General features: G+C 66.7%; 40 protein-coding genes (1 of these 40 running past the window's edge). 15 read left to right on the top strand and 25 right to left on the bottom strand.

Annotated features, from left to right (window positions below; all coding sequences use genetic code 11):
• The 15 genes from tssM to tssA form a co-directional block, all read right to left on the bottom strand.
• A protein-coding gene (tssM, locus tag NH14_RS04370) for a type VI secretion system membrane subunit TssM (RefSeq protein ID WP_035521243.1) crosses the window boundary here: on the bottom strand, nt 1-1566 show its start. The gene continues 2016 nt to the left of window position 1, outside the view; only the first 1566 of its 3582 coding nucleotides appear in the window; the start codon lies at nt 1564-1566; its stop codon lies beyond the left edge, outside the window.
• Complete coding sequence (tssL, locus tag NH14_RS04365) at nt 1563-2828, bottom strand: type VI secretion system protein TssL, long form (protein WP_035521246.1); 1266 nt, start codon at nt 2826-2828, stop codon at nt 1563-1565. The genes tssM and tssL overlap by 4 nt, the downstream gene beginning before the upstream one ends.
• 70 nt (nt 2829-2898) lie before the next feature.
• Complete coding sequence (gene tssK, locus NH14_RS04360) at nt 2899-4233, bottom strand: type VI secretion system baseplate subunit TssK (protein ID WP_035521248.1); 1335 nt, start codon at nt 4231-4233, stop codon at nt 2899-2901.
• Between the two features lie 49 nt (nt 4234-4282).
• A complete protein-coding gene (gene tagH / locus NH14_RS04355; RefSeq protein ID WP_237179508.1) occupies nt 4283-6130 on the bottom strand; it encodes a type VI secretion system-associated FHA domain protein TagH in 1848 nt (615 codons plus the stop codon).
• Between the two features lie 78 nt (nt 6131-6208).
• Nucleotides 6209-8206 (bottom strand): type VI secretion system Vgr family protein, encoded by a 1998-nt coding sequence (locus NH14_RS04350; RefSeq protein WP_035521250.1) that lies wholly within the window; start codon nt 8204-8206, stop codon nt 6209-6211.
• A 13-nt stretch (nt 8207-8219) separates the two neighbouring features.
• Nucleotides 8220-8609 carry a DUF4280 domain-containing protein gene (locus NH14_RS04345; RefSeq protein ID WP_035521252.1) on the bottom strand — a complete coding sequence of 130 codons (390 nt, stop codon included), beginning with the start codon at nt 8607-8609 and terminating at the stop codon, nt 8220-8222.
• A 21-nt stretch (nt 8610-8630) separates the two neighbouring features.
• Nucleotides 8631-11366 (bottom strand): type VI secretion system ATPase TssH, encoded by a 2736-nt coding sequence (gene tssH / locus NH14_RS04340; RefSeq protein ID WP_035521254.1) that lies wholly within the window; start codon nt 11364-11366, stop codon nt 8631-8633.
• Nucleotides 11367-11370: 4 nt separating this feature from the next.
• Nucleotides 11371-12456, bottom strand: coding sequence for a type VI secretion system baseplate subunit TssG (tssG, locus tag NH14_RS04335; protein WP_084224991.1), 1086 nt, complete (start codon nt 12454-12456; stop codon nt 11371-11373).
• Nucleotides 12441-14318, bottom strand: coding sequence for a type VI secretion system baseplate subunit TssF (gene tssF / locus NH14_RS04330; protein WP_035521256.1), 1878 nt, complete (start codon nt 14316-14318; stop codon nt 12441-12443). Before tssF ends, tssG begins: the two co-directional genes overlap by 16 nt.
• A 45-nt stretch (nt 14319-14363) precedes the next feature.
• Complete coding sequence (gene tssE, locus NH14_RS04325; protein ID WP_035521258.1) at nt 14364-14876, bottom strand: type VI secretion system baseplate subunit TssE; 513 nt, start codon at nt 14874-14876, stop codon at nt 14364-14366.
• On the bottom strand, nt 14869-15723 hold the full coding sequence (locus NH14_RS04320) for a type VI secretion system accessory protein TagJ (protein ID WP_035521260.1): 855 nt from the start codon (nt 15721-15723) through the stop codon (nt 14869-14871). The genes tssE and NH14_RS04320 overlap by 8 nt, the downstream gene beginning before the upstream one ends.
• Nucleotides 15724-15822: 99 nt before the next feature.
• Nucleotides 15823-16311, bottom strand: coding sequence for an Hcp family type VI secretion system effector (locus NH14_RS04315; protein WP_035521262.1), 489 nt, complete (start codon nt 16309-16311; stop codon nt 15823-15825).
• Nucleotides 16312-16385: 74 nt separating this feature from the next.
• Entirely contained in the window at nt 16386-17885 is a 1500-nt protein-coding gene (tssC, locus tag NH14_RS04310) for a type VI secretion system contractile sheath large subunit (RefSeq protein WP_035521264.1), read from the bottom strand.
• Nucleotides 17886-18014: 129 nt separating this feature from the next.
• Nucleotides 18015-18515: a type VI secretion system contractile sheath small subunit gene (gene tssB / locus NH14_RS04305; RefSeq protein WP_035521266.1), complete on the bottom strand. Its 501-nt coding sequence runs from the start codon at nt 18513-18515 to the stop codon at nt 18015-18017.
• A gap of 99 nt (nt 18516-18614) precedes the next feature.
• The gene (tssA, locus tag NH14_RS04300; protein WP_035521268.1) at nt 18615-19661 is read right to left on the bottom strand and encodes a type VI secretion system protein TssA; all 1047 of its coding nucleotides are present in this window, start codon (nt 19659-19661) and stop codon (nt 18615-18617) included.
• An 803-nt stretch (nt 19662-20464) separates the two neighbouring features.
• Between tssA and NH14_RS04295 the strand changes: the two genes are divergently transcribed.
• The 3 genes from NH14_RS04295 to NH14_RS04285 all read left to right on the top strand — a co-directional run bounded on the left by NH14_RS04295 (nt 20465) and on the right by NH14_RS04285 (nt 23313).
• The gene (locus tag NH14_RS04295; RefSeq protein ID WP_407947117.1) at nt 20465-21367 is read left to right on the top strand and encodes a hypothetical protein; all 903 of its coding nucleotides are present in this window, start codon (nt 20465-20467) and stop codon (nt 21365-21367) included.
• A 34-nt stretch (nt 21368-21401) separates the two neighbouring features.
• Entirely contained in the window at nt 21402-22217 is an 816-nt protein-coding gene (locus NH14_RS04290; protein WP_035521270.1) for a PP2C family protein-serine/threonine phosphatase, read from the top strand.
• An 85-nt stretch (nt 22218-22302) separates the two neighbouring features.
• Nucleotides 22303-23313, top strand: coding sequence for a LirA/MavJ family T4SS effector (locus tag NH14_RS04285; RefSeq protein ID WP_035521272.1), 1011 nt, complete (start codon nt 22303-22305; stop codon nt 23311-23313).
• On the opposite strand, the gene NH14_RS04280 is transcribed toward NH14_RS04285, so the two are convergent.
• The 3 genes from NH14_RS04280 to NH14_RS04270 are packed head-to-tail and all read right to left on the bottom strand — an operon-like array spanning nt 23310 to nt 34445.
• Nucleotides 23310-30413 carry a two-partner secretion domain-containing protein gene (locus NH14_RS04280; protein ID WP_161790823.1) on the bottom strand — a complete coding sequence of 2368 codons (7104 nt, stop codon included), beginning with the start codon at nt 30411-30413 and terminating at the stop codon, nt 23310-23312. The genes NH14_RS04285 and NH14_RS04280 overlap by 4 nt on opposite strands.
• A gap of 35 nt (nt 30414-30448) precedes the next feature.
• Nucleotides 30449-32134 (bottom strand): ShlB/FhaC/HecB family hemolysin secretion/activation protein, encoded by a 1686-nt coding sequence (locus NH14_RS04275; RefSeq protein ID WP_035521276.1) that lies wholly within the window; start codon nt 32132-32134, stop codon nt 30449-30451.
• Nucleotide 32135: 1 nt separating this feature from the next.
• The gene (locus tag NH14_RS04270) at nt 32136-34445 is read right to left on the bottom strand and encodes a CHAT domain-containing protein (RefSeq protein ID WP_244143454.1); all 2310 of its coding nucleotides are present in this window, start codon (nt 34443-34445) and stop codon (nt 32136-32138) included.
• A 374-nt stretch (nt 34446-34819) separates the two neighbouring features.
• Here NH14_RS04270 and NH14_RS04265 point away from each other — a divergent pair, with 374 nt between their 5' ends.
• Together NH14_RS04265 and mltA are read left to right on the top strand one after the other, a co-directional pair.
• Nucleotides 34820-37051: a serine/threonine-protein kinase gene (locus NH14_RS04265; RefSeq protein WP_237179507.1), complete on the top strand. Its 2232-nt coding sequence runs from the start codon at nt 34820-34822 to the stop codon at nt 37049-37051.
• A 24-nt stretch (nt 37052-37075) separates the two neighbouring features.
• Nucleotides 37076-38992 carry a murein transglycosylase A gene (gene mltA / locus NH14_RS04260; RefSeq protein ID WP_052147736.1) on the top strand — a complete coding sequence of 639 codons (1917 nt, stop codon included), beginning with the start codon at nt 37076-37078 and terminating at the stop codon, nt 38990-38992.
• A 42-nt stretch (nt 38993-39034) separates the two neighbouring features.
• Here mltA and NH14_RS04255 read toward each other — a convergent pair whose 3' ends face one another.
• Complete coding sequence (locus NH14_RS04255) at nt 39035-40192, bottom strand: porin (RefSeq protein ID WP_035521278.1); 1158 nt, start codon at nt 40190-40192, stop codon at nt 39035-39037.
• Between the two features lie 305 nt (nt 40193-40497).
• Between NH14_RS04255 and NH14_RS04250 the strand changes: the two genes are divergently transcribed.
• The 6 genes from NH14_RS04250 to NH14_RS04225 all read left to right on the top strand — a co-directional run bounded on the left by NH14_RS04250 (nt 40498) and on the right by NH14_RS04225 (nt 46828).
• The gene (locus NH14_RS04250; RefSeq protein WP_035521280.1) at nt 40498-41184 is read left to right on the top strand and encodes an HAD family hydrolase; all 687 of its coding nucleotides are present in this window, start codon (nt 40498-40500) and stop codon (nt 41182-41184) included.
• 202 nt (nt 41185-41386) lie between these two features.
• A complete protein-coding gene (locus NH14_RS04245; protein ID WP_035521282.1) occupies nt 41387-41845 on the top strand; it encodes a MarR family winged helix-turn-helix transcriptional regulator in 459 nt (152 codons plus the stop codon).
• Nucleotides 41846-41858: 13 nt separating this feature from the next.
• Nucleotides 41859-44033, top strand: a complete 2175-nt coding sequence (locus NH14_RS04240) for an FUSC family protein (RefSeq protein WP_035521284.1) — start codon at nt 41859-41861, stop codon at nt 44031-44033.
• 37 nt (nt 44034-44070) lie between these two features.
• Nucleotides 44071-44280, top strand: coding sequence for a DUF1656 domain-containing protein (locus tag NH14_RS04235; RefSeq protein ID WP_035521817.1), 210 nt, complete (start codon nt 44071-44073; stop codon nt 44278-44280).
• Nucleotides 44277-45299: an efflux RND transporter periplasmic adaptor subunit gene (locus NH14_RS04230; protein WP_035521286.1), complete on the top strand. Its 1023-nt coding sequence runs from the start codon at nt 44277-44279 to the stop codon at nt 45297-45299. The genes NH14_RS04235 and NH14_RS04230 overlap by 4 nt, the downstream gene beginning before the upstream one ends.
• The gene (locus NH14_RS04225) at nt 45296-46828 is read left to right on the top strand and encodes an efflux transporter outer membrane subunit (protein ID WP_035521288.1); all 1533 of its coding nucleotides are present in this window, start codon (nt 45296-45298) and stop codon (nt 46826-46828) included. The genes NH14_RS04230 and NH14_RS04225 overlap by 4 nt, the downstream gene beginning before the upstream one ends.
• Before the next feature lie 29 nt (nt 46829-46857).
• Here the strand turns inward: NH14_RS04225 and NH14_RS04220 are convergent, their stop codons facing one another.
• The gene (locus NH14_RS04220) at nt 46858-47160 is read right to left on the bottom strand and encodes a DUF4148 domain-containing protein (RefSeq protein ID WP_035521290.1); all 303 of its coding nucleotides are present in this window, start codon (nt 47158-47160) and stop codon (nt 46858-46860) included.
• 275 nt (nt 47161-47435) lie between these two features.
• Here NH14_RS04220 and NH14_RS04215 point away from each other — a divergent pair, with 275 nt between their 5' ends.
• From NH14_RS04215 to NH14_RS04205, 3 genes are all read left to right on the top strand, one after another.
• Nucleotides 47436-48830, top strand: coding sequence for a selenium-binding family protein (locus NH14_RS04215; protein WP_035521291.1), 1395 nt, complete (start codon nt 47436-47438; stop codon nt 48828-48830).
• Nucleotides 48831-48846: 16 nt separating this feature from the next.
• Nucleotides 48847-49512, top strand: coding sequence for a hypothetical protein (locus NH14_RS04210; RefSeq protein WP_052147737.1), 666 nt, complete (start codon nt 48847-48849; stop codon nt 49510-49512).
• Between the two features lie 104 nt (nt 49513-49616).
• Nucleotides 49617-50528: a ketopantoate reductase family protein gene (locus tag NH14_RS04205; RefSeq protein WP_035521293.1), complete on the top strand. Its 912-nt coding sequence runs from the start codon at nt 49617-49619 to the stop codon at nt 50526-50528.
• Nucleotides 50529-50618: 90 nt separating this feature from the next.
• Here the strand turns inward: NH14_RS04205 and NH14_RS04200 are convergent, their stop codons facing one another.
• The 5 genes from NH14_RS04200 to NH14_RS04180 form a co-directional block, all read right to left on the bottom strand.
• Nucleotides 50619-51083: a PaaI family thioesterase gene (locus tag NH14_RS04200; protein ID WP_035521295.1), complete on the bottom strand. Its 465-nt coding sequence runs from the start codon at nt 51081-51083 to the stop codon at nt 50619-50621.
• 116 nt (nt 51084-51199) lie between these two features.
• On the bottom strand, nt 51200-52480 hold the full coding sequence (boxA, locus tag NH14_RS04195) for a benzoyl-CoA 2,3-epoxidase subunit BoxA (RefSeq protein WP_035521297.1): 1281 nt from the start codon (nt 52478-52480) through the stop codon (nt 51200-51202).
• A 24-nt stretch (nt 52481-52504) separates the two neighbouring features.
• The gene (gene boxB, locus NH14_RS04190) at nt 52505-53932 is read right to left on the bottom strand and encodes a benzoyl-CoA 2,3-epoxidase subunit BoxB (RefSeq protein WP_035521299.1); all 1428 of its coding nucleotides are present in this window, start codon (nt 53930-53932) and stop codon (nt 52505-52507) included.
• 81 nt (nt 53933-54013) lie between these two features.
• The gene (gene boxC / locus NH14_RS04185) at nt 54014-55753 is read right to left on the bottom strand and encodes a 2,3-epoxybenzoyl-CoA dihydrolase (RefSeq protein WP_035521301.1); all 1740 of its coding nucleotides are present in this window, start codon (nt 55751-55753) and stop codon (nt 54014-54016) included.
• 203 nt (nt 55754-55956) lie between these two features.
• Nucleotides 55957-56913, bottom strand: coding sequence for a helix-turn-helix transcriptional regulator (locus NH14_RS04180; protein ID WP_035521303.1), 957 nt, complete (start codon nt 56911-56913; stop codon nt 55957-55959).
• 168 nt (nt 56914-57081) lie between these two features.
• Here NH14_RS04180 and NH14_RS04175 point away from each other — a divergent pair, with 168 nt between their 5' ends.
• Complete coding sequence (locus NH14_RS04175) at nt 57082-57567, top strand: DUF4863 family protein (protein WP_035521305.1); 486 nt, start codon at nt 57082-57084, stop codon at nt 57565-57567.
• The last annotated feature ends 104 nt before the right edge of the window (nt 57568-57671 follow it).

Below are 57671 nucleotides of genomic sequence, written 5' to 3'. Positions count from 1 at the left end.
GGCGTTCAGGAGCGGCAGCAAGGCGAGCGGATTGTCGGTGACCGGCGTGGCCTGCGCGAGCTGCTTGAGCGCGTCGACCTGCTGCGCCGCATGAGCCACGTAGGCCTCATTGCGTTGATAGCTGATGAAGAACGCGCCGAGCGCCAGCACGGTGACGAGCGCGATGGCGCCGAGCGCAATGCGCTGAATCCACGCACGCCGGCGTTCGAGCCCGCGATTGGTGCCCGCGAGCCCGGCCTCGTGAAAGATCACGTCGCGCATGAGCCGCGTGATGAAGTACGCGCGGCCCGCCGAGGCATCGGGCAGCAGGACCTGCTGCTGCAAGCCGAGCGCGGCGGCCACCGCGCTCATCACGCGATCGATCGGCCGACCTTCCTGGGTGCCGCTCGTGAAATAGACGCCGCGCAGCAGCACCGGCTTTTCGTAGCGCGACGCGCTGAACGCATCGTTGAGGAATGCCTGCAAGACGCCTTCGAGCCCCGCGAACTGCTGCGGGAAACCGTAGACGAGCGCGCGCCGCCGCGTATCCGTCTCCTGCTGCATGCGATGCAGCACGCGCGCCTGCAAGCGCTGCGCGAGCGCGGCGAACTCGGCCGGAAATTGAGTTGAAATTTGCCCGGTGACATCGTTCGGATTGCCTGGTTTATCCGCGCTTCCGCCCTCGTCGAAGGCGAACGTCATACCCCAGACCTGCTCGCGTTCGTCGCGGCCCAGATCGTCGAAGAACTCCGCGAAACCGGCCAGCAGGTCGCACTTTGTCACCAGCACATAGACCGGGAAATGCGCGCCGAGCCGCTCATAAAGCTCCTTCAGGCGCTCGTGCACGGCCTGGGCCTGCAATGCGCGCTGCGTGTCCGAAAGCTGCAGCAGATCCTGCGCCGAGACCGCGACGATCACGCCATTGAGCGGGCGGCGCGGCCGGTACTTGCGCAGCAGTTGCAGGAAGCCGCCCCACGCGGCCTGATCGGCGGCCGCGAAGCTGTCCTGGGTCGTGAAGCGGCCCGCGGTGTCCAGCAGCACTGCATCGTCGGTGAACCACCAGTCGCAGTTGCGCGTGCCGCCCACGCCGCCCACCGCATGATCGCCGAGTTGCGTCGAGAGCGGAAATTTCAGGCCCGAATGCGTGAGCGCCGTGGTCTTGCCAGTGCCGGGCGCGCCCACGAACATGTACCAGGGCAGCTGATACACGTACTGGCTGCCAAAGCGCCCTTTTACGCGGGACTTGCGCAGAATGGCCATGGCCTCTTCGAAGCGCTTGCGCAGCGCGTTCACGTCGGCGTCCGATTGCTCCTTGCCGGGGGACGTCTCGTTCGCGCCCTCGGCCACCACACGCGTGAACTTCACGTTGGCGAGGCGCGCGCGCAGCCAGCGCACGAACCAGTAAAGCGCCCACAGCAGGAACAGCACTATGATCACGATCCAGCGGCTCGCACTCGTTTCGAGCGGCGCATTGCCGGCCCACGCGAACAGCGGCCCTTCGATCCAGACGATCAGCGCGAGCGCGAGCACGCCGAGAAACGACAGCACGATCTTGCGCCGCAGCCAGTCCACCAGTTTCTTGATCATGGCGTGGCTCCCGGTGCGAGCACGGCAATATCCACGCGGCGATTGCGCGCGCGGTTGGCCGCGCTGTCGTTCGGCGCAATGGGCTCGGTGTCGCCGCGCCCTTCGGCGGTGAAGCGCGCGGGTGTGCCGGTGCGCGCGACCAGCAGATCCTTCACGGTTTCCGCGCGCGCCTGCGAGAGGTGCCAGTTCGACGGGAAACGTGCGGAAATAAGCCGCTGATTGTCGGTATGCCCGATGACCACGACGTTGCCGCGCACGTCCTTCAACGCGTCGCCGATACGCTGCACGATCGGCAGATACGTCGATGTAAGCTCCGCGCTGCCCGAGGCGAAAAGGCCGTCGCCGTTCACCTCGACGATGGTGCGGTCGGGCTGCTCGGTCACGCGCACGAGGCCCTGGGCGATCTCGGGTGCGAGGAACTTCGACAGCTTCGGCGCGGGCTTGGGTGCGGCTTCCATCTTCGCCGCCAGCGCCGGCGGCGGCGCGACGCGCACCGCGTGCAGCGTCTGGAACACAGCATCCGATGCGTCGTTGAGCCGGAAGCTCAGCACCAGATGCGCGACCACCAGCACGACGCACGCCACCGCCGCCGCCACCCACAGCGGCACCAATTGCAGCAGCGGCTTGCGCTCCGCATTCACGGGCTGCCAGTGTGGCGAGAGCTCGCGCTCTACCGCGCCGCGCTGCGCGCGGATCATCTGTTCGAGCCGCTCGCGCACCGCATCGAGTTGCGTGCGCCCGCCGTCGATCAGGCGGTAGCGCCCTTCAAAGCCAAGGCCGAGTATCACGTACATGAGTTCGAGCACGTCCACGTTCGCACCAGGATTTTGCGCGAGCCGCTGGAGAATCAGGAAGAAGCGCTCGCCGCCCGACGCCTCGTTATGGAAGGTCACGAGCAGGCTGCGGCTCGCCCAGGCGCCCGCGCCCCACGGCGTGCTGGAGATCGCCTCGTCGAGGAAGGTGCACAGGCAGTAGCGCGACGCACCGAGCTTTTCGTCGTCGTAGCCGCTCGCGCGCCCTTGCGTCTCGAACGCACGCATCATCTGAATAAGTTGCGTGCGCAACTGTTCGAGGTCGGGGTGCGTGGGCAACTGGCGCAACGGCAGCGCGAGGTCGATGAGCGGATTGGCCGCGCGCAGCAGCGGATTCAGGCCGCCCGCGCCGGCGGGAATCGGCGCGACCGAGGTGGCCGCCGCCACGAACGGCGCGCGTGCGCCGCCCGGTGTCGGGATCAGGATGGTGGCGCCGGGATCGGCGCTCATGGGTGGGTCGTCGGGTGACACGGTGCACGTCCTCCTCAATCGATGGCGTCTGCGCCAGACACGAATACGGTCAGCGGCGGATCGCCCAGAATTCCATCGCGAGGCCGGGGAATTCGCCTGCGACGTGCAATGCCATGCCCGACGAGGCGGCGAACTGCTTCCACAGTTCGTTGCCGCGGTCGAGCTCGAAATACGTGAATCCCGCATGGAACGGCAACTGGCGCGGCGCCACCGGCAGCGCACGCAAGCCGATGCCCGGCAATTGCAGATTCACGAGGTCGCGGATGCGCTCGATCGGCCCGATCTTCACTTGCGGCGCGAAGCCGGTGAGGATCGCTTCGGCCGGCATCTGCGCGCGCACGGCCAGCACGAAGGTGGCCGAGGCGAACAGGTTCTTGTCGGGCACGAGCGCGACGCGCAGGCCGAACTTGCGCTCTTCGAGCGGGATTGGCACCGCGTGCGGGTCCATCACCATGCTGAGCGCCGCGCGCAAATCGTCGATCACTGGCGCGAAGGTTTCGCGCAAGCGGTCGTGCCGGTAAACCGGATACGCGTTGGGGCGCTTGTTCTTCTGGCTGAACGTGGCCAATTCGCCCGCCAACTGCACCACCATGCAATAGAGCGCCTCGGGATGCAGGCCCGTCATGGTGGAGAAGTGCGCCGCGAGCGGCTCCGCCCGGTTGATGAGTTCAAGCAGCAGGAAGTCCGAGACCTCGGCCACGCCCGTCACGCCCGGTTGCACGAGACGCGCGGCCAGCGCTTCGCCGCGCTGGTGCAACAGGCCCACGAGGTCGTCGGCGAACGCGCGCAGGCGCGGCGCCACGCGATAGTCCATGCACGGCGGGCTATAGTCGGCTTCGAGCACGACGCGGTTGTCGGGCTGCCGCTCGATCACACGCGCCACGCCTATCGTCGCGTAGGCGTTCGCCACGTCGGGCTCCAGCGCGAGGCGCACGCGCAGCTTGCCGATCTCCACCAGCGCCGCGCTCGCGTTCGGGTCGTTGCTGTCGGCCACCTCGGCTTCCGCGCGGCGATGGCGCGCGAAATTTTCTTCGCTATCCTCATTGCCCGTTTCCGGAACGCCGGGCCGGCGCACCGGCAATGCGAGCGTCACGAGCACGCCGCGCGTGCCTTCGGGAATGTCGAGCGGTGCGGGCAGATCGTCGTCGCCGGGCAGATTGAACGGCGTGCCGTCGGGGAAAACGCCCGAGCACGACAGCAACGCGAGCTTGCCGAGCTTGAGCAGCTGCTCGTCGATTTCGAGCGAGGCGAAGCCCCATGCATAAGGGCGCAGGCCGCCCGCGCGCGTTTCCAGCTGCGCCTGCAAATAGCGGTCATGCTGCTGCAGATGATGCGGCTGCAGAAACATGCCTTCCGACCAGATGACTTTGCTGTTCCAGGACACGTTGTTCTCGTCGTCGTGTGTATCGTCCAGGTTTAAAGGGGCCGCCGCTTCAGGCGGACCCTGCCGATTTCTTCTCTGCGTCCTCGCGCGCGCGTTGTAGCGCGTCCACCTGCGCCTCGTACGCGTCGTTGAACGCCTTGCCAAATAGCTTCTGGAAGTCGTCCTCCGCTTCGCGCGCGATGCCCGCGCGCAATTCCACGAAGCGGTCCCAGAGCTTCGCCTTGCGGTTCGAGAGCACGCGGTCGAGCATGCCCTGCTCGCTCAACTGCGCTTCGAGCGTGGCCGGATCGAAGCGCGCGAGCACATGCGCGAGCGCCGCGCGCATGCCCACGAGCACGGCCAGTTCATGCGATTCGATGTCGACGAACGCACGCGCCACCGCTTCGGACGGCGGCAAGTAGCCTTGCGCGCGGCCCGTGAGCATTTGCGCGAGTGCGCTGTCCACGTCGGGGAAGAACTTGAGCGGGTTGTTGTCGCGCGCCACGATGAGCGTGGTGTCGAGCCGCGCCTCGCGCTTGGTCATCGAGCGCGCGCGCAGCACCGACATGGTCCCGCGCAGCGAGTCGCGCAACATCGTGCCGACGAGCCGCGCGAGATCGGCGGCGGGCAGGTTCGGCACGCGGCCGGGTTCGAGCCCCAAGCCTTCGAGCAACGCGGCGAGCACAACTTCCTCTTGCGGTGATGCGGGCGTGGCGGGCGCGGCGGAGTCAGCAGGCGTGGGAGCCGACACAGCGGCGGGCGCGGTTTGTGGCGGCTGCTGTTGTTGCGATTGCTGTTGTTGCGGCGATGGAGGCGAAGACTCTTCGGCCTTCGCCTGCACGGCGAGCGGCGATTCAGGCTGCGTAGTTGCCGCCGACGCAAAGATCTGCGTCACCGATGGCAGCAACTGGTGCGTTTGCGACGGCTGCGACGGCTGCGGCTCTTGTGGCGCGAAGCCAGCCGGAGCAGCCGGCGAAAAGAGATCGTCGAACGGGGTCGCGCCGAGCGGCCCCGCGTCGCCAAGCAGGCTCGCGGGCAGGCCAGTCGGCCCCTGCGCGCCGAGACCGAGCGGATCGGCTGCGCCAGGCATGGCCGCGCACGCCTGCGAAGGCGCGTGCATCGGCGGCGAGACCGGCGTCATCGCAGGCGCGGTATGCTGGGAAAAAGCGCCGGGCGTCGCTACGCCGGGCGTCGCCGCGCCGTGCACATCGGCCAGCGGATCGTAGTCGTCGGGAATGCCGCCTGGCGAGCCGAACGAAGCGGGCGCAAGCGTAGGCGGCGCGAGCGCCTGTAGCTCGGGCGATACGTGGTCGCTCTCCGACCCGGCGTAGCCGGGCCGCGCGGCCATGCGCTCACCCGCGCCCAACGCCTCACCAAGGGCATCGAGACCGCCGGCCCCAACGCCCCCCATCGCGCCCAGGCTGCCCGCGCTGCCGGTAAAACTGCTGGCACCAGGCGCGAACGGATTTTCGGGCAACGCCGCGCCCCCAGCCAGCGGCGCACCCTCGGCCAGCGGCGCGCCGCGCAACACCTGCGCGCCCGCGAGCGGATCGTGCCCGAACGGCCTCGCCTCTTCCTGCGCAGTGGCCTCGGCCAGCGCCACCTCAAGCAAATACGCGCCGATCATCAACTGATCGCCGTGCGCGAGCCGCGCCTCGCGCGTGCCGCCCAGCGCGCGCTGGTTCAGCACGCTCGGATTCGCGCCGAGATCGCACAGCAGATACTCGCCGCCCCGGCACTCCACCCGCGCATGCACGCGCGAGATCGCGCGCTGCTGGTCGGGCAACACGAGCGTGCAGGTAGTGGCGCGGCCGATCGTGCCGCCGTCCGGGCCGAAGCGCACCGCGATCGGCTCGGCAAGCGGCTCGTCGTTGTACTTCGCCACGCGCAGCGTGAGGATCGGATTGGTCAGTTGCATCGCATTACCCTGTATTTCCCCGTCATTTAATCAGGATTGCAGATCGCTCGATAACACTGCAATACGCCACGTTATGGCTCACGATTCGACTTTCCTGGTGCCATCGTCGGCGTCCTTGGGATCGGTGGGCGCGGTCGGCGACGAACCATCGCCCGAGCCCGCCGAGCCGCCCGAATTGAGCTGGATCGGCATGCCCGACACCGCGACCGAACTCGGCCCGATCACCACGAACGCGCCGCCCGCCTTCAAGGTGATGCTCATGCCCGCCTCGATCACCACGTTCATGCCCGCCTTGATATGAATGTTCTTGCCCGCGTCGATGGCGTAGTCGGTGCCCACCTTCTCCTGAAGCTTGCCGCCCACGTCGAGCGAAGCCGTGCCGTCGACCTTGGCGTTCTGCGCTCCGCTCACGTGGTCGTGGCGGTCGCCGCTCACCTGCACGTACTCGTTGCCGGTGACCTTCAGGTGGCGGTCGTTGCCCACGTTCATCAGCGCGTCGTTGATCACCCAGGTTTCGTGGTCCTTCTGCGCATGAAAGAACAATTGCTCGCCGCCTGCCTTGTCGAGAAAGCGCACCTCGTTATTGCCCGAGGCGTTGGGCGTGGAATTGCTCTTGATGGTGGCAAAGGCCGAATTGGCGGGCAGCTTGTACGGCGGCATCAGGCTCGCGTTGTAGACGCTGCCCGTGACGAGCGGATGATCGGGGTCGCCCTCGATAAACTCGACGATCACTTCCTGCCCCACGCGCGGCAGAAAGAACATGCCCCAAGTCTTGCCCGCCCAGCCCTGCGAGACGCGCGCCCAGCAGCGGTCCGTGACCTCGCTGCTCTCGTTTTCGTACAGTTGCTCCCAGTGGAACTGCACCTTGATGCGGCCGTACTCGTCGGTGAAGATCTCCGAGCCGGCGTCGCCCACCACCACTGCCGTTTGCAGGCCGCCCACCACCGCGCGCGGCGTGAGACGCTCGGCGCGGAACTGGTTGTCCTTACGCAACGCGCTGAACGCGCAGTCGAAGAACGGCATCTTTCTCTGCCCTTGCGCCGCACGGCTCGATACATAGACATCCGAATTGATTTCGTAGGTCGCGCGCACGACCAGATATCCGTCGTTGCAGTCGTCGAGCGGATGGTCGCTCAGTTGCAGCAAGCCACCCGGCCAGACGCCGCGCATGGAAGCGCGGCCTTCGATGCTGTCGTTGCGCGCCTGGCGGATCTCCACGCCCACGCGCGCGTAGCGGTCGCCGTCGGCGGGCGCGGTATGGCCCGTGAGGTGCTCCTGCATCGTGTAGCTCGCCGCGTCGTAAGGCTGGGTGCGCGTGGCGCGCGAGCGCAAGCCGCCTTGCAGGCTGGAAGAAGGTTTTTCGAAGTCGTAGTCGTTGGTTTCGTAGTAGCCAGTCTGCAACTCGCCGCCCGTGAACCACTCGTAGACGCACTCCATGTCCTCGCGCGCGGCCGCATCGCGGTCGCGGTACGGCACGCCGCGGTAGTTCGGGATCGGCGCGTGCACGTCGCCCGCGTCGGCGAGCACCAGGGTCTGGCGGCCGTTTGCGTGCTCGAAATAGTAGTAGATGCCCTCGTGCTCCATGAGCCGGCTCACGAAGTCGAAATCGGTCTCGCGGTACTGCGCGCAGTGTTCGCGCGCGGGATACGTTGCGGTGCAGCGGTTGGTCACATCCACGTTGTAGTCGTTGAGCACGCTCATCACGATCTCGGGCACGGTCTTCTGATAGAAGAAGCGGCAATGCGAGCCGCGCGTGAGCAGCCAAAGGCGCGGGCGCACGATGGCCTGGTAGCCGGCCATGCTGCCGTACATCTGGTTGCCCGGCGAAATCATGCGGAACACCGTCACGATGCCGTTGAACTGGCGCTCCCCGCCCGCAGGCAGCGCGAGCGCGATCGACAAGTCCTGGCCGAGCACCTGGGCAGGCGTGACGCTGTTTTGCTCGCACAGCAAGTCCACGCGGTACTCGCTCAGGCGGCCCAGTTCGTCGCTGCCGGTCATGCGCAGGAACAGCAGTTTCGCCTCGGTGCCCTTGCAGTTCACCGTTACGTTGCGGTTCGTATCTTGCGAAGTCATCTCAGGCAATCGGTCAGGGAATCATCGTGTTGACGGTGGCGGGGTTCACGATCGATACCACGCCGCCCCAGTTGCACATGCACTTCGAGACGTTGTCGAGCGAGGGCTGGTTGCCGAGCAGCACGGTCGGCGCGCCGGGGGCCCACGGCGAGAAAGTCGCAGGAATGCACGGCATGGGCGTGAGCACGCCGAACGCCGCCGCCGTGGCCGACGCCACCACCGGATTGGCCATCGACGAGCACACGCCGAACGGCATGATGTTGACCATCGGTATGTGGTCCATGATGTTCGCGGCGGGCGGGCCCTCGCCCATCACCTGATTGACGGGCAACACCACGAGGCTCGACGGCGCCGCGCCGAATGAGCATTGCAGTGTGGCCCCCATGCTGACCTGTTGAGGCATGGCAGTTCTCCCAGCGCCTGTTCAGTCGAACGTATAAACAAACTCGCCGTCGTGCGCGCCCACCTGCACCTTCGTCACGCTGCCGCCGTTCATCATGCGCGTGAGGAACTCGGTGGACACGCGCGGCAGCAAGGTGTTGGTCAGGATCGCGTCGATCATGCGCCCGCCGCTCTCAAGCTCCGTGCAGCGGCTCGCGATGAGCTTGACCACGTCGTCGTCGTAGAGGAACGGCACCTTGTGCGATACGCGCAGCCGCTTCTCGATGCGCGAGAGTTGCAGGCGGATGATCGCGCCCAGCATCTCGTCGGAGAGCGGGTAGTACGGGATCGTCACCACACGGCCGAGCAGCGCGGGCGGGAACACCTTGAGCAGCGGCTCGCGCAACGCCTTCGCGATGCCCTCGGGATCGGGCATCAGTTCGGGGTCCTTGCAAAGGTTCGTGATGAGGTCGGTGCCCGCGTTGGTGGTCAGCAGGATGAGCGTGTTCCTGAAGTCGATCACGCGGCCCTCGCCGTCTTCCATCCAGCCCTTGTCGAACACCTGGAAGAAGATCTCGTGCACGTCGGGGTGGGCCTTTTCCACCTCGTCGAGCAGCACCACGCTATAGGGGCGGCGCCGCACGGCCTCGGTGAGCACCCCGCCCTCGCCGTAGCCCACATAGCCCGGCGGCGCGCCCTTGAGCGACGAAACCGTGTGCGCCTCCTGGTACTCGCTCATGTTGATCGTGATGACGTTCTGCTCGCCGCCGTAGAGCACCTCGGCCAGCGCGAGCGCGGTCTCGGTTTTGCCCACGCCCGAGGTGCCCGCGAGCATGAACACGCCAATCGGCTTGTTCGGATTGTCGAGCCCCGCGCGCGAAGTCTGGATGCGCCGCGCGATCATTTCGGTGGCGTGGCCCTGGCCGATGATGCGCTTGTTGAGATTCTCGGCGAGCTTGAGCACGTTCTCGATCTCGTTGCGTACCATGCGGCCCACGGGAATGCCGGTCCAGTCCTGCACGACCGAGGCCACGGCCTGGCGATCGACGGTGGGCAGGATCAGCGGATCGTCGCCCTGATGGCTCGCGAGCTGAGCCTGCAATTCGCGCAATTCGGCGCGCAGTGCTTCGGGGTCGATCTGCGCGGCGGCATTCCCGGCGCTTTCAGCCGCTGGCGCGGCGGCTGCGTTCGCTGCATCCGCGCCGCCCTCCACCTTGCCGGTTTTCTCACGAAGTTGCGCACGCAACGAAAGAATCCGCTCGACCAGCGCCTTCTCGTTCTCCCAGCGCGCCTCGAGTTCCACGAGGCGTTCGCGCTCCACCGCGAGCTTTTCGCTGGCCGCCGCTTCGCGCTCGCGCGTCTCGATGCCCACGGCCTTCTCGCGGCCGATGATCTCCAACTCCGTCTCCAACGCGGAAATCCGCTTGCGCGCATCGTCCACGGAGGGCGGCGTGGCGTGCTGGCTCACTGCCACGCGCGCGCACGCCGTGTCGAGCAGGCTCACCGACTTGTCGGGCAACTGGCGCGCCGGAATGTAGCGGTGCGAAAGCCGCACGGCTGCTTCCAGCGCCTCGTCGAGCACCTGCACCTTGTGGTGCTGCTCCATCGTGGAGGCCACGCCGCGCATCATGCGGATGGCCTTTTCTTCATCGGGCTCGCCCACCTGCACGACCTGGAAGCGCCGCGTAAGTGCGGGATCCTTTTCGATGTGCTTCTTGTACTCGGCCCACGTGGTGGCCGCCACAGTGCGCAGCGTGCCGCGCGCGAGCGCGGGCTTGAGCAGGTTGGCAGCGTCGCCGGTGCCGGCCGCGCCGCCCGCGCCCACCAGCGTATGGGCTTCGTCGATAAAGAGAATCACAGGCTTTTCCGAGGCCTGCACTTCTTCGATCACCTGGCGCAGCCGGTTCTCGAATTCGCCCTTCATGCTCGCGCCGGCCTGCAACAGGCCCACGTCGAGCGTGCGCAGTTCGACGTCGCGCAGCGAAGGCGGCACGTCGCCCGCCACGATGCGCTGCGCGAAGCCCTCCACCACCGCCGTCTTGCCCACGCCGGCTTCGCCCGTGAGGATCGGGTTGTTCTGGCGGCGGCGCATGAGGATGTCCACCACCTGGCGGATTTCCTCGTCGCGGCCAACGATGGGGTCTAGCTTGCCGCTGCGCGCCTGTTCGGTGAGATCGGTCGTGAAGCGACGCAGCGCTTCCTGCTTGCCCATCGCGGCCGGGGGCATTCCCGCGGCATCCGCTCCAGAGCCTGCTCCCGCGCCTGCGTTCGCATTGAAGCCGTCGCTCGCGCCCATCGCCGCTTCGGGCGAATCGCGCAGCAGGCGGTCGAATTCCTCGCACAGCGCATCGAGCTTGATCTGCTCGAACTGCCGCGAGATGCCATAGAGCGTATTGCGCAGCGACGGAGTCTTCAGGAGTCCGACCATCAGATGCCCGGTGCGCACCTGCGACTCGCCGAACATCAGCGAGCCGAACACCCAGCCGCGCTCGACGGCCTCCTCCACCTGCGAGGAAATGTCCGTGACCGACCCGGCGCCGCGCGGCAACCGGTCGAGCGCCGCCGTGAGGTCGCTGGCGAGCCGCGCGGGATCGATCCCGTAGTGGCGTGCGAGCCGGTGCAGGTCCGAGTCCTGCAACTGGAGGATCTGATGGAACCAGTGCACGAGCTCGATATAAGGATTGCCGCGCAAGCGGCAAAACATGTTCGCGCTTTCGAGCGCGCGAAAGCCTAGCTGATTGAGCTTGCCAAAGAGCGCTGCACGCTTGATTTCGGCCATGTCTTCATTCTCCTGAGTGAATGTCGAGCGCTGCTGCGTGTTCCGTCGCCCGTTGCATGTCTTCCTGCTTCCGCTCGCGCACGGAAGCGCCGCTTGCTGGATTGAGTTTCAGTTGCTTCTGGTCGCCTTGCGCCGCGCCGCTGAGCACCCAGCTCGTGAGCCCGAGCCGCGCGTGGCGGCCCAGCTTCAGGCGCGGCACTTCGGCCTCGCGCAATTGCAGGTTCACGTCCCAGTCGAGGCCGTCGCGCACGTAGTTGCGGACCCAGTCGGCGAGCCGCTTGAGGCTGTCGCCGCCGGGCAGGAAACGTTCGTATTCGGCCATCGAAAGCGGCCCGATGACGATGCGAAACTTATGCTGACAATCCCATACGCGCGCGCCGAGCAGCGTGGAAACGCCGAGCGCCGATGATCCATCGCGCAAGCCCATGCGCGTGCGCGTCTCGGCGGGCAGCGGCATCCAGTGGCCCACCCATTGCTCGATCGACACGGGCAGCTGGAAAAAGCGCGTGAGGATCAGCGCGAGACCCGCGGCCGGGCGCGTGCGCGCGCCGAGCAGCCCCGCGAAATGGAGCTTCGCGAAATCGGGCACGGTGTCGCGCTCGCGCAGCGCCTCCTCGCCCATGCCGAAGGTCGAGCCCACATACATCGCGAAGCGGTCGCGCCCAGGGCGCTCCAGGCTCACCGCGGGCTGCGCATTGGCCCATGCGCGGTAGAAGAGGCTAGTCATGCGGTGCTGGAACAGGTCCAGAAAGCGCGCGAAGGTGGGATCGTCCGCGTTGCGCTCGCGGTCGCGGATATATTCGGTCAGATGCGTGGGCAGCGCGCCATGCGGCCCGAGCAGGCCGAAGAAGTTCACGGCCAGACGCGGCGCCGTGCCATCGCCGCGCTGCGAGAATTCGGCCAGCGTGGTCGGATGAAACACGAGTTCGGGCCGCTGCGTGAAGCGCACGGCGTCGTCGCGCGGGCGCAGCGATTCACCCACGCGCGGCTGAGCAGGCCACGCGTTTTCGATCAGGCGCACCGCCTGGAAGAAGTCGAAGCGAAACGCCTCGTCTTCGAGCAGCTTGAGCACGGTCAGAGCGTCACGCATTGTCCCGCCCTCGCAGGCCAGCGCATGATCTCGCCGCGCGCCGTGGTGCGCACCACGGTCTCGGTGAACGAATTCATCGAGACGTATAGCGAAAAATACCGTGCGAGCACCGCGCCCAGCACGAAGGCCCCGGAGCCTTCGAAGGCCGTCTCGTCGAACGTCACGCTCACCTGCTGGCCGCGCCCGAACACGATCGGCCCCGGCACCGGCAGCCGGCGCGTGACCGGCTTGGCCTCGATCGAACGCACGCCTTCGATCTGCCGCTGCGCGGCCGGATCGTCGACGGGGCAATAAAGGCTCAGCAAATCGCGCAGCGCCCGCGCGCCCGTGGACGCATCCGTGTCGATCAGCGACTCGTAGTTCAACGATAGATGGCTCAGCAGCCGCCACGCCACTGCGCCGTGCGCGAACGATGGCAAGGGCCGGCTCGGCCCGCTCACGCAGCGCACGCTTTCCACGGGCGCTTCCACGCCGAGCGTGAAATCCGATGCGCCGGTGCCGGTGGCCAGCGTGAGCGGCAAGTCGCGGTTGGTGCACAGCACCTTGAGGCCGAGCTGGCGTAGATCCGCGCGATATGGCGCATTGGCCGCGTCGACGAGCGCGATGAAAGTTTCGCTGCCAAGGTAGCTCGTGCGCTGACCACGCTCTCTCGCGCGCGAGGACTGCAAGCGCCGTTCGCGGCGCACCTGGTAGTACGCGCTGCCCTGCTCGGCCGCCGACAAATCGCGCGCGTGATAGAAGGGCTCGAAGCGCTGCTCGTCGTTCGAGCCCGCGCCGTGTCCCGTGACTTCCTCGATGCGATAAATCTCGAAGTCGAGCGGCCGCGTGCGGTCCGCGATCACCTGATACTCGAATTGTGCAGGATCGAAAGCGATGCGGTCGGCGCGGCGGGAGAACAGATTGATCGCAGGCGTGCAATGGAGCGAGAAGTGGCTCGCGTCGAGCGTCTGTTCGAGCAGCGGGTCGGCGCGGTCGAGCAGCACGATCACTTCAACCTCGTTTTCGGCGCATGCGCGCAGCGCGCTCTGCAAGCCGTCGATGGCGACGAACAAAAAGCGCTGCGGAAACGCGAAATATTCCTGCAGCAGACGGAAGCCTTGAAACGATTGGCCGCTCACGGGCAGCAGCGCTTCGCTGTCGTCGAAGCCTATGGGCTTGACCGCGCTCTTCGGCAACAACCGGTGCCACGGCGCAGGCCGCGCGACCGGCAGCACCGCTACGCCCACGGCGCTGGCAAGCAGGCGCTCGTAAATTCGGGCAGGCAGCGAATCGGCGCCACGCAAATAGAGCGTGAGCGTATCGAGCGCAAGCTGGCTGAACTTCACGCCGCCCGTGGTGCGCAAGCGCAGGCGCACGCCCGCTTTCACGCCGGGCGGCAGCGCCATGTCCGCGCCGCCGAGCGCGCCGGTATGCGTGAAAAACTTCGCCTCGACGATTTCCACGGGCCACAGCGTGAGCGCGTGCGCCGTGCGGTATTCGCAGCGCGTCGAGCCGCTCTTGTCGAGCACTGCATGCAAAGCGCTGCCGCGCGGCACGGTCACGCCGCCCGCGAGCGCCGGATGCGCGAGATCGGGCTGCATGTGCACCACCGTCATCGAGGGCGTGGGCGCGAGGTAATGCGGATACACCAGCTCCGCGAGATGCTGCGTGAAGCGAGGAAACTCGGCGTCGATCTTCAACTGCACGCGCGCCGCGAGAAAGCTGAAACCCTCGAGCAGGCGCTCGACATAGGGGTCGGCGCATTCGAGCCCTTCGAGACCCAGGCGTGCCGCCACCTTCGGAAACTCGCGCGCGAATTCGCTGCCCATCTCGCGCAAATGCGCGAGTTCCTGGTTGTAGTAGCGGATCAGGTCGGGGTTCATCGTCGCTTATGCGTTGCTTGTACGTTGCCAGTGCGTTGTTGTTATTCAGCGCGCCGCGCCCTGGTCGATCACGCGCACCTCGCCGCCCTCGAGATCGAGTTCGGTGCGAAAGTAAAGCCGCTCCGGATACGGCTGCGCCCACAGGTCGCCTTCGATCGCGAACACGACCGTGTTGTGGTGCCCGGTCGTTTCCTCCTTGAGCACCGCCGTCACCTTCACCGTATCGCGCAGAATGCGCGGCTCGAACGCCACGATCACGTCGCGTATCTGCCGTTCGAGGCGCGCGAGGTTCATGCCCGATGCCGTCTTGCCCGCGATGTCGGGAAAGCCGTAGTTGAGCACCGAGCGCTCGACAAGCGGCCACGCCGAGAGATCCTGCACGCTGCCGAGGCCGCTCGCATTGAGCAGCCACGCCAGATCGCGCTGCACGCCAAGCCGCAGCGCGCGCATCGAGAGCACGCGGCGCTCGCGGCTCTCGACTTTCGTACCGGGCTCAAAATCGGTCAGGCGGTCGAGCAGCGAGGGCTGCAGCCGGTCGCGGCCCGTCAGCTCAGCCATGGTCTTGCGCGCGGTCTTGCGTCACTTCGCCCGCAGGCGCTTCGGCATCGAGCACGAGCACGCGCACGTCGAACAGCGCGTAGTCGTTCTCGTCGGTCGTGAACATGCGCTGCCCGACCGGGCGCGCCTCGTCGAATTCGCCGCCGCCCGCGTCGACCCATTCGGTTGCGCGCGCAAGCATCAATGCATTGGCGTCGGCCGCGGCGGTGGTCAACGTGCCTGGATAGCGCACCGGAATCAGCCCCGCCGCCTGGCCTTCATTGGCCCACGTGAATACGGCCGGCATCCAGACGCGGTCGCGCAGGTCGTCCGGCGCTTCCAGCTCGATACGGCGGATGCGCTCGAACGGCACCCAGTAGTAACGGCCGTTGAGGATCACTTCGAGCGTGGGGCCGAGGCGCGAGTCGGCGTCAGCAATCCACGCGAACGGGACGCTGTTGAGCGTTCCCGCCGTGGGCCGCGCCTGCTCCAGCGCATTGGCGCGGCACGCGGCCGCTGCCTTGAAGTCGCCCGCGCCGTCGAGACGCAGCGCTTCGATCAGGAGTGCGAGCCATGCGGTGGGCTCGCCGAAAATGAGCGGCGCGCGCCGCCCGGCGAATACGTCCTCGCGCAGCGCCTCGCACTGGAGCGCGTCGCGATAGAGCTGCACCATCGGCAGCGCGGCGGCGTCGAGATCGCCCACCACGTTGAGCTGCGTGAGCGCGCGCTCCCACGCGCCGCGCACAGCGAGCAGCTGAAACAGGAACACGCGGTACGACGCGTTGGCCGGGTCGCCGCGCACCTGATCCTGCAACTGCTTCAGGCACGCGTCGAGGTCACCGGCGCGCAAGCTCTCTTCTGCTGTCATTGTCGATTGGCTCCGTCAAGCCAGCATTCATGGGCGTCGGTCGGTTACGGCAATGCAGGCGGTGCGCGCTCCACGCGCGCACCGCCACCGTCCAGCGGCTTACTCCGCGACGTTCTTCGCGATGTCCCACTTGGTCTCGACCACGCCGCCTTCCTTCTCGCCCGTGGGGCTTTGCGGCTGGTACTCCACGTGGTACTTCTCGAAGTTGAGCGAGATGTTCTCCGTGAAGCGGTCCTCGCCACCCGAGCCGCCTTCGCTGATCGACGAAATGATCACCTTCGTGAAGGTGATCTTGAAGTATTCGAGCGGAGACTTGCCGCCGGCCTTGCGCACCGTGAGGACCGCGGTGTCGTAGTGGCTGCCGTTCGCGCACGCGCCCATCAGCACCGGCGTGGCCTTGTCGAGATACTTCGTGAACGACAGATCCTGGACGTTCACCTTGCCCGCGCCGCCGCCCGTGCCGATGTGCATCGTGCCGCTCTGCGACATGCCCCAGCTCCATGCCAGCACATCGATTTCTTCCTTGTGCGTCTTGTCCTGCGACTCGCCCTTCACGTCGCCGATCTTGATGAAAATATCAACGGCCATTTCTATTCTCCATTCACTTTAGAAGGTACACGCCGGTTCGCGCCGGCTCGCGCAAGATTCACTCTGACTCGGGGCTACGCCGCCTTCGCGGACGGCAACTTCGACACCAACCGCAACGAAACCGTCAGGCCCTCGAGCTGGTAATGCGGACGCAGGAAGAACTTGGACGTGTAATAGCCCGGATTGCCCTCGACTTCCTCGATCACGACTTCGGCCGCGGCCAGCGGGCGGCGCGACTTCGTTTCCTCGCTCGAATGCGCGGGGTCGCCGTCCACATACTGCAAGATCCAGTTCTGCAGCCAGCGCTGCATGTCTTCTTTCTCCTTGAAGCTGCCGATCTTGTCGCGCACGATGCACTTGAGGTAGTGCGCGAAGCGGCTGCATGCGAACAGATACGGCAGGCGCGCCGCGAGATTCGCATTCGCCGTGGCGTCGGGGTCCTCGTACTCGGCGGGCTTGTGCAGCGACTGCGCACCGATGAACGCCGCGAAGTCGGAGTTCTTCTTGTGCACGAGCGGCATGAAGCCGTTCTTCGCGAGCTCGGCCTCGCGGCGGTCGCTGATGGCGATTTCGGTCGGGCACTTCATATCCACGCCGCCATCGTCGGTCGGGAACGAATGGACCGGCAGGTTCTCGACTGCGCCGCCCGACTCGATGCCGCGAATGCGCGAGCACCAGCCGTACTGCTTGAACGAGCGGTTGATATTGGTGGCCATGGCGTAAGCGGCGTTGGCCCACGCATACTTCTTGCTGTCCGCGCCCGTGGTGTCCTCTTCGAAGGCGAATTCGTCGACGGGGTTGGTCTTCGCGCCATAGGGCGCGCGCGCGAGAAAGCGTGGCATGGCAAGGCCGATATAGCGCGAGTCTTCCGATTCGCGCAGCGAGCGCCAGGCGGCGTGCTCGGGCGTCTGGAAGATCTTCGTGAGATCGCGCGGATTGGCAAGCTCCTGCCACGACTCCATCAGCATGACCGAAGGATCGGCGCCTGTGATGAACGGCGCGTGCGAGGCGGCGGCCACCTTGGCGACCTGGGTGAGCAGGTCGACGTCCGGGCCGCTATTGTCGAAGTAATAGTCGGCCACCAGCGCGCCGTAGGGCTCGCCGCCGAACTGGCCGTACTCTTCCTCATAGAGCTTCTTGAACAGCGGGCTCTGGTCCCACGCGGTGCCCTTGTACTTCTTGAGCGTCTTGTGCAACTCGTTCTTCGAGATGTTCATCACGCGGATCTTGAGCGTCTCGTCGGTCTCGGTGTTGTTCACCAGATAGTGCAGACCTCGCCACGCGCTCTCCACCTTCTGAAACTCCTCGGTGTGGATGATCAGGTTCACCTGGTCCGTGAGCTTCTGGTCGATCTGCGCGATCAGCGACTCGATGGTCGCGAGCACGTCGCCCGACACCACGTTGGTGTCGCGCAGCGCCTGCTCGGCGAGCGTACGCACGGCCGTCTCGACGGCCTCCTTCGCCTTGTCGCTGCGCGGTTTGAATTCCTTTTCCAGCAGGCTCGCGAACTCGCTCGCCTCGAGTGCTTCGCCGCCTTGCCGGGCTTCCTGCTGTTGAGTACTGGGTTCGGCCATGTCAGACTCCCTCTCGACGGATGGCTAACTAGATAGTTAACAAATAGCCAAAGATAGCTAACGGTTGGATGCGCGGTTGGATGCGCGGATGAACGCCCGAATAAACGCGCGACTGAAGGCGAGCGGCGCTCACTCCTGCGGCTTGGGCGCGGAGGCCAGCGCCTGCAGCAGTGCCGGATCGTTGAGCAGTTTCTGGATCAGATCCTCGGCGCCCGTCTTGCCGTCCATGTAGGTGAGGAGGTTCTGCAACTGGCCGCGCGCCTCCAGCAGCTTCGCGAGCGAATCCACCTTGCGCGCGACGGCGGCCGGCGAGAAGTCGTCCATGCTCTCGAAGGTCATCTCCACCGCGAGATTGCCCTCGCCCGTGAGCATGTTGGGCACCTGCACGGCGACACGCGGCTTCATCGATTTCAGGCGCTCGTCGAAGTTGTCGACGTCGATCTCGAGGAACTTGCGCTCGGCCACGGGCGCGAGCGGTTCGGCGGGCTGCCCGGACAAATCGGACATGACGCCCATCACGAACGGCAGGTTGATCTTCTTTTCCGAGCCGTACACCTCTACGTCGTACTCGATCTGCACGCGCGGCGCCCGGTTGCGCGCGATGAACTTCTGGCTGCTTTCTTTAGCCACGGCTTTTCCCCTCGTCGATGCCGCGGCGGCGCGCTCTCAGGCGCGCCGTGTGGCGGCGTTGCTGATTAACTCAGTGCCTGCTCACGCTAATAGCCTTTGTCACTCCTCGCTCTGGACGCCGCCGATCTGGCGCGCCTGCGCGAGCCCATCGGGCGCGAGATCTTCCAGAATCTCCATGAAATTCTTGTCGACGAGCCGCCGCGCCCGCTTGAGCAGCAAGGGCACCGGGCTCCCCGGCTCATACGTTTCGTAGTACTTGCAGATGCGGTCGAGGGCGCGCAGCACGTCCTCGCGCGACTCGATTTCGCCCGGCGGCCGCGCGGGCACTACGGCAGCGGCCACTCCGCCCGCGCCAGGCGCGCCGCCCCGCGCGGCTTCGTTCGCAACCTCCGGCGGCGCCGCCTGCGCGTCGGGCACGCGCTCGCCGAGGAATGCCACAGCGTGGCGCAGCAGCCGCGTGAGCGGATCCAGGTCGATTGCCTGCGCCGCGCCCACGTTGTTCATGATCACCGTCTCGATGCGCGTTGCGGCCTCGAGCGCGCACCGCAAGGCGGCGAGCGATTCGCGCGCGTTCTCACCCGCATCGCTGATCGCGAGATCGATCGAGCTGAGCGTGGGCGCGCTCACGCCCGCCGGCGCGGCAATCTCGCCGGTTGCGTATTCGACGTCGCGCAGCGTCACCTCGCCATGCGCGCGCGAAATGGCGAGCGGCGCTTCGCGCACCTCGGCCAGCGTCGTGGTGGAGTCGACGAGGCCCGCGAGCGCGTTCACGCGCGCAGTAGGATCGTTGTCGTCGTCGGGATCGAGTTGCGGGTACAGATGCGCCCAGCGTTGTTCGAGCATGCTGGCGATCAGGTCGAGGCCTTCGCTAAAGCCGCCAAAGCCGGCGCGGTTGAGCAGCGCGCGCGCCAGATGCGCGGCCACGCGCAGATCTCGGCTTTTTTCCAGCAGGGACAGCGCAAGCGCCTGGGCTTCTTTCCAGTCCGGCGGTACGGCCTCGACCACGGTGCTGCCATACTGCACGTCGGGCTTGCCGTGCACGACGCGCTCGAGTTCGAGAAATGCCGGGTCGTATTCGACGTCCTCGCCGCAGGGCAACGCGGAAGAAACTTCCGCGAGCAACGCCCCGGCATCTAGCATGGCCATGGTCCGTGGTCCGTGTGGAATTGGTTATGTTCTGGTTACTGCCCTGGAAAGCGCATTAAAGCGGATAAAAATTGCGTGGACGCGGCTGAACTCATTTCTGATAATTCCCGGTTCAGCAGGAGCCGGATTCGCAAGCGCGGGCGGAGTTCGCAGCTTAACGAGTCGCTATCAGAATAGCACGACGACTGCAAAAAAAAAGCGCGCTCCGGTGCAGCCCATGTTCCCGAATTTTCATAAATTCGCCACGCATTTACTCTAGTTGATCTTTAAGTAGTTGTCCCGGCATGCGGACAACCTGATCGACCCCGATCTCCGCCTTGCACAGCATGCTTGGGCGCGCGATCCGGACGCATCTTACCGCAGTGGCATCGCTCCCACAAAGACGCTTTTAGCCCTTGTTTTCCAGGGGTTAACCATCATGCAGGATGATTATAAAACTGAGCGTCGCGCCGGCATTTCCCCAGCCTGGTGCACCCGATGTTCGCTAACGGCAGCTACCGAACGATCGTCTTTTCGCGGTCCGCATGTTTGATAACGCATGCAATGCTTTATCGTCATGGACTCCGCATTATTTATTGCGATCACGTAAACCACTAGAACCGCTCTTTAGCATTTTTATTCCCCGAACGGCCGGACGTTTTAAAACACGCCATTGCAGATTTTCGCGCTTGTCAGACGCCCGACCAGCTAATAGACTCGACGTGAACGCCGCTACAGCCAATCCAACGATTTATGCATACTGGGATGCATGCTGGGCGCGCGTCACGCGAAGCGAGCCTAAATACGCGATACGAGGGGAAAACGTGTCGAACATCGAAAGCGCGGCGCTCATGGAGGGCATGGACAATCCGTGCACGCTGCCCGACCTCTGGCAGCGGCGCACCGCTCTGAACCATGCCGAAATGGCTTCGCTCTACACCATCGTGCGGCGCGCGCTAACCGGCTATCACCCGTTCGAGCTGCAAGCGCTGGCCGAAGACAAGGAAGAGCTCATCTCGCAGTTTCTCTTCAGCAAGGTCTTTCGCCTCGAAACGCATGCGGCCGAATTAATGAGTTTTCCTGCGCATAGCGCACCGTCGAACAACCATGCCGTGTGCAGTTATTTCCGCCGCTACCTGATAGATTGCCTGCGCAGCGCGAGCCACAGGCGCAACGTCTCGATCGACGAGAACGAGGCGCTGACCGAACTCGATCAACGCAGCGCGATGCACGCCGACCCGGTCAGCGCCGCGCTGTTTCAGTACGGACTCGACGAAGACAGCGTGCGCGCCTCCGCCGTGCGCTTCATCGGCAGCCTCGACGAAGCCGCACAGTTGCTGCTTGCCGGCACACTCGGCTGGCTCTCCGCCGAAAAAGGCGGGCTTGCGCAAATCGCCGCGCGCTATGGCATCGCTTCGTATCACCATCGCGCGCGCAAGCTGGGCGTCACGCTGCGTAAGGGGGCAATGCCCGCCGACTTCGCGCGCACTGGCATTGGGCGCTGGATAGAAGAAACGCTGGGCATCGAGATCGCGGTCGAGAACCGCATTGCGCTGCTCGCCGTGCTCGGCATTCTCGCGGAGCAGTCGCAACTCGCGCAGGGCGCGCCGCGCGCACGGCACGAGCACGACGCGCGCGCGACGCCCGAGCCGCATCGCGCGCAATATCGCGATCCAATGCACGAGCCAATGCGCGATCAACATCGCGACCACGAACTTCACGAGTGACCACGGGGAAGCCCGCAACGAGACGGGAGCGCGCGTGCAACTGGCCTTCGCAAGCCTGACCGATCCGGGCGGGCGGCAGCGTAACGAAGACTCGCTTGGCGACTGGTCGAGCGGGCGGCTGTTCTACTGCGTGGTCGCCGATGGCGCGGGCGGCCACGGAGGCGGCGACACTGCATCGGCCATCGTGGTCGACACGGTGCTCGCCGACCTGCGCTATCTCACGCTTGCCGAGCTGCCGCCCACGGGCGAACGTCTCGCCAACGCGCTCGCGCATGCGAACGCCAACATCGTCGAGGAACAGGCGCACGGCGGCCCGGCGCTGCGCGACATGCGCTCGACGGCCACGCTGCTTGCGATCGATCGCGAGCGGCGCACCGCGGCCTGGGCGCATTGCGGCGACACGCGGCTCTATTGCTTCCGCGCAGGCGAAATCGTCGCGCAGACGCGCGACCACAGCATGGTGCAGGACATGGTGGACGCGCGCCTTATCAGCGCCGCGGACGCGCGCCATCATCCGCGCCGCAACGTGTTGTTCTCGGCGCTAGGCACACTCGAAGGATTGAACATCGCGGCGCGGCCCGGAACGTTCGAGCTCTGCGCGCGCGACGCGTTCCTGATTTGCACCGATGGTCTTTGGGAGTACGTCGAAGAGGCCACCATGCTCGCGACGCTCGCGCAGGCCGCGAGCCCGCGCGCGTGGCTGGAGGCGCTGGCCGCGCATGTCCGCGCTCATGCAAGAGCGGGCAACGACAACTTCAGCGCGAGCGCAATCTGGGTGGAAATCGATGAAGCTGGCGACGTGCCGCACCCTAAGGATAACGACACAACCCTGTTGATCGCACCATCCTGAACATCGCAACAGCCCTCGCATTGAAAACCGATGCTGCGCCGGCAACGCCGGCGCGATGGCTGCTGCCATCCCCTGGAGAATCAAGATGAAATCGCTGAAAGAGATTCGTGCAGAATTGATAGCGGCCTTCGACGACAAGGTGATCGAGAGCAAGAAGCAGGAGTCCGACCTCGAGGACCAAAAGGCCCCTGTCAAGGGCTTGAGGGTAGACGGCAAGCTGTTGAGCCAGTCTCCCCATTTCGATGATTATCTGAGGATAGGCCACTATCTGTCCTGTGGCCCGCGCGGGTTGATCCGCGGTGAACCGGTCATCCGGAATGCCCTGATCAAGCTGGATGAGGAGATGACGCAGCGGATAAACAAATACTATTCCGCCAAATCGCGGGCGATCGATTATTTCCAGAAACAGGCGACCGCCTACAAGGCGAATAAGGCTCCGCCGGAGAAGGACCGCGACTTCTCCAAGCTTCTGACGGCCTCGCTGGACGAGTTCGAGCGCGCCCACGGATTCATGGTCGTTGGCGACCGGCTCCCGAACTATGCCGGCTTCGTCTACGGCAATGTGTTCAAGGAATCGCTGGCGCTGAAGCAGCACTGGAAGGACGTCGGCGCGGGCGAGAAGCACGGCGAATACACCCATCGCCTGCAGTGGTACATCCTGATCCGGGCGGGCGCGATCAAGACCGTTCCGGTGAACCAGGAAGCCACGGTATTCGCAAGCATCGCCCCGTGGCAAAAGGGCAGGACCTGTAATCTGTGGACCTTCCTTCTGGATCTACTGGTCACGGATACCTCGATCGGCAACGACAAGCTCGACTTCCGCTCTCCGGAAAATCTCAACATGTGGCTGGTTGGCGACTCGTCGCCGGAATTTTGCCCGGTCCTGCGAGCGTTTCTACGTGCCCGCATGGCCAAGCGCGAATCCTCGTACAACATGCGCGATTATCTCGTCAAGAAGCTGAAGAAATCGGAAGAGGAAGTGGACGAGATCATGACCTTCATGCAAACCGAGAGCATGGAGAGACGCAATGCATCGGCGCGCATTGCCTTCCCGAAAGGCGCCAATCCCAAGTTCGATCCCTATGTGAAAACCTAAAAATCCCCGCAGCCGTGCTGCCCGTTCAACAGCATGCAGCTATTCAGATTTGGTTGCGAGCGCACGCGCTTCCACTCGACCGCAAGCAGATCCTGATCGCTGCCCGGAGGCGTGGTAGTGAAGAGCGGCTGATTCGAGCCCACGCAGATATTCGTGCCCTGCAGGTTGTTCTCGTACACGAAGGTCTTTTCGCTCATGCCGAAGAACGACTGCATCGCGCTCACGGCTAGCGGCAGATCCTGGGCGTAGCGCGGCGCCGCCGGCGACGGTGCGGGCGGTGCCGGCGGCGGGGGCGGCGGGGGCGTCACCGTGAGCGTGCCCGGCGCGTTCTGCACGATATAGCCGACGCTCGAGAAAAACGCCGGGTCGATCGCGTATTGCCCGACCGGCGAACTGGACGTTGCGCTGGTCGAAAACGTGCCGTTCAGCGTGGCGGTGGTGTCGCCGTTGATGAGGCCGTTCGTGCTGTAACCGAAGTTCGGATTCGGCGCGCCCACGTACTTGGTCGCGCCGTTGGCGGTCACGATCACCGTGGGCCGCGCGATGTACACGAAGTGATCGCCTGTGAGCGGCACGACGCCGCCCCAACTGCATCCCGCACCGTAAGCGCAGCCGTAAAAGTTCGGCTGCAAAGTATTGGGCTGCACGTTGCCGCGCGTTTCGCCAATCCATGTCGAGGCCCAGATGCGCCAATAATTGTTTGCGCTTACGGTGCCGGTGCCGTTGTTCGTGAACACGCCGCTCTCCATCACGAGATCGATCGTGCCGCCCGCGCTGAGGTTGGTGTTCTTGCCGCCGGTCGGGCCGTTGGCCGATGCCGTGCCGCCGCCCAGCCCCACCCCGCCCGTCGCAGCCTGCGCGAGCAGATTGCCGGTGAGCGTGGAGTTGGTCGCGTCGAGCGTGATGGCCGTGTTCGATGCCGCGTCGAACGACCGGCTTACGATCGGGCCGATCACGAAGCTCTTCGAATTCAGGAAATTCACATTGCCGGCGTTGAGCATCGCCAGCACGCCCACGTCGTTCTCGGGATCGTTCAGCGTGAAGGTGCCCGGCCCCTGGAGCAGCAGCCCCGCTGCCTGGATGCCGCCGGGATCCGTGACCGCGCCCGCCGAGGCCAGCGTGAGCGTATTGCTGTCAAGCGAGATGCCGTAGAGCAACTGGATGCCCTGGCTGCCGCTACCGGTGTTCATCAGCGTGAGGCTGCGGTCCAGCGTGGGCTTGACGAGCGACGTGCACGCGCCTTGCGAAGGACACACGCCGCTCACGGTAATGAGGCCCGTGTGCGTGCTCGAACCGAGCGCGAGCGCCGAGAAGCCAGTGAACATCGAGTACAGGCCAGCGTCGATGCTCAAGCCCGCCGCGCCGGTGCCGAACAGCGTGATCGGCGTGCTGTCCGAAGCAACGAAGGCGAAGGTCGTTGGATTGACGCTCGCGGGCAGGATCGCGAGCGTGCCGCCCGAGGACGTGATGGGCGCGCCGCTGTCGGCGAGGCTCGTGGTCGTGCCGTCGTTGGCGGAACGCAGTGCGACGGTGCCGTTGGGGCCGGCGTTCACCTGTACCGGGCCGGAGGCGTAGTTGAAGCTGGCCGGCACAGCCACCGCGCCGAAGGCAAGGCCCGCGTCCGACGTGTTGGTCGAGCCCGCGATCGAAATCACGGTGTTGGGCTGCGTTGCCGAGATCGCGCCGTTGTAGACGATGGTTCCGTAGTCATACTGAATATTGCCACCGCTCGCGCTCGTGGTCGGACTCGTCGCCACGCCGCGAATGTCGATGGCGCCGCCGTTGTTCGAAACGATCTGCGAGCCGTCGGCCACGAGCACGCCTTGCACGCCGGAACCCTGGCCGCTGCCGCGGATCGCGAGCGTGCCGCTGCCGGTGGTGATCGTCGTGGTTGGTGTCGTCGACAGGCTCACGAAGCCCACCGAGCTGGAATCCGACGCCGCGCCGAGCACCACGCCGGTTGAAGAAAGGCCCGCCGTGGGCGTGCCGGTGGTGAGGCCCGTGAGCGTGATCGTGCCGCTGGTCGAGGCGATGCCCGCGCCGATGAGGTCGACGCCCACGCTGCCAAAAGTCGTTGCGGGAACGCTGCCGTTTATCGCAATCGCCCCGCTGCCGGTCTGGATCGCGGGCTGCGCGGTGGTGCTGCTGTTAGCGCTGTAACCGCCGGACAGGGAGACGCCATTCCCGAGATCCGTCGCGCCGGCGACCGCGCCGCTCAACGTCACGTTGCCGCTGGTGGTCTCGATCGAACTGCCGTAGGCCGAGATGCCAACACCGTATGTATGCGCCTGGCCCGGCGCATCACTTGTCGTTCCGGATACCTGAACATTTCCAGCCCCGCCGCTGATCAGCGTGCTCGAAAGCACAACACCGGTGCCGCTGGCGCTGACGTTTGCGGTGCCGGTCAGCGTGAGCGGGCCAGACAGCGTTGCCAGGTTCGACTGAAGAATTTCGGCGCCGTACCCGTAGTAGCCCGACGCCGTCCCCGTGATGCCGAGCGCGCCGCTGCCGCCCGCAGAGAGCACGGCATTGGACGTGCCCGCCGATCCTCCCGAATTCTGTCCCTGCAGCAGCACGCCGTAGGTAAAGCCTTGCGAACTGCTCTGCGCGGTTCCGTTCAGAGCAATGTTTCCGCCGCTCGTACTGAGCGCGCCACCCTGCATCTGGACGCCATACGCCGTGTAGTTCGCCGTTGCCGTGCCGGTCACGCCGATCGTTCCGGTCGTGGTCTGCATGTTCGTGCCTGCGAGCACCACGCCGGCCGCGTACGCGGGAACCGCCGTGGTCGACACGGCCGTGCCGACCGGCACGGTTCCGCTCACCTGGATCCCGCCCGCCTGGGCGTCGAGCGTAGCCGTGTTGATCGACACGCCATAGGCGGTGCCCGCCGAATTCCTCGCCGTGCCGCTGATGCCGATTGCGCCGCCGCCCGTGGCGCTGAACGCCGCGCCGCCAGCCGCGCCGCCCTGGCCGATTATGTAATCGCCCTGCACCTGCACGCCGTAATTCGTTCCGCTCCCGGTCGAGCCCGATACGCCGGTCACGGAGATCCCACCGCCCGTTGTATGAACACCGCTATCGTTCAGGTAAACGCCTGCACCGAGGCCCGACGTGGTTCCGTTGAGCGTCGCGCTCCCCGTGCCGGTGGCGATCAGCGAATAGTTCAGCACGACGCCGTTGGCCGCGCCGCCGCTGGCGCCGATACCCGTGAGCGTGACCGCGCCGCTGGTATTGGCGATGGTGGACGAATCGAGCTCGATGCCGGTTGTGGCGGTCGATGTCGAATCCGTGCTGGTCAGCGCAATCGCGCCGCCGTTCGCGGCAATCGATGCATTCGTGAGCTTGATTCCGGACCCGAAATTGAAACCCATCTTGCCCGCAAGCGTTATCGCGCCGCTGCCCGTCACGTCGATGGCGCTCGCGCCGCTCGGCCCGCCGCCCGTAATCGCGATGCCGCTATAGTCGGCCGCCGAACCGGCGGCGCTCGCGTCGCCCGTTCCGTTCAGCATCACCCCGCCATTCGTAGTCCCAATCGAACTTTGATTCAGAGTGATGCCGTTGCCGTCGTAGAGCGAAGTGCCTCTGATCGCCACGTTGCCAGCGGCCGAATTGATCGTGCTGTATCCGATGGCAACGCCGTCGCCGAAATTATTGGTGCCCGTGATGCTCACGGCGCCGCCCTCGGTGGCGATGGTCGAGTTCTGGATGTTGACCAGGCTCGAACCGGTGTCGCCAATCGTGAACGCACCGCCATGGGTGTTGACGTTGGCCCCGCTGAGCAAGACGATGCTGTTGCCCGCGCCCTCACCGCCCACGTTGGCGTCGAATACGACATTAAGCGGCCCGCCGGTCGAGGTGATGCTCGTAGACCCGCTTTCCGAGCCTACAAAGACGTTGCCAATGGTCTGGAGCGAAAAGGTCGTGTTGCTGCCCGACGCGAGCACCGGGGAACCCAGATCGATATCGCCGCCGCTGGTGGAGACGCTGACGTTGCCCGCCGGGGTCAGCGCGTCGCTGCGCAGGGAGGCGAGCGAGCCGGTGCTTGCGTTGTAGACGAGCGCCGGGATGGGTGTGAGCACGATGCCGGTCGTGCTCGCGAGCGAAACGTCGCCCGTGCCGTAGAGCGAAAGAAAGTTCACGATATTGCTCGCGTTCGTGAGCGTGAACGTGCCGGGACCCGCGAGCGCGAGCCAGTCCGCGTTGATCGCGGATGACTGTGTGACCGGCCCGCCCGTCACGAGCGTGAGCGTATTCTGCGGCAGCCAGATGCCATAAGGCAGCGCAATCCCCTGGCTGCCGCTGTAGGCGGACTGCAGCGTGAGATTCGTGGAGATCACCGGCGCGTTGCCGTTGCAATTGCCGCTGATGCATTGCGCGACCGTGATGAGCCCCGTTTGCACGCTGCTTCCGACGACCACGTTGGCGATTGCGCTGAACGTCTGCATCAGGAGCGGAGTGATGCTAAAACCGCTTGCGATGCCGCCGAGGTAGATCGGCGTACTCGCGGATTGCGTGAAAGCGAACGTGTTCGTATCGACGCCGCCGGGCAGCAGCACCAGCGTGCCGCTCGGTGCTGTGCCACTTGGTGCGCCGCTCGATATGGATATTGAACCCTCGGCCCCCAGACTGACCGAACTGCCGTTGTTCGCCGCACGCACCGTGATCACCGAGTCGGTCAGGGCACCATTGACGGTCCCCTGGGTACCGCTGATTGTCACGGTCCCGACGCTGGTGCCGTCGATGGCGCTCGACATGAGTACCCCGGGGCTGGCGGCGTTCGAGGAGCCCGCGACGGAGATCGTGCCGCCCGCGGTACTGAGGGTCGACACACCGAGCAAAACGCCCTGATCGCCGAGCGTGGTGCCAGCCGGCCTGCCGTCAACCAGTGCGCCGCGTATGTCGATCGCCCCTCCCGCGCCGGTCGAAATGCTCGAGCCCTGGTCGATCGCGACGCCCGAAACGTCATAGGGCGCCGTTCCGCTCGTATCGGTGCCCACGCCGTAGAGGCGGATCGTGCCCGTCCCGGTCGTGAGCGTGGACGTCTGTCCGGACACCGAAGAAATATAAACCCCGTTCACCGCGTTCGCCGTACCGCTGCCGAGCGCGCCTTCCACTTCGATATCGCCGGTCGAGGTGTAGAGCGACGATCCGTAGATGCCCACCGCGCTCATGTCGCTTCGGCCGGCAAACGCCGCAGCTCCCGTGGCCTGTCCGTGAATCGTGATCGAGCCGCTTGGATTAGCCGCCTGCTGCGCCACACGCGTGTCGATTGTCGCGTTCGAGATCTGCACGGCCGCGCCATCGAAGGTGCCCGGATTCCCTGCCTTGACGCCAATCGCAACGTCGCCGCCGTTTGAGTTCAGCGTGACCGGCGAACCCGATAGTCCGTTGAGCGAAATAACGTTGCCGCTCCCCGTATTGCCGACGTTGGCGTCGAACACGATGCCGAGCTTGCCCACCGTCGAGCCGATGTTCACCGAGTAGCCGAGCGAGATCGACCCGCCCGCGCTCAGCGTGAGCGTGGCGTCGGCGCCGCCCGACTTCGAGATGGTGACGAACGGCAGCACGGTGATGTTGCCGTCCGGCGTGGCAACCTTCACCGACGTGCCGTTGCTCAGTTGCGCCGAGATATCTCCCTGGTAGAGGTACGTGTCGTTGACAGGTCCGCTGACCGGACCGAACACGACGGTGGCCCCGCTCGTGGTGCTTGCCGCTCCCACGCATTCCACGCAAATCACGATGTTGTCCGGATCGAGCAGCCATTGCCCGGCCTTGCCATGCGCGGCCGACGCGTCGATGGTCGCGCCCTTCACATCGAGCGTTCCGCCCGACGTCTCGATCAGCCCGCCATCCCCGCCCTGCGCGCCGCCACGCGCGCTCAGCGCGCCATAAAGCCGCGCGGCGGTCGTCCCATACGCAACGATATGCCCGCCATTACCGTTCGTGAGCGCATCGGCATGAACCTGCGCGTTCGGATCCATCCACACCGCATCAGCATTGCGAATAGTGAGGTCCGCGCCCGCCGCGCCGCCGCCCACGCGCACGCTGCCGCCGCCCGTCGCGCCGCTCGCGTTCAACTTCGCGCCCGCGAGCAGGCCCACGTTATAGCCCGTCACGTCGATCTGCCCGCCCGCTAGCCCCGCGCCGCCCGAAGCGTCGAGCGTGCCCGACACATACGTCTGGCCGCTCGTGCCGCCGTCCAGCACGATATGGCCGTCGCGCGCGGCGAGGCTTTGCGCGCGCACGATGCCCTGCTGGTTGATGACGGTGCCGGCCAGCGCATCGGCGGTTTGCGCGCTCATGATCACCGTGCCGCCGTCGGCGGCGAGCGTGCCCGCGTTGCCGATCAGCGCTCCCGCCGTGCCCGCGTTGATCTTCAGCGTGGTGAGGCCGTCGCCCGCGAAGTCGAGCGTGACGTCGCTGCCCGCGCCCAGCGCAACCGTGCCGAGCTTCGCGGCCACGATTCCGGTGTTGCTCACGGTGCCGCCGAGCAGCGCGATGGTGCCGCCGTCCTGCGCGCTGAGCGCGCCCGCATTGCGCACCGCCGCTGGCGAGCTGCCGATGAAGTGATAGCGCCCGGCCAGAAAATCAGCATCACTAATGTTCAGCGTGGAAGCGACCAGCGATCCCACGTTCACCGACGACCCCGGCGCGAAGATCACGCCCGCCGGGTTGACGAGAAAGACGCGGCCGTTCGCGGAGAGACGCCCGGCGATGTCGCTCGGGTTGTTGCCCACCACGCGATTGAGCAGCGCCGAAGAGACCGACGGTTGCGCGATGTTCACCGCTTCGCCCGCGCCGATCGAGAACGTGTTCCAGTTCACGATGGCGTTCGGCGTGCTTTGCGTGATGTTCATCTGCGAGGCGCTGGGCGAGCTCACCGTTACGCCGCCGGCCACCACCTGCGCGCCAGTTGGGTTGGCGAGCAGCGAGGTAGCCCACGTGGCCTCGAACAGCGCCGCAACCACACTGGCGATCGCCCTGGCCTGGAGCGGGCGCGCGTTGCCCTTGCGTCCCTGACGGTCCGCAACCCGCCCAGTGAATCGCTCTGTGACCCTGCCGGCTGCCCCACCCGGCCGATTACCGCCCCGCTTGTTCATCGCACACCTCGCCGGCATCGTCTAAGTCAACCGCTTCAAAACGTCTTGCTCAATTGCATATAGAACGTCGGCAGCTTGTCGTTGCCGGTCGTGTCGGGCGAGGTCGTGCGCCACGCCACGGTGCCCTGCCATGCGAATCCATATGGCAGCGCGAGGTACGCACCGATACCCGCCCCGCTGCGCGTGATGTTGTTCGGCCCCTGGTTCGGACGCGGGTTCGCGTTGTACCAGCCCGTGCCGAAGTCGAAGAACGTGAACGCCGTGATCTTCGAGTTCACCGCATAGCGCACTTCGGCGCTCGCCACGAAGCCTTCGTCGACGAGGCCTTCGGAGGGCGAGTAGGCGCGTACAGCGTGCGGGCCGCCCAGCAGGAAGCGCGACGAGTTGTCGAGGTTGGTGGCCGCCCATTGCCCCGAGAAGCCGAAGAACAGGCTCACCTTCTCGGTCACCGCGTTGAGCCGGTTAGCGAAGAAGGTCGCGCGCACTTCGTTGCCCGCGGTGTTGCGCCCGAACTGCGACTGGTCGATGGCGTAATTCGCGGCGTCCTTGAAATGCAGGCTGCCGATCAGCAGTTCGACGTCGGCGCTATTGAAGCCGCCGCCGAACAGGCCGTCGCGGCTTTCGTAGGTGAGCCCCACGCTGCCTTCGACCATCGAGCGCCGGTTGTGGTCGTCGACAACGCCGATGTTGTCCGAGAGATCGCGGAACTCCAGATTCGCGCGTGCGAGCAGGTTCTGGTTGCGGGTGCGCAGCACCGGATGCGTGACCGTAAGGTCGGCCACGGTGGCGTCGCCGGTGGCGTCGAGCGCGGAATACTGCTTGCCGAGCGTGTAATTCAGGCGCGCCAGGGCCACGCCCACGCGCGTGCCGTAGGCGTTCACCGGCGCTTCGTAGCCCACCCGGCCATACACGGTGTCGAGCCGCTCCGCGCCGAGGATGCGCAAGTCGAGGTTGTCGCCGATGCCGAACGGCGAGTTCAGCCGCGCGAGCCCGCCCAGCCGCCAGGTGCCGCTCGTGGCCGCGCCGTAGTTGTCGAGATCGGCGGCGAAGGTCCAGCGCTTCGCGGGCGCGACATTGATCGTGAGATCGACGGTGCCGGGCTCGCTGCCCGACTCGATGGCCGAGGTCACGGTGATGCCGGGCAGATCGGAAAGCAGCAGCATGGTGCGTTCGAGCACCTGCTGCTGGAGCGGCGCGCCCACCGGAATCTGTTCCACGCGCGCGCGCAGCAGCGACTCCTTGATCGGCGTGCCGGCGGCCACGTCGAGACGCACGCGGCCCACGCGCCCTTCGAGCACGCTCATCGTCACCTGGCCCGAAGTCACGTCCTGCGGCGGGAGCACCACTTGTGCGAGCACGTAGCCGCGCGCCCGGTACACCTGCGTGATTTGCGCGGCGATGGCCTGCAGGCCGGCGAAGTTCACCTCGCTGCCGATCTTGCTCTGGACCGGCGCGAGCAGTTCCTCGGCGGGAATCGTGTCGTTGCCCTTGAGCGTGATGCCCTTGAGCACGAAGCTCGCGCCGCCAGCGCCGCCTGGCTGGGCGGGCGCGGAGGCCGGCGGCTCCACGGGCAGCGCGGCAGCGCCGCCCATGGGCTCGGGGCGCGTGTCGCGCGGCTCGGTTTGCTGGAGGATGCTGCCCGAGTTCGGCAGGACCTGCCCCCAGGCGAGCGCGCTGCCCGAGCAGGCGAGCGCGGCAATCGTTCGGATTCCTCTTTTCATGTCATGATCCGCGCGCGATGGAAAGACGCCATCCGCCCATCAGGTCGAACGGCGCCCAGAAGAACGGATGCGCGAAGCGCGGCTCCTTCATGACGGCGAGCTGCGCGGCGCGCATGGCGTCGATCGCTTCCTGGCCTTGCGAAAGCTGCGAATAGAACGTGCGCATGGTGATGGCCGTGGACTCGTCGGCCACCGGCCACATCGATACGATCAGGCTCGTTGCGCCCGCATAGAAGAATGCGCGCGTGAAGCCGAGGATTTCGTCGCCGCGCGCGATGCGCCCGAGCCCGGTTTCGCAAGCCGAGAGCGTGACGAGCGAGACGTTGTTGAGCTTGAGGTTGTAGACATCGAGCGCGAGCAGCGAGTCGGGGCCGTCGGCGGGCTGGGTAGCGGGCGCGAGCAGGATGCGCGAGTGCAGCGGGTCGATGGTGTCGGCCTGGGCGTGCGTGGCGACGTGCAGCACGCGCCCGCCCGGCGCGCTCTCGCGGAACTGCGCGCGGGTGGCGGCGCTTTGCAGGAACAGCGTCTTGGTCGCGAACAGCGGCGCGATGCCCTCCACTTCGGCCTGCGCGCCGGGCAGCGCATAGGCGGGCGCGATGCGCGGGTTGCCGAACGCCACGAGATTGCTGGCCACTTTCGGGCGGCGCGATTCGAGCTGCATTGCGACGCTCGCCGACGGTTCGAGCGCGACGGGGTGCTGCTCGATCAGGAAGCCGCCGGGGCCGTGCAGCGCCTGGAACGGCAGATAGTGCAGCGCGCCGTGCGGCACGATGATGAGCCGCTCGCCGGGCTGCAGCGCGAGCGGCGCGATCAGCAGCGCATAGAGCTTGTCACCGTAGGTGATCGCGTTCTTGCTCCGGTGCACGATGGCATTGCGCACGTCGGTCACGGCCGTATCAATGTCGGCGCGCTTGAGCGGCAACGTGTGACCCGAGAGGCCGCTCTTGCGGATCACCCACACCACGAGCGTGTCCTTCAGGCTGTGGTACTCGACGATGGCCTCGTTGGGTTGCAGCGCGTCGCGCACCGCCTGGAGCGTCGGCACCGTGCCGTTCAGCTGCTGATCGTCCACGCCCGCTTCGACGCGGTTGCGCACGACGTCGAGCAGCGCGCGCGCCCGGCTGCGCTCGGAAAGACTCCACGCGCCTTCGTAGTCGCCCGCATCGACGCTCAGCTTGATCGCCTCTTCGAACACCGACTGCGTGTCGCCGAAGAGGCCGGTCTTGAACTCGTCGCTGCGAAAGCGCGAGCGGATTTTTTCGGAATCGTCCACTGCTGCGAGGTACGCCTCGCGCGCGTGGTCCTTGTCGCCGAGCGCGAGATACGCCCGGCCGATGCCTTCGTGCACCCAGAGGTTGTCGTAGCTCGCTTCGCTCGCGCCGCCCCCGCCGGTGCTGGCGAGCTGCGCCTGGTAGACCTTGAGCGCCTCGGCGGGCTTGCCCTCGGCGAGCAGCAGCTTGCCCTCGATGCGGCCGTAGGCGGGCGCGAGTTCGGCGCTCGCGGGCGGCCCTGCCTTGTCGAGCGTCTGGCGCGCGGCGGCGGTGTCGCCCACGGCGATCTGCGCGTTGACGATGGACATCTGCACGAGCGGCCTGAAGCGCGGCGAGGCCGTCAGCAACGCGTCGTCGTAGGCCGCGAGCGCCGCCTGCGCATCGCCGCGCCGCAGCGCCACGTCGCCGAGCACCTTGTTGGCAGGCGCGAACACCTGCTCGGGCTGCTTCGGTTGCGAGGCGAGCGCTTCGCGCGCGTATTTGTCGGCGTCATCGAGGTCGCCCGCGTAGCTATAGGCAATCGCGAGATCGCGCTTGGAGAGCGCGACGAGGTCCGCGTTGTCGGTGCGCTCGGCCACCACGAGCGCGCGCGCCGCCGCGTTGATGCTGTCGCGGAAGTCGCCCCGCTCCGCCGCCGCCACCGACATGCTGCAATAGTCGTAGGCCGGCAGCGCGACGCGGTCGCGCGAGAGCAACAGCCGCCCTTCGTCGGTGAGCGACTTGAGCGTTTCGGCGTCGCGCTCGCGTTCGGCGGCTTCGCGGAAGCCCTGGGATTCGGGCGCAAGGCCCGCGGCCGGAGCATCCGCCGCGGATTTAGCGGTGTTGCCCGGCGCGGCTGCGGCGTGCTTCGTAGCGGTGCTTGCGCTACTGCCCGTCGCACTGCTTGCACCACTACCCGAACCACTGCCCGCCGCGATTGCGGCACGCGGCGCGGCAACGCCCAGCAACAACGCGCACAGCAGCGCGCCCAGCGGCGCCTTCGTCCGGGCAAGCGGCGCGCCAGCCTGCCCGGAGCCCAACCGATGTTCGAGTTCGTTCACTTCGCTTTCCTGCAGGAAAGAAACATCACGCAACCGGCCCCAGAGCGCGCAGCCGGAGCAGCGTCCGGCGGGCCGTTTCAGGGTCTGTTCACTTTCCATAACGGGCTGGCCGCCAGCGCAAGCCCGTTTTGAATGTGAACGGACCCTAAGTCTTAAGACGAAACGGGACGAGGCTTTTTGAAAGCGCACATAAAAATTTCGTCTGAGCTAACGTAGGCAGGCCAGCGCGCAGCGCGTCCCGCGCCATCGCGAACCATCGCGAACCGTCGCGAACCGTCACGGACCCTCGCGACGCGTTCAAAATCGGCCATGCCGATTCGTCTTGGTGTTGGATGGGCGTGGGTCCAGCCTCGCCCGACACGGAACTCCGCTAGATGAGCAGCATGAGCAGCAGCCCCGACGACAAGACGGTCATCGTGTCCCCGGCCACCGGACAGGACGCGCCACGCGTGGATGACGCCACGACGATTCAGGACGCATCGGCGCACGCGCCGCCGGCCGGCGAAGAAGAGGCCGCGCAGGCGCAAACGCAGATACGGCCACAACAACAGCCGCAGCCGGCGCAGACGAGCCCGAACGATTCGGCGGGATCGACGCCGGCCGTGCCGGCCGCGTCCGCCGCGCCCGCCACACCCGAAGCCGCCCACCAGGCGCTGCCGATCCACACGCGCATCGCCGAGTTCGAGATCGTCGGGCTGATCGGCGAAGGCGGCTTCGGCATCGTCTATCTCGCCTGGGACACGCTGCTGCGCCGTCACGTGGCGCTCAAGGAGTACATCCCGGCCGCGCTCGCCGCGCGCGTGGCCGGCAGCGCCGATGTCACGGTGCGCTCGCAGCGCCACGAGGACACCTTCCGCGCCGGCCTGAAGAGCTTCATCAACGAAGCGCAACTGCTCGCGCAGTTCGATCATCACTCGCTCGTCAAGGTCTACCGCTTCTGGGAAGCCAACGGCACCGCTTATATGGTGATGCCGTACTACGAAGGCGTGACGCTCAAGGAGATGCTGCGCCAGCTCGGCATGCCGCCCACCGAGGCCTGGCTGCGCGGGCTGCTCGCGCCGCTCATCGACGCGCTCGCGGTGCTGCACGACGCGCAGTGCTTCCATCGCGACATCGCGCCCGACAACATCATGCTGCTCAAGGGCAGCCAGCGGCCGCTGCTGCTCGACTTCGGCGCGGCGCGGCGCGTAATCGGCGACATGACCCAGGCGCTCACGGTGATCCTCAAGCCCGGCTATGCGCCGGTCGAGCAGTACGCCGAGGTGCCGTCGATGAAGCAGGGTCCGTGGACCGACATCTACGCGCTCGCGGCCGTGGTCTATTACGCCATCGAGGGCAAGACGCCGCCCGCCTCCGTGGGCCGGCTGATGGGCGACACCTACGCGCCGCTCGCCACCACGGCGGCGGGGCGCTATGGCGACGCGTTCCTGCGCGCCATCGACCACGCGCTCGCGGTGCGGCCCGAGGACCGTCCGCAGGACGTGCGAGCGCTCGCGGCGGAACTGGGCATCATGGCAGGCGGCGATGCCGCGGCGGGGCATGCGGGCGCGGGGCAGGAGTTCGCGCAGCCTTATGCGTTGCGCGAAGGGGAAACCGCGTTGCCGTTGCCTGGGGCGGGGGCTGCTGGATCGGCGTCGATGGCGTCGGCTGGATCGGCAGCGGCTGCGTCGCCCGCCGTGGCGCGAGCCGCGACATCCTCGACGCCCACGGCATCCACGAAATCCGCACAGTCCATGGCAGCGCCCGCTCGCCGCAAACGCACCGTGCCGCTGGCGATCGGCGCGGGGGTGGTGATCGTCGCGGCCGTGGGGGCGTGGTTCGCACTGCGGCCGTCCGACCAGATGCCGCGCGTGACGCTGCATATCACGCCGGCCGGTCAAGCGCCGGCCACCGCAAGCGCCGCCGCCCTGCCGCCGGTGCCGCCGGTGCCGCCGGTGCCGCCGGTGCCGCCGGTGCCGCCGCCCGCCACGGCCACTACGGCCACCACAGCCGCAGCGCTTCCGCAGACGAGCGTCAGCACCACCATTGCAGCGCCGCCCGCCGCCACGCTCGAACCCTACACGCCGGTCAGCGAGTTCGAGCGCATCGTCGCGCTCGCGGATCCCTCGATCGACGTGCGCACGACCCTGCGCAGCACGACCGCGCGCATCAAGAAAGACTTCCTGCAGTTCCAGGTGACGAGCAGCCGCGCGGGCCGCGTCTACGCGTTCATGGTCGACCCCGAGGGCAACTATCTGATGCTGCTGCCCAACGGCCGCGACAAGGCCAACACCATCGCCGCGGGGCAGACGCTCACGCTGCCGCGCGCGAGCTGGCCGATGCTCGCCGACGCGCCCGCCGGGCCGATCCACTTTCTCGTGATCGTGTCGCCCGAGCCGCGCGACTTCTCGAACGCCGGACTGCACCCGGGCGACGTGTTCGCCGATTTCCCCGCGAGCGCCCAGCAGGCCGCCGCCGCGAAGCGCACGACGAGCGCGTCGCCGTTCGCGGGCGAGGCGCGCTGCGCGAAAGCTGGCACGTCGGCTACGAGTTGCAGCAACGCGTTCGGCGCGGCGACGTTCAAAATCGACGTGGTCGGCAGCAACGGCCAGGCGCCGCGCTCCTAGCGGCGCAGGCCACAGGAGACCGTCATGGACAGACCGCTCTTTCTGCTTGCGGCGGCGGCAGCCGCGCTCGCCGGCTGCGCGAGCAACAATCCGGCGAGCTCGGTGATCATCGGGCCGTCCACGCAGGCGCAGGCCGGCAAGGCGCAAGCGGCGGCGCAATCCCAGGCAACGGCGACTGTCGCGAAGGCTTCGCCATCGGCGTCGACCATGACGGCGAATCAGGCCACGAGCCCGGCCGCGAACCAGGCGGCGCGCCCGGCCGCGCCGCCGGCAACGGCCACGGCAGCCACGACAGCCGCGCCGCTCACACCCGCTGCACCCGCCGCTCCGGCCACGGCCACCTCCGCCACCCCGCCCTCGCCCGCCGCCCCCGTTGCCGCATTCTCCACGCGCCACGCGTGGTACCAGACCGCGCGCTTCGCCGACCTGCCAGGCTGGAGCGCCGACAACCTCGGCGGCTCGCTCGACGCCTTCAAGCGCAGTTGCGGCGTGCTCGGCTCGCGCAACGGCTGGAGCGTGCCCTGCGCCGCCGCGCGCGGCATCGACGCGGCCAGCGCCGCCGCAATCCGCGGCTTCTTCGAGACGTATTTCGACGTCTACCAGATCCGCAACACCGACCGCAGCGGCGACGGCACCATGACCGGCTACTACGAGCCGCTCCTGAACGGCAACCGCCAGCCCGGCGGCGCTTATGTCTACCCGGTCTACGGCGTGCCCGAGGACATGCTTTACCTCGACGCGCGGCGGCTCGGCGGCGCGGCGCGCGGCAGCATCACGGCGGCGCGCGTCGAAGGGCGCACCGTGGTCCCGCTGCCGGGCGCGGAGCCAGGCAGCGCTAGAGGCGTCTACACGCTCGACCTGCGCGACAGCGTGCCCGATATCCGCGACAAGAAACTGCGCCTGCGTCTGGAGGGCACGCGCATCGTGCCGTACTACACGCGCGCCGAGATCGAGCGCGGCGCGGCGCGCGCGCCGGTGCTCGCGTGGGTGGACGACCCCGTGCTGCTTTATTCGATGCAGGTGCAGGGCTCGGGCAAGATCCGCATGCGCGACGGCACGATCCGCCGCGTGGCCTATGCGGAGCAGAACGGCCGGCCCTTCGAGCCGCCCGTCGCACGCGCAGGCTCGAGCGGACGCAAGCTCAAGGTGCGCGGCATCGAGATGGAAATCGACGTCGCCGACGACAGCGGCGGCAACGGCCCGGAGCTGGTCGCCAGCGCGAATGGCCCGCAGGGCCCGGAGGGCGGCGGCGCGTCGTCGACAAGCTCGAACGACAGCGACGACGACCAGCCCACTTCGCCGCTGCTGCGCGGCTTCAAGCTTGCCAGCACCGGCCCGTCGACGAGCGGCGCGGCGCGGCCCGCCGTGGCGAGCGCTCAGCAACCGGCGGCGAAGAACACCGGCACGAGCGCGGGCGCGGACCTCGCCAAGGCGCTCGGCTCGCCCGGTTCGCCAGGCTCGCTCGGTTCGAATACGCAACCGAAGCACGCGTTCGCGATCTCCGACCCGAGCTACGTGTTTTTCCGGCCCATCCCCGACTCGCCGAACGGACCGATTGGCGCGCTCGGCGTGCCGCTTTCGGCGGGCCGTTCGGTCGCCGTCGATCCGCGCACGACGCCGCTCGGCTCACCGGTGTTCGTCGCCACGCGCGACGACCCGCAAACGCCCGGCGCCGTGAATCGGCTGATGATGGCGCAGGACTCGGGCGGCGCGATCCAGGGCGCGGTGCGCGCCGATTATTTCTATGGCTTCGGCCAGTCCGCGCAGGCCGAGGCGAGCCGCACGAAGGAGCGCCTGCGCATGTGGCTGCTGTTGCCGAAGGGACTGCACGTGGCCGCGCAGGAATCGGCCACGAAGACGCGCGGGATGGCGGTGCAGTCGAACAACGATTGCCTCGTGGCCGACCCGCAGTTGTGCGTGGACGACGACACAGGGAACTAGCGGGCCGGCCAGCGGAGCAATCCGCGCCCGGCCCGCATGCCGTCAGAAGGTGTGACGCAACCCCGTCGAGACGGCCACCTGGTCCTGCGTGGACGAAGCCCCGCTCAGGCCGTTCAGGTGCGCGCCGAAGCCATACGGATTCGAACTCACGTGCTGCCAGTCGCCTTGCAGATACACACTGGTGCGTTTGGACATCGCGTACTGGGCCTGGAGGTTGACCTGGTTGTAGTTGGGATTCTCACCCGCGCCAAAGTTCGTGCGCGTATAGGTATAGGAGCCCGCCAGCGTCACCATGGGCGTGAGCGCGTAGCGCACATTGCCTTCGATGTTTTGCAGGCGGGCGCTGTTCGCCCGGAGGCGGACCGGCGCCGCCGTACCCGCCTGCGCCGCGCCGATGCTGCCGCCAAGCGCATTGCTCAGATTGGTCTGCGTATAGACGATGCCGGCCGTGACCGGGCCCAGCGTATAGCCGACACCCCCGCCAAACGTGCGCTGCGTGCCCGCGGTGAAGGGCAAGCTGCCCGTAACCGCGCCGGGGCTGTTGGTCGAGGTCGCCAGATTGTTGATGTCGTTGTTCAGTTGCAGGTAGCCCAGCGCGACGTTCAAGCCGCCAAAGCGATAACTGCCGCCGGCGCTATACGCGCGGTTATTGGCGAATTCGCCGGCCGTATTCGAAAAGCCGTACAGCGCGCCGAACTTCAGGCCGCCATAGTTCGCGCTCGTGTACTTGACCGAATTGTTAATGCGGATCGTGTTGTTCAGGTTGTCGTTGTCGAACGGATGCGCGGTAATCGTGCCGCCATAGGGCGAAGCCACGAGCGAGATCGGCGCGACAAAGTCAATGACACTGTCGTACTGGCGGCCGAGCGTGACCGAGCCGAACTGGTCGCTCGCCAGACCGACAAATGCCTGGCGGCCGAACAGGCGGTTATTCTGCCCGGCGGCGCCGTTGTTAATGGAGAAGCCGTTTTCCAGCGTGAAAATGGCCTTGAGGCCGCCACCGAGGTCCTCGCCGCCGCGCAGGCCCCAGCGGCTGCCGTTGACCGTGCCGCTCGTCTGCTGCCAGGTGCTGTGGCCGGACTGGTTGTTGGTGTACGTCACGCCTGCGTCGATAAGCCCGAACAAGGTGACGCTGCTCTGAGCTTGTGCAGCCGTCGCGAATACGCCGGCCAAAGCGGCGACCATCATGGTCTTTTTCATTTTCAACCCCGGTTTGATGCGCCTGCCTCGAACCGACTTAATCGAGTGACGAAAAGCGAAGCGCGATTTGCATTTACAGAACGTTTACGTCCGCAGCAGAATGCAGTCCGCGCGCGATCTCGAAAGGCCGTTGTTGTGGCGACAAGACGCGAAGCATTGGCGCGCGTCAAACACTCGGCCTGCGCGGCGATACCGCGGCGTTGCGCTCAACGCAAAAACGGGCCTGCCCGCGAGTCCGACGCCCTCGCCCCATCCCGGTTATCATCGCGCTCCCAGCCACCCGCCCCCGATGACCCCATCAAGCCATGCCTCACCTCCCCTTCGACGCCGTGCTGTTCGACTGCGACGGCGTGCTCGTCGACTCCGAACGCATCACGCATGTCGTGCTGGTCCAGATGCTGGGCGAGCTCGGCTGGACGCTCTCCGTGGACGAGGCGATGGGTCTTTTCGTCGGCAAGATGGTGAAGGACGAGGCGGCGCGCATCGAACGGCACACCGGCTTTCGCATTACGCAGGCGTGGCTCGAAAACTTTCGCGCGCGCCGCAACGCGGCGCTCGAACGCGACCTTGAAGAGATCCCGGGCGCGCCGGCCGCCGTGCGCGCCGTGCACGCGGCCTATGACGGGCGCATTGCGGTGGCCTCGGGCGCGGACCGCCACAAGGTCGAGCTGCAGCTGCGCAAGGTGGACCTGTTCGACTGCTTCGCGGGGCGCATCTTCAGCGGCCACGAAACGCCGCGCAGCAAGCCCCATCCCGACGTCTATCTCGCGGCCGCCGCGGGCCTTGGCGCCGCGCCGCAACGCTGCGCCGTGATCGAGGACACCGTGACGGGCGCGCGCGCCGGTCTCGCGGCGGGCGCCACCGTGTTCGGCTACAGCTCCGGTACGCCGGGCCACAGCGGCGCGCAGGCGCTGCGCGAGGCGGGCGTCGCGCAGGTGTTCACGGACATGGCGCAACTGCCGGCCCTGCTCGCGGGCTGGCGCGCTCAGTGAACCTCGCGTCATACGGCTAGCCGCAAAAAGCGGCACCTGGGGTGACACCCAGCACGCACGCCAGCACCCATTCCACTACCATCCGGAAAGGTCTTCGCGGACAGGCCGCGCCGCAGCCTGAAAGCCTTGTTTGGAAGCCCGGCGACAGCCAGCCGAAAAACGATAGTTTGCTACCAAATAGTTTTCCGCTATCATCGCGCCGATGTCGAATCTTCATACTTTACGTCTTGCCGTCAGCAGCACGCTCGTCGTCGCGGCGCGCAAATGGCGGCGCACGAGTCACGGCGCGCTCGCCGCCTATAACGTTTCAGAGGCCTGCGCCGCGCCGCTGCTCACCGCCGGGCGGCTTGGCGAGGCGGTACGCCAGGTCACGCTAGCCGAGCACGTGGGTATCGAAGGCCCCTCGCTCGTGCGCCTGCTCGACCAGCTCTGCGCAGCGGGCCTCGTGCGCCGCGACGAAGACCCCGACGACCGCCGCGCCAAAACCATCTCGCTGACCCACGAAGGCCGCGCCGTCACCGCGCAAATGGAGGAAGACCTGCGTGCGCTGCGCGCGCGCGTGCTCAAGGGCGTGAGCCGCGCCGATCTGGAAGCCACGCTGCGCGTGCTCAACGCCTTCAACGCGCCGGACCCGGCCGACGCGTCCCTTCACGACCGATAGCGGCACGCGGCTCATGACTTACCCTTCCTGGCGCGACTGGCTTTTCTCGGTCAAGACCTTCGCCGCTTCGATGCTCGCGCTCTATATCGCGCTGGTGTTCCAGTTGCCGCGCCCGTACTGGGCCATGGCGAGCGTCTATATCGTCTCCAATCCGTTCGTGGGCGCCACGCGCTCGAAGGCGCTCTACCGGGCGCTCGGCACCGCGCTGGGCGCAACCGCCGCCATCGCGCTGGTGCCGCCGTTCGTCGAAACGCCGCTGCTGTTCAGCGTGATCGTAGCGCTGTGGACCGGCACGATGCTCTATCTGGCGATCTCGGACCGCACCGCGCGCAGCTACGTGTTCATGCTCGCGGGCTACACCATGCCGCTCATCGCGCTGCCCACCGTGACCGCCCCCGACACCGTGTTCGACGTGGCCATCGCGCGCACCCAGGAGATCACGCTCGGCATCATCTGCGCGAGCGTGGTGGGCAGCAACCTCTTCCCGAGCCGGCTCGCGCCCACGCTGATCGAGCGCGCGGACGCGTGGTTCCGCGACGCCGCCTTCTACGGCCGCGAAACGCTCTCGGGGAAAATCGCGGGCAAGGCGCTCTCGGCGTGCCGGCAGCGCATGGCCTCCACGGTGAACCAGCTCGAATTCCTGCTGAGCCAGTTGAGCTACGACCACACGCATCCCGAGATCCTCGCGCGCGCGCAAAACCTGCGCGGGCGCATGCAGTTGTTCCTGCCGATGATTTCCGCGCTCGCCGACCCGCTCATCGCGTTGCGGCGCGATCTGCACACGTGGCCCGAAGGCCTCGACGCGCTGCTCGCCGACGCGGCCAGGTGGTTCGACGCCCCGCTGCCCACGCGCGCCGCCGAGATCCACGACGACGCAGGCGACCCCGTGGCGGAGCGCCTGCGCGCGCGCGTGGCCGCGCTGCAGCGCCCGCACGACGCGCTCACGAGCTGGGAGGGTGCGCTGCTCTCGAATGCGCTGTGGCGTCTGGGCCAGGTGATCGATGTGTGGCAGGACTGCCGGACCCTGCGCGCGCTGATCGCGCACGAAACCGGTGCGTGGCGGCCGCGCTACCGGCACTGGCGCCTCGGCGGCACCGAGCGCTTCTACGACCGCGGCCTCATGCTGTTCTCGTGCCTCGTGCCGATGGGCGCGATTCTGGTGGCGTGCTGGCTGTGGGTCAGCTCGGGCTGGCACGACGGCGCGGGCGCGGTGACGCTCGCGGCGGTGGCCTGCTGCTTCTTCGCGGCGCTCGACGACCCCGCGCCACTGGTGTTCCGCTTCTTCGTCGCGACGGCGGCGAGCGCGGTGATCGCGGGGCTCTATCTATTCGTGGTGCTGCCCAAGGTGCACGACTTCGCCATGCTCGTGCTGCTGTTCGCGGGGCCGTTCATCCTGATCGGCACGCTCATTCCGCGCCCGCAGTTCAACATGGTGACGATGCTCGTGGCCGTGAACACGGCCACCTTCATCAGCATCCAGGGCGCCTACGAGGCCGACTTCTTCGTTTTCCTGAACAGTAATATCGCGGGCGTCTCGGGCCTGTTGTTCGCCTATCTGTGGACGCGCATGACGCGCCCGTTCGGCGCGGAATTCGCGGCGAAGCGCCTGTTGCGCTCGAGCTGGACGGACGTGGCGCTCTCCGCCAGCACCGAACGCATCGCCGACCAGCGCGATCTGGCCTCGCGCATGGTCGACCGCCTGATGCAGCTGATTCCGCGCCTCGCGGCCTCGGACGAACATCGGCATCCTTCGATCGAAAGCTTCCGCGACCTGCGCATCGCGCTCAACGCACTGGACCTGCGCCGCTCGCGCCGCAAGCTCGACGGCGACATGCACGCCGCCATCGACCGCGTGCTCGCGGGCGTCAGCGATCATTACACGCGCTGCGCGCAGACGAGCGAGCGCCAGAGCGCCCCGCCCGCGCTGCTCGCCACCATCGACGACGCCCTGCACCGCGTGGCCGCGCGAGGGCTTGCGCAAGAAGCCGCCGAAGCCGCCCGCTCCGCTGATACCGACGCCGATGCAGCGGGCCAAGCCGGCGCAAGCGCGCCAACGCCGCCGCCCGCGCACTTCACGCAGCGCTGGCTGCGCGATACGCAGCACGCGCTCGTGGGCCTGCGCCTCTCGCTCTACCCCACGCTGGTCGGCCAGCGTCCGGGCGCGGAGCCATCCGGAGCCAATGGATGAGCGCGCAACCTTTTCATCTGACTTCGGGATTCGCGCCATGATCGGCGAAATCGATATCTTCGGCGTGTTCGTGCCCGCCGTGCTCGTGCTGATGCTGATCGCGTACCTCATCAACGTCGTGATCGGCAAGGTGCTCACGCGCGTCGGCTTCTACCGGTTCGTATGGCATCGTTCCATTTTCGACCTCGGCATTTATATCTTCGTATTGGCTGCCGTCATCATCGTGTCGCATCGCTTACTACCGTGAAAAAAACCTGGTTCTCGGCAGGACAGATCCTGCTCACGCTCATTGTCGTCGTCGTAGCTGCGGTCGTGCTATGGCGCATCGTCAACTACTACATGTACTCGCCGTGGACGCGCGACGGCCGTGTGCGCGCCGACGTGATACAGGTCGCGCCCGACGTGGGCGGCCTCATCACGCGCGTCGAGGTGGTCGACAACCAGCAGGTCAAAAAAGGCCAGGTGCTGTTCGTGATCGACCAGGCGCGCTACACGCTCGCGCTGCGTCTTGCCGAAGCCGCGCTGCAAAATCGCCAGGCCACGCTCGCGCAAGCGAAACGCGAAAACGCGCGCAACCGTACGCTCGGCAATCTGGTCGCCAGCGAAACGCTGGAAGAAAGCCGCACGAAGGTCGATCAGGGCGAAGCCGCGGTGGCCGACGCCCAGGTGCAGTTGAACACAGCGAAGCTGAACCTCCAGCGCACGACCATCGTGAGCCCCGTGGACGGCTATCTGAACGACCGCGCGCCGCGCGTGGGCGAGTACGTCACGGCGGGCCGCGCCGAACTCTCGGTGGTGGACATGCATTCGTTCCGCGTGGATGGCTACTTCGAGGAGACGCGCCTGCACGGCATTCATCTCGGCCAGCCCGTCGAGATCACCGTGATGGGCGAGCCGCGTGCGCTGCGCGGCCATGTGCAGAGCATCGTCGCCGCCATCGAGGACCGCGACCGCCAGCAAAGCCCCAATCTGCTGCCGAACGTGAACCCCGCGTTCAGCTGGGTGCGCCTCGCGCAGCGCGTGCCGGTGCGCGTCGCGCTCGACGAAGTGCCCGACGACTTCCGCATGATCGCGGGCCGCACGGCCACCGTCGCGGTGCGCACCGAAGCCAGCGAAAAGCAGGCGAGCAAGCCCGGCGCGGCGGCGCGCGCCACCCGTGAAAGCAGCACCAGCGGCGCGGTCACTGCTTCGGATGCCGAAGCAAGCCCAAGCGCAAGCGCGAATGCAGGCGCCGCGCCTGCAACGGCGAGCGGAGCTTCGCAATGATGCGTCATGGCCTCCGGCGCGCCTTCGCGCTCGCACCACTCGCGCCGCTCGTACTCGCGCTGGGCGCGTGCATCAACCTCGGCCCCGACTACAAAGTGCCGAAGGACGCGCTCGTGAACGCGCCGCTCGCGCAAGGGCCGATCGACGGCGCAAGCAACGCCCCGGTTTCGCAAGGCGAAGTGCCCAACGACTGGTGGCGTCTTTACGACGACCCCACGCTCGACCAGCTCGTCCAGCAGGCGCTGCAATCGAACACGAGCCTGCGCGTGGCCGCCGCGAATCTCGCGCGTTCGCGCGCCGCGTTCGAAGTGGCCAATGCGCAGGGCGGCTTCTCGGGCAGCGCGACCGCCGGGTTCCAGCGCGCCCAGGAATCGGCGGAGCAATTCCTGCTGTTCGAGAAGCTGCCGGTGGCGAACCTGGGCGATGTAGGCATCAACGTGTCGTACGAAATCGATCTGTTCGGCAAGCTCCGGCGCGGCGTGGAAGCCGCCAGCGCCGAAGACGAGGCCGTGCTGGCCGCCGCCGATCTCGCGCGCATCACCGTGGTCGCCGACGTCGTGCAGGCCTATGTCGCCTCGTGCTCGGCCGGCGAGGAGCTCACCATCGCACAGGAGTCGCTCGCCCTGCAAAAGCAGCGCGTGGCGCTCACGAAGCGCCTGCGCGACGCGGGCCGCGGCAACCAGCCCGACGTCACGCGCGGCCAGACCCAGGTGGAAACGCTCGCCGCCGATATCCCCCGCTTCGAGGGCCGCCGCCGCGTCGCGCAGTATCAACTCGCGATGCTGCTCGCGCGCGCGCCGTCCGATCTGCCGCCGGCGGTGCTCGCGTGCAACCGCCTGCCCAAACTCAAGCAGCCGATCCCGGTTGGCGACGGCGCGGCGCTGCTGCGCCGCCGCCCCGACGTGCGCGCGGCCGAGCGCGAACTCGCGTCGGCCACCGCACGCATCGGCGTGGCGATGGCGGAGATGTATCCGTCGGTCAGCATCGGCGCGGGCGTGGGCTCGATCGGCCTCACGAGCGATCTGTTTACGCCGAAGACCAATGCCTGGTCGATCGGACCACTGATCAACTGGACTTTCCCGCTAAACGGCCAGCGCGCCCGCGTGCGCGGCGCGGAGGCGGCCACCGCCGGCGCGCTCGCGCACTTCGACGGCGTGGTGCTCAACGCGCTGCGCGAGACGCAGACGAGCCTCGCCACCTACGCCGCCGACGACCAGCGCGCCGAGGCGCTGCGCACGGCCTATGCGTCGGCGCAGCAATCCGCCGATCAAACGCACCGCCTCTACGCGGCGGGCCGCGAACCGTTCCTCTCGGACCTCGACGCCACGCGCACGCTCACGAGCGCGCATGCCCAGGTGGCGGCAGCCGAAGGCCAGGTGGCGCTCGATCAGGTGAAGCTATTTCTCGCGCTGGGCGGGGGGTGGCAGCCGGATCAGGAGAAGCCGTCGCCAGTGGTGTCGGGGCAGGCGGGATCATCCGCACAGTCCGCGCAAGCGCCCGAGGCCACCCAGCCGGTGCCGACACAATAACAGCGCCCGATCGCGGCACTCGCACCACCTCAACGAATCATGCGCACCGGCGGCGAGTAGCTGCTCGCCGTGCCGCTTTGCGACGAGCCGTCGGTCGCAGGTCCATAGCCGCTATCGCCATGCCCCTGCAAGCGCGCCTGGGCTGCCTGGTAGTCCCCAGGATAGAACGGCGACACCACGTTCGGCCGCCAGCCCACCGACTCGAGCGCCTTGAGTTCATTGCGGACCTGCTCACGCGTAAGCGGGCCGTTTTCCGGTTGCGCCTGGGCGAAAGAAACAGCGGGCACGGCGAGCACAGCAGCAAGCGCGACGGCATTAATAAGCGACTTCATGACAAGACCTCCGGTAACTTGATCTATCGGTCCGGCACAAGCTGCGGATCGTTGGATCTAGTCTAGAAAGTCCAGCGCACCGGATAAATGGCGACACGGCGAATTCACTGTTTTCGCAGCATGGATAATCGTTCGCCTTCTAACTGCGGCGCATATGTTTTTTACCGCAAGGAATAAGGCCACAAGCAACGCGTACGAAACAGCACGCAGCCTGCAAGCGCACGCATACCGGTGCAAGATAGGCGCTTCCGAAACCTCTACAAGGAGAGGTAGCGATGGCGACATGGAAACCGGATCCGAGCTTCTACCCCTCCGCGCGCCTTGCAGCCGCGGCCACGCCTGAAACGCTCGCATGGGTGGCGAGTTTCGACCCCACTAGCCGCGTGCCTGACTCGCTCGACGTGGTCGACCTCGATCCCGCCTCGCCCGAGTACGGCCAGATCGTCCATCGCCTCGCGATGCCCAACACCGGCGACGAACTTCATCATTTCGGCTGGAACGCATGCAGTTCGTGCCTGTGCCCGAACGCGCCGCACGCCCATACCGAGCGCCGTTACCTGATCGTGCCAGGCTTGCGCTCATCGCGCATTCATATCGTCGATACGAAGCCCGACGCGCGCCGCCCGAAAATCGTGCGCGTACACGAGCCAGAAAGCGTCGCGCAACGTGCCGGCTATACCCGCCCGCATACGGTGCACTGCGGACCGGATGGCATCTACGTGACAGCGCTCGCCAATGCGGAAGGCGAAGCGCCCGGCGGCATCTTCCTGATGGATCACGAGAGCTTCGACATTCTCGGCCAATGGGAAATCGACCGCGGCCCGCAGCAGCTTGCCTACGATGGCTGGTGGCATCTCGGCTACGACACGCTCGTGACGAGCGAATGGGGCCTGCCCGCCACCTTCGAGAACGGCCTCGTGCCCGAGGTGCTGCTTGGGGGCCAGTACGGCCACCGGCTGCACTTCTGGGACCTGCACACGCGCCGCCACAAACAGGTGCTCGACTTCGGCGCGGAGAACCAGTTGGTGTTCGAACTGCGGCCCGCGCACGACCCCACGAAGCCATATGGTTTCGTGAATTCCGTCATCAGCCTGAAGGACCTATCGGCGTCTATATGGCAGTGGTACCGCGACGGCGATCAGTGGGCCGCGCGCAAGATCATCGAGATTCCCGCCGAACCCGCGGATCCGGAAGCGCTCCCGCCCATGCTCAAGGGCTTCGCCGCCGTGCCGCCGCTCGTCACCGACATCGCACTCTCGCTCGACGACCGCTTCCTCTATGTGGCCTGCTGGGGCACGGGCGACCTGCGCCAGTACGATGTTTCGGATCCCGAACATCCTGTCTTGGCGGGCAGGGTGCGCATCGGCGGGATCGCCTCGCGGGCCACGCATCCGCGCGCGCCAGGTCGTGCGCTCAACGGCGGTCCGCAGATGGTGGAAGTGAGCCGCGACGGGCGGCGCGTGTATTTCACGAATTCGCTGTACGGCGCCATCGACGCGCAGTTCTACCCCGAAGGCATCGACGGCTGGATGGTGAAGCTCGACGCCGGCCCCGAAGGCGGACTCCGCTTCGACGAACGCTTCTTCGTGGAGTGGCCGAAGACGCATCGCCCGCATCAGATCCGGCTCGAAGGCGGTGATTGTTCGTCGGACTCGTACTGCTATCCCTGAGCGTGGATCGTACGGCATGAGCGACCTGTTCGGTACATTCGGCACGCACTGGGCCGCCTGGGGCGCGGTCGTGGCCAGCGGCGTTTTTCACGGCGCGAATCCGGCGATGGGCTGGCTCTTCGCCACCGCGCTCGGGCTGCAACGCGGCAGCCGCACGACCCTGCTGCTGGCGCTGCCGCCTATCGCGCTGGGCCACGCCGCATCCATTCTGCTGTTCACGAGCTCGGTCGCCGTACTGGGCGCGTGGCGGCCGGTGCTGATGCAAAGCGGCCTGCACTGGTGGCTTGGCGCGCTGCTGATCGGCTGGGCCGCGTGGCAGCATGCGCGCGGGCACCGCCATCGTGCGCGCGTGGGCATGACGGCCGGCTTTCTCGGCCTCGCGGCATGGTCCGCGCTGATGGCCACGCTGCATGGCGCGGGCCTCATGCTCATGCCGGCGTTGCTGCCGGTCTGCGGCGAGGCCGCGGCCCATGGCGGCGCCGGCGCCGCGGGGCCGCTCGCGGTGTCCGCCGCGTTCACCGCGCTGCACACGCTGGTGACGTTGGCGACGACCGCCGCCATCGCGATCGTCGCCTATGAATACGTGGGACTGGGCGTGCTGCGGCGCGGCTGGATCAATTTCGACTGGCTCTGGCGCGGCGCGCTGGTGGCCACCGGCACGCTGATGATCGCGACCGCGTGAGGGCACGCATATCGCGCCCAGCGCAGGCCGCGCGGGCCGTGTACCATACTGCGCTCTATCGAAGATAGCAACCCGGAAGAAGCAACTCGAAAGGAGCAACGCAGATGAAAGTCGCCATCATGGGCGCGGGCGCGGTGGGCTGCTTTTTTGGCGGCATGCTCGCGCGCGCGGGACACGACGTCGTGCTGATCGGGCGCGCGCAGCATGTCGAAGCCATCGAGCGCGACGGCCTGCGCCTCGAAGCGCAGAGCTTCGACGAGCGCATCGGCCGCCCCCACCTCGCCGCGAGCACCGAGGCAGCCGCCGTGGCCGGCGCCGATCTCGTGCTGTTCTGCGTGAAGTCGACCGACACCGAAAGCGCCGGCGCGTCGATCGCGCCGCATCTGCGCGCCGATACGCTCGTGCTCACGCTGCAAAACGGCGTGGACAATGCGGAGCGCCTGCGCACCGTAATCCCGCAAGATGTTGCAGCCGCCGTCGTGTACGTGGCGACGGAGATGGCCGGCCCGGGCCACGTGCGCCATCACGGGCGCGGCGAACTGGTGATCGAACCCGCGCGCGACAGCGTGGCCGCCGCGCAGGCCCTGATCGACGCGGGCGTGCCCACGGAAATTTCCGCGAACGTACGCGGCGCGCTCTGGGCCAAGTTGATTGTGAACTGCGCGTACAACGCGCTCTCGGCGATTTCGCAATTGCCGTATGGGCGTCTCGTGGAAGGCGTTGGCGTACGCGACGCGATGCAGGACGTGCTGGCCGAATGCGTGGCCGTGGCGCACGCCGACGGCGTGACGCTGCCGCCCGACGTGTACACCAGCGTGCAGCGCATTGCGCAAACCATGCCGGGGCAATACTCGTCCACCGCGCAGGATCTCGCGCGCGGCAAGCGCAGCGAGATCGATCATCTGAACGGCTTCGTCGTGCGGCGCGGCGCAGCGCTGGGCGTGGCCACGCCGGCCAACCGCCTGCTTCATGCACTCGTGAAACTCATCGAGGACAAGGCGCACGGGACGATCTGAGGTGCGCTTTAGTGCGCGTTTGCGTTTTAGTGCACTTTGGTGCGGGCGTTGCCTGCATCCCGCTGTAAAGTGCGGTGTGCCGCGCATGCATCATGCGCCCGACGCCTCGCGCTCGAACACGAGCAGCGTCGAGGTCGCCGATGCATAGAGCTTGCCGGCGGCGTCCGTGATCGTCGCCTCGGTGAAGGCCGCGCGGCGGCCGATGCTCAAGACGCGGCCTTCGGCGCGCACCGGGCCGGTGCTTGCGGTCATGGGCCGGTGGTAGGCCACTTTCAGTTCGAGCGTCGTGTAGCCCTGGTTCGGCGCGAGACGCGAATGCGCCGCGCAACCACAGGCCGAGTCGAGCAGCGTGGCCGCATAGCCGCCATGCACGGTGCCGATGGGGTTGTATGCATGCAGCCCGGGCACGCTTTCGAAGACCACGCGGCCTTCCTCCACCTCAGCGAGCCTGAAGCCGAGCGTTTCGCCGATAGGCGCGCTGCGGCCGCTCGCGAGCATGCGCTGCAGTTGTTCGAGACCGGTGAGGCCGGCGGGCAATTCAGCAACGAGGTTCATTTGAAACGTCTCTCCGTCGAGTGGGTACCGAGATGGTAACGTTTTTAGAACGATCGTGCTTAACCAACCTTGCCGACTGAAGCAGCACTTTCCTGCATGTGCCGCCCCATGCAGCCTCAGTACGTTTCGAGGTGCAGCCGCCCTTCCCGCTTGAGCCGCTCCCACAGCGCGTCCCACGCCATGCCGTGCGCCTGCGCGACCTCGCCGAGCACCTGCAGCACGCCGTCTTCCATGCCCTTGAGTCCGCACACGTAGATGTGGGTATTGCCGTCCTTGAGCAGTAGCGCGACGTCCACGGCCCGCTCGCGCATCGCGTCCTGCACGTAGCGTTTGGGCTGGCCCGGCGTGCGCGAAAACGCCAGATTCGTATCGATGAAATCCTTCGGCAGATTCATCAGCGGTCCGAAGTATGGCAACTCCTGCTGCGTGCGCGCGCCGAAGAACAACATCAGCTTGCCCGTTGCGCCCTTGAGCCTGCGCCGGCGCCGGTACTCGGTCATCGCGCGCATGGGCGCGGAACCCGTGCCGGTGCAGATCATCAGCAGATGCGAGTTCGGATGATTCGGCATCAGGAAGGTGTTGCCGAACGGGCCGATCACGCTCACCACGTCGCCCTTCTTCAGGTCGCACAGGTAGTTCGAGCACACACCGTCCGTGGCGTTGCCGCTGTAATCGTGGGTCACGCGCTTCACGGTGAGCGAGACATTGTTGTAGCCGGGCCGCTCGCCGTCGCGCGGGCTCGCAACCGAGTACTGGCGCGCGTGATGCGCGCGGCCATCGGCGCTCTTGCCGGGCGGCAGAATGCCGATCGACTGCCCTTCGAGCACCGGAAACGGCATAGCGCCGAAGTCGAGCACGATGTGATGGATATCGCTTTCCGTGGAGGCGTCCGTGAGCCGATAGTTGCCCACCACGGTTGCGGTGGTGGGCGCCTTTTGCGTGTACAACTGCACATAGGGCCGCGCCGCCGACCACGGCGGCACGGTCGCGCCGCGCACCATGTCCGAGCCGGAGCCCGGCGCGGCGTCGCCGACGTTCTGCGTGGCGGCGGCTTGAAGTGCGTCCGCGCCGGCCGAAGCCGCGGATGCAGGGGTAGCGTACGCAGCGGGCGCGCCCACGGTGGGATTTTGCGTGGGGAGTTCGTCCCAGCCGAACTGTTCGTCGATGCTATAGGCCTCGGCCTTGAGCACGTTGCGCCAGTTGTCGATTGCGCCGGTCGGGCACGGCGGCACGCAGGCCATGCAGGCGTTGCAGACGTCCGCTTTCACGACATAGTTGACGCCGTCGTGCGTGATCGCATCGACCGGGCACGTCTCCTCGCAGGTATTGCAGCGAATGCAGATCTCGGGATCGATCAGGTGCTGCCTGAGGATCTCCACGGAAACCGGAGCGTTCATGATGGTCTCACCTGGCCCTGCCGTTCAATTGAAGCGCACGTACTCGAAATCGACCGGCTGCCGGTTGATGCCCATCGCCGGCGGCGCGATCCAGTTCGCGAACTTGCCCGGCTCCACCACGCGGCCCATGAGCGACGCGACATACGCGCGGTCTTCGGGCGTGGGCAGCCACTTCGCCTCGTTCGCGGCCCACTGCGCCTCGTCGATCACGCGGCCGTCCGGCGCGACGCGCACGCCCGCGAAGGTGCCGATCTGGCGATTGAACGCCTTGTGCGGCACGCTGAGGCGAAAGTCGATGCCAGCCTTCTCCAGCACCTTGTTCCAGCGGTTCACGCCCGCCACCGAGTCCTTGATGTAGTCGTCGCGCAGCACTTCGTTCATGGCGTTGAGCATCGGCACGTCGCGCTCGACGAGCTTGTCGCCGTCCACGTCGAGCAGGCGATAAGTCTGGCCTTCGAGCTTATGATCGTCGTCGCGCTTCGTTTCCTCATAACGGCCCTTCAGGCCCGAACTGTAGAACGTGGCCGCATTCGACGAATGGTCCGCGCCGAACAGGTCGATCGTCACCGAGTAGTGGAAATTCAGGTAGCGCTGGATCGTTTCGAGGTCGATCACGCCCGCGGCGCGCAAGCGGCCAACATCGTCGGTCTTGAGGTCGTTCATGACCTGCGCGGTGCGCTGCACCACGCGCGAGACACCCGATTCGCCCACGAACATGTGATGCGCTTCTTCGGTCAGCATGAACTTCGTGGTGCGCGCGAGCGGATCGAAGCCCGATTCGGCCAACGCCGAAAGCTGGAACTTGCCGTCGCGGTCGGTGAAGTAGGTGAACATGAAAAACGCGAGCCAGTCCGGCGTTCTTTCGTTGAACGCGCCGAGAATGCGCGGGTTGTCGTCGTCGCCCGAGCGGCGTTCGAGCAATGCTTCGGCTTCCTCACGACCGTCGCGGCCGAAATAGCGATGCAGCAGATAGACCATCGCCCACAGGTGCCGCCCCTCTTCCACGTTCACCTGGAACAGGTTGCGCAGGTCGTAGAGCGAGGGCGCGGTCAGGCCCAGATGGCGCTGCTGCTCGACCGAGGCGGGCTCGGTGTCGCCCTGCGTGACGATGATGCGGCGCAGGTTCGCGCGGTGCTCGCCCGGCACTTCCTGCCACGCGGCCTCGCCCTTGTGCGCGCCGAAATGGATCTTGCGCTCCGCTTCGCCAGGCGCGAGAAAAATGCCCCAGCGGTAATCGGGCATCTTCACGTGATCGAAATGCGCCCAGCCGCCCGCGTCCACGCTCACTGCCGTGCGCAGATACACGTCGAAGCCATGCGAGCCCTCGGGCCCCATGTCGCCCCACCACGAAAGAAAATTCGGCTGCCACTGCTCCAGTGCGCGCTGCAACGCGCGGTCGTCGGCGAGATTGACGTTGTTGGGGATCTTTTCGCTGTAGTTGATCGTGGACATGTCGGTTCCTTGGAGCCAGGGCGGCCGGGGCGGCTATAACGGTTCTGGATGAAAGCGGGTGTTCTTTCAGTCTTGCCGCAACTACACGCGTGCAAGATCGAACTGCGCCTTGCTGCCCTTGCCGTACACCTTGAGTGCGCCCTTCTCGCCTACCGCGTTGGGGCGATTGAAGATCCAGTTCTGCCACGCCGAGAGCCGGCCGAAAATACGCGTCTCCATGGTTTCGACACCGTTGAAGCGCAGATTCGCTTCCAGACCCGTGAGCGCATCGGGCGACATGGCCGCGCGCTCTTCCAGCGCGATGCGGATCTCGTCGGCCCAGTCGATGTCGTCGGGCGCGGCGGTCACGAGCCCGAGGCGCTCCGCCTCGGCCGGCTTCACCGGCTGGCCGATCCGCGCACGCGCGGCGTCGAGCGGTTCGGCTTCCTCATAGAAACGCCGCTTGAGACGCGACTGCTGCGTGACCATCGGATAGAGCCCGAAATTCGCTTCGGATAACGTAATAGCCGGCTCTTCGTCTTCGTTCGAAGGCAGCGCCGCCATATAGCTGCGGTCGGCGGCGAACGCCAGTTCCGCAAACGTGCCGGCGAAACACGAGCCCGGCTCGATCAGCGCAAACAGCGAACGCGACGAGACATCGATGCGCGCGAGCGTGCGACGCAGCATGCCGATGGTCTCGCGCACGAACCAATGGCCGCGGTGCTCGAGCAGCGCGGCGTCGGCGGCCAGCACGGCGCGGGCGTCGCCTTCGGCCTTGAAGATCCACGTGCCGATGTCGAGTTCGTTGGTGCGCATCGTGAGGATCGCGTCGTCCAGTTCGCGGGCGAACTGCAGCGGCCACCAGGCGGCGCCGGCCGCGACGATAGCCTCGATGCCTTCGGGCAGCGGCGCTTGCGCGAGGTCGGGCGCTTTCACCGTGAAGGTGCCCGTGCGCTTCGCGCGATCGATCGTCACTTCGACGCTTGCGTAGCTCAGGCCGTTCTCGTGCTCGACGCGCTCGATGCGCGTGAGCGCGACGCCCTGCGCGCCCTGCTCCGGACGAGGCCGGTCGCTCGACGCGGCCAATTCGAGCGCGCGCGCCTGCACCGCCTGGCCGAAGCGGTTGGGCTTGATCACGTCGTCAACGAGACGCCATGCCTTCGCGCGCTCGCCGCGAATGCCCTCGGCCACGGTGCAGAAGATATCGGCGCGGTCATGACGGACTTTGCGCTTGTCGGTGAGGCGCGTGAGGCCGCCCGTGCCGGGCAGCACGCCCAGCAGCGGCACCTCGGGCAGCGCCACCGTGGACGATCGGTCGTCCACCAGCAGGATCTCGTCGCAGGCAAGCGCCAGTTCATAGCCGCCGCCGGCGCACGCGCCGTTCACTGCGGCAATGAATTTCAGGCCCGAATGCCGCGACGAATCCTCGATGCCGTTGCGCGTTTCGTTGGTGAATTTGCAGAAGTTGACCTTCCACGCGTGAGTGGAGAGGCCCAGCATGAAGATATTGGCGCCGGAGCAGAACACCCGGTCCTTGAGACTCGTGACCACCACGGTGCGCACCTCGGGGTGCTCGAAACGGATGCGCTGGAGTGCATCGTACAGTTCGATGTCCACGCCGAGGTCGTATGAATTGAGCTTCAGCTTGTAGCCTTCGCGAATGCCGCCGTCTTCGGCGATGTCCATGCCAAGCGTCGCGACGGCGCCTTCGAAACTGAGCTTCCAGTGCCGGTACTGCGAGGGGGCGGTGCGGTAGTCGACTCGCGTGGGAGCCGGTTGGGCGGCGAGTTGCGCGGCCGGTTGAACAACCGGCTGGACGACGACGGGATCTGCAGCGGTCATGGGGCGTCTCCTGTCGACCGGAGCAGACGCAAAGCGTGAACTCCGGTCCCATGCAAGCTAGTGGATGTGCACTTCGTTTCAGTGAACGATAGTGCATCACTCACCCCATGTATAGCACTTTAATACATATTTAGCGTTCCGGCGGGTAAACCATGAAATGCAATGCACTGCATTTCAGTGCCTCTGGCGGCCCCGCCAGCCGCTCAATCGAAGCGCGCGGGCTCCGCACCAAGCCGGGCCGCGATACGGTCGCGCAATTGCAGATAGGCGTCGGCGAGCGTCTTCTCGCTGGTGTCGAAGCGCATGTCCGCACGGCCGTACAGCTCGCTGCGGCCCGCCAGAATGCGCTTGAGGTCGTCCATCGCTTCGCGGTTACCCGACATCGGCCGCAAGTCGCCCTGCGCCACCACCCGGCGCATGTGCTCCTCGGGCGCGGCCTGAAGCCAGACCGTGAAGCAGTGCGCGAGCAGCGTGTTGAACGTGGCCGGCTCAGATACGAGGCCGCCCGGCGAAGCAATCACCGCGCGCGGATGCTCGGCGATCACGGCCTCCAGCGCGCGCTGCTCGTAGCGGCGGTACGCGCTCGCGCCGTAGAGCGAGTGAATCTCCGAGGGCGGGCAGCCCGCCAGCTGCTCGATCACGCGCGTGAGCTCGACGAACGGCACTTTGAGTTCCTGCGCGAGCATGCGCCCGAGCGTGGACTTGCCCGCGCCGCGCAGGCCGATGAGTGCGATGCGCTCGTTGCGGTGCGGGTCGGCGGGCGCCTGCGAGAACATTTCGGCGAGCGCGATGCGCGCGCGCTGCAATGCGGCCGGGTCGCGCCCCTGCAGCAGTTCGCGGATCAGCAGCCATTCGGCCGAAGCCGTGGTGACGTCGCCGATCACTTCCGCGAGCGGGCAATTGAGCGTGGCCGCGATCTGCCGCAGCACAAGCACGGAGGCATTGCCCACGCCCGACTCCAGATTCGCGAGGTGGCGCTCGGACAGCCCGGTTTCCGCCGCCAGCGCCTTGCGCGTCATGCCGCGGCGCGCGCGCAGCATGCGCACGCGCTCGCCCATCGCGGTCAGGAATGGGTCGCGCTCGCTGCGCCCCGCATCGGCCGCTTCATGGGCATTCGTGGGCTCATCCGGCTGCGCTTCTGCAACGTAAGTTTGCTTCATCTTGAGAGACCTCCCAACCCAGTTTTATGTACTATAGTGCTTGACATGCATTTTTCTAAACGCTAATTTTCTCCAAAAGCCAGTCCCGCGACAAACGCAGACGCTGCACCGGCGCCCGCATAGCACTGGACCGCACTGAGCCCCAGATGCGGCCGACAGGAGACCCGCATGTCCCCGCAAGACTTCGAGCGCCTGATCGCAGGCGTCACGAAACAGATTGCCGGCCGTCCGCTGGATGATGCGCTCGACACGTGGCTCAACACCACCTGGCCGAACGGCAGTCCGACCTTCGCGGCGCTCGAAAGCGCCTGCCGCGAAGGCATCGCGCAAGGCTGGATGTGCCAGCGCGAGGCCGGCGGGCTGCGCTATGGGCGCGTCCTCAAGCCGCTGCCCGCCACGCATGGATTTTCTGTCGACGTCGTGCAGATGCAGGATCTTGCCGGCCCGCACCATACCCACCCGCACGGCGAAATCGATCTCATCATGCCCACCACGCCCGGCGCGACGTTCGACGGCCGGCCTGCGGGCTGGTGCGTCTATGGTCCAGGCAGTGCGCACCGCCCTACCGTCGCGGACGGCGAGGCGCTCGTGCTCTATCTGCTGCCGCAAGGTGCAATTCAGTTCACCCCGGAGACCACGCCGGCGCAGGCATAAGCAGCACTGGCCGGTGCGCGCGAATCGCCGCCCCACCAGGCCAATGGCATGTGCAACGACCGAGTATCGAATTACCAGGCAGTCCGGATTGACCGGCAAAGCAG

Origin of the sequence: Paraburkholderia sacchari (genome assembly GCF_000785435.2) — a bacterium.
In the GTDB taxonomy this organism is placed as follows: domain Bacteria; phylum Pseudomonadota; class Gammaproteobacteria; order Burkholderiales; family Burkholderiaceae; genus Paraburkholderia; species Paraburkholderia sacchari.
Note: the sequence above shows the minus strand (reverse complement) of the source record. Positions and strands in the feature narration are given on the sequence as shown.

Excerpts from the sequence above, each read along its gene's own strand:
- tssL (WP_035521246.1), bottom strand. The coding sequence starts at position 2,828 with ATGAGCGCCGATCCCGGCGCCACCATCCTGATCCCGACACCGGGCGGC.
- tagH (WP_237179508.1), bottom strand. The coding sequence starts at position 6,130 with ATGCAACTGACCAATCCGATCCTCACGCTGCGCGTGGCGAAGTACAAC.
- NH14_RS04350 (WP_035521250.1), bottom strand. The coding sequence starts at position 8,206 with ATGACTTCGCAAGATACGAACCGCAACGTAACGGTGAACTGCAAGGGC.
- NH14_RS04345 (WP_035521252.1), bottom strand. The coding sequence starts at position 8,609 with ATGCCTCAACAGGTCAGCATGGGGGCCACACTGCAATGCTCATTCGGC.
- tssH (WP_035521254.1), bottom strand. The coding sequence starts at position 11,366 with ATGGCCGAAATCAAGCGTGCAGCGCTCTTTGGCAAGCTCAATCAGCTA.
- tssG (WP_084224991.1), bottom strand. The coding sequence starts at position 12,456 with ATGCGTGACGCTCTGACCGTGCTCAAGCTGCTCGAAGACGAGGCGTTT.
- tssF (WP_035521256.1), bottom strand. The coding sequence starts at position 14,318 with ATGAACCCCGACCTGATCCGCTACTACAACCAGGAACTCGCGCATTTG.
- tssE (WP_035521258.1), bottom strand. The coding sequence starts at position 14,876 with ATGGCTGAGCTGACGGGCCGCGACCGGCTGCAGCCCTCGCTGCTCGAC.
- NH14_RS04320 (WP_035521260.1), bottom strand. The coding sequence starts at position 15,723 with ATGACAGCAGAAGAGAGCTTGCGCGCCGGTGACCTCGACGCGTGCCTG.
- NH14_RS04315 (WP_035521262.1), bottom strand. The coding sequence starts at position 16,311 with ATGGCCGTTGATATTTTCATCAAGATCGGCGACGTGAAGGGCGAGTCG.
- tssC (WP_035521264.1), bottom strand. The coding sequence starts at position 17,885 with ATGGCCGAACCCAGTACTCAACAGCAGGAAGCCCGGCAAGGCGGCGAA.
- tssA (WP_035521268.1), bottom strand. The coding sequence starts at position 19,661 with ATGGCCATGCTAGATGCCGGGGCGTTGCTCGCGGAAGTTTCTTCCGCG.
- NH14_RS04285 (WP_035521272.1), top strand. The coding sequence starts at position 22,303 with ATGAAATCGCTGAAAGAGATTCGTGCAGAATTGATAGCGGCCTTCGAC.
- NH14_RS04280 (WP_161790823.1), bottom strand. The coding sequence starts at position 30,413 with ATGAACAAGCGGGGCGGTAATCGGCCGGGTGGGGCAGCCGGCAGGGTC.
- NH14_RS04275 (WP_035521276.1), bottom strand. The coding sequence starts at position 32,134 with ATGAAAAGAGGAATCCGAACGATTGCCGCGCTCGCCTGCTCGGGCAGC.
- NH14_RS04265 (WP_237179507.1), top strand. The coding sequence starts at position 34,820 with ATGAGCAGCATGAGCAGCAGCCCCGACGACAAGACGGTCATCGTGTCC.
- mltA (WP_052147736.1), top strand. The coding sequence starts at position 37,076 with ATGGACAGACCGCTCTTTCTGCTTGCGGCGGCGGCAGCCGCGCTCGCC.
- NH14_RS04255 (WP_035521278.1), bottom strand. The coding sequence starts at position 40,192 with ATGAAAAAGACCATGATGGTCGCCGCTTTGGCCGGCGTATTCGCGACG.
- NH14_RS04250 (WP_035521280.1), top strand. The coding sequence starts at position 40,498 with ATGCCTCACCTCCCCTTCGACGCCGTGCTGTTCGACTGCGACGGCGTG.
- NH14_RS04245 (WP_035521282.1), top strand. The coding sequence starts at position 41,387 with ATGTCGAATCTTCATACTTTACGTCTTGCCGTCAGCAGCACGCTCGTC.
- NH14_RS04240 (WP_035521284.1), top strand. The coding sequence starts at position 41,859 with ATGACTTACCCTTCCTGGCGCGACTGGCTTTTCTCGGTCAAGACCTTC.
- NH14_RS04235 (WP_035521817.1), top strand. The coding sequence starts at position 44,071 with ATGATCGGCGAAATCGATATCTTCGGCGTGTTCGTGCCCGCCGTGCTC.
- NH14_RS04225 (WP_035521288.1), top strand. The coding sequence starts at position 45,296 with ATGATGCGTCATGGCCTCCGGCGCGCCTTCGCGCTCGCACCACTCGCG.
- NH14_RS04220 (WP_035521290.1), bottom strand. The coding sequence starts at position 47,160 with ATGAAGTCGCTTATTAATGCCGTCGCGCTTGCTGCTGTGCTCGCCGTG.
- NH14_RS04215 (WP_035521291.1), top strand. The coding sequence starts at position 47,436 with ATGGCGACATGGAAACCGGATCCGAGCTTCTACCCCTCCGCGCGCCTT.
- NH14_RS04210 (WP_052147737.1), top strand. The coding sequence starts at position 48,847 with ATGAGCGACCTGTTCGGTACATTCGGCACGCACTGGGCCGCCTGGGGC.
- NH14_RS04205 (WP_035521293.1), top strand. The coding sequence starts at position 49,617 with ATGAAAGTCGCCATCATGGGCGCGGGCGCGGTGGGCTGCTTTTTTGGC.
- NH14_RS04200 (WP_035521295.1), bottom strand. The coding sequence starts at position 51,083 with ATGAACCTCGTTGCTGAATTGCCCGCCGGCCTCACCGGTCTCGAACAA.
- boxA (WP_035521297.1), bottom strand. The coding sequence starts at position 52,480 with ATGAACGCTCCGGTTTCCGTGGAGATCCTCAGGCAGCACCTGATCGAT.
- boxB (WP_035521299.1), bottom strand. The coding sequence starts at position 53,932 with ATGTCCACGATCAACTACAGCGAAAAGATCCCCAACAACGTCAATCTC.
- boxC (WP_035521301.1), bottom strand. The coding sequence starts at position 55,753 with ATGACCGCTGCAGATCCCGTCGTCGTCCAGCCGGTTGTTCAACCGGCC.
- NH14_RS04180 (WP_035521303.1), bottom strand. The coding sequence starts at position 56,913 with ATGAAGCAAACTTACGTTGCAGAAGCGCAGCCGGATGAGCCCACGAAT.
- NH14_RS04175 (WP_035521305.1), top strand. The coding sequence starts at position 57,082 with ATGTCCCCGCAAGACTTCGAGCGCCTGATCGCAGGCGTCACGAAACAG.